General features: G+C 65.6%; 45 protein-coding genes and 1 pseudogene (1 of these 46 only partly in view). 34 read left to right on the top strand and 12 right to left on the bottom strand.

The genetic code is table 11. The features are described 5' to 3' along the window. Window positions 1–2,736: TonB-dependent receptor plug domain-containing protein (locus IE066_RS14400; protein WP_229790838.1), on the top strand; the 2,736-nt coding region annotated here is incomplete at its 5' end. A 209-nt stretch (window positions 2,737–2,945) separates the two neighbouring features. On the opposite strand, the gene IE066_RS14395 is transcribed toward IE066_RS14400, so the two are convergent. After that, a complete protein-coding gene (locus tag IE066_RS14395; RefSeq protein WP_189451181.1) occupies window positions 2,946–3,500 on the bottom strand; it encodes an NADPH-dependent FMN reductase in 555 nt (184 codons plus the stop codon). 54 nt (window positions 3,501–3,554) lie between these two features. Between IE066_RS14395 and IE066_RS14390 the strand changes: the two genes are divergently transcribed. The 22 genes from IE066_RS14390 (at window position 3,555) to IE066_RS14285 (ending at window position 24,121) form a co-directional block, all read left to right on the top strand. Beyond that, the gene (locus tag IE066_RS14390; protein WP_189451179.1) at window positions 3,555–3,875 is read left to right on the top strand and encodes a hypothetical protein; all 321 of its coding nucleotides are present in this window, start codon (window positions 3,555–3,557) and stop codon (window positions 3,873–3,875) included. 398 nt (window positions 3,876–4,273) lie between these two features. After that, window positions 4,274–5,497: an OmpA family protein gene (locus IE066_RS14385; protein WP_189451177.1), complete on the top strand. Its 1,224-nt coding sequence runs from the start codon at window positions 4,274–4,276 to the stop codon at window positions 5,495–5,497. 511 nt (window positions 5,498–6,008) lie between these two features. Beyond that, a complete protein-coding gene (locus tag IE066_RS14380; protein ID WP_229790837.1) occupies window positions 6,009–7,331 on the top strand; it encodes a DUF6714 family protein in 1,323 nt (440 codons plus the stop codon). A 64-nt stretch (window positions 7,332–7,395) separates the two neighbouring features. After that, a complete protein-coding gene (locus IE066_RS14375; protein ID WP_189451173.1) occupies window positions 7,396–7,857 on the top strand; it encodes a hypothetical protein in 462 nt (153 codons plus the stop codon). A gap of 19 nt (window positions 7,858–7,876) precedes the next feature. Next, a complete protein-coding gene (locus IE066_RS14370; protein WP_189451172.1) occupies window positions 7,877–8,170 on the top strand; it encodes a hypothetical protein in 294 nt (97 codons plus the stop codon). A gap of 34 nt (window positions 8,171–8,204) precedes the next feature. Then, on the top strand, window positions 8,205–8,570 hold the full coding sequence (locus tag IE066_RS14365; RefSeq protein ID WP_189451170.1) for an MmcQ/YjbR family DNA-binding protein: 366 nt from the start codon (window positions 8,205–8,207) through the stop codon (window positions 8,568–8,570). Window positions 8,571–10,364: 1,794 nt separating this feature from the next. After that, window positions 10,365–10,670: a hypothetical protein gene (locus IE066_RS14360; protein WP_189451168.1), complete on the top strand. Its 306-nt coding sequence runs from the start codon at window positions 10,365–10,367 to the stop codon at window positions 10,668–10,670. 2,013 nt (window positions 10,671–12,683) lie between these two features. After that, window positions 12,684–13,445: a hypothetical protein gene (locus IE066_RS14355; protein WP_189451166.1), complete on the top strand. Its 762-nt coding sequence runs from the start codon at window positions 12,684–12,686 to the stop codon at window positions 13,443–13,445. Between the two features lie 899 nt (window positions 13,446–14,344). Beyond that, window positions 14,345–14,683 carry a hypothetical protein gene (locus IE066_RS14350; protein ID WP_189451163.1) on the top strand — a complete coding sequence of 113 codons (339 nt, stop codon included), beginning with the start codon at window positions 14,345–14,347 and terminating at the stop codon, window positions 14,681–14,683. A gap of 14 nt (window positions 14,684–14,697) precedes the next feature. Further along, a complete protein-coding gene (locus tag IE066_RS14345) occupies window positions 14,698–15,384 on the top strand; it encodes an SseB family protein (protein WP_189451161.1) in 687 nt (228 codons plus the stop codon). A gap of 103 nt (window positions 15,385–15,487) precedes the next feature. Beyond that, window positions 15,488–15,871, top strand: a complete 384-nt coding sequence (locus IE066_RS14855) for a hypothetical protein (RefSeq protein WP_229790836.1) — start codon at window positions 15,488–15,490, stop codon at window positions 15,869–15,871. 1,071 nt (window positions 15,872–16,942) lie between these two features. Next, window positions 16,943–17,194 (top strand): YdeI/OmpD-associated family protein, encoded by a 252-nt coding sequence (locus IE066_RS14335; RefSeq protein ID WP_189451159.1) that lies wholly within the window; start codon window positions 16,943–16,945, stop codon window positions 17,192–17,194. 67 nt (window positions 17,195–17,261) lie between these two features. Continuing rightward, window positions 17,262–17,660, top strand: coding sequence for an ankyrin repeat domain-containing protein (locus IE066_RS15025; RefSeq protein ID WP_425488951.1), 399 nt, complete (start codon window positions 17,262–17,264; stop codon window positions 17,658–17,660). Next, window positions 17,657–18,157, top strand: a complete 501-nt coding sequence (locus IE066_RS14325) for a hypothetical protein (protein WP_189451155.1) — start codon at window positions 17,657–17,659, stop codon at window positions 18,155–18,157. Before IE066_RS15025 ends, IE066_RS14325 begins: the two co-directional genes overlap by 4 nt. Before the next feature lie 666 nt (window positions 18,158–18,823). After that, window positions 18,824–19,267: a hypothetical protein gene (locus IE066_RS14320; protein ID WP_189451153.1), complete on the top strand. Its 444-nt coding sequence runs from the start codon at window positions 18,824–18,826 to the stop codon at window positions 19,265–19,267. Further along, entirely contained in the window at window positions 19,264–19,638 is a 375-nt protein-coding gene (locus tag IE066_RS14315) for a DUF6794 domain-containing protein (protein WP_189451151.1), read from the top strand. Before IE066_RS14320 ends, IE066_RS14315 begins: the two co-directional genes overlap by 4 nt. 500 nt (window positions 19,639–20,138) lie before the next feature. Then, window positions 20,139–20,495: a hypothetical protein gene (locus tag IE066_RS14310; protein ID WP_189451149.1), complete on the top strand. Its 357-nt coding sequence runs from the start codon at window positions 20,139–20,141 to the stop codon at window positions 20,493–20,495. Window positions 20,496–20,536: 41 nt separating this feature from the next. Then, window positions 20,537–21,025: a hypothetical protein gene (locus IE066_RS14305; protein WP_189451147.1), complete on the top strand. Its 489-nt coding sequence runs from the start codon at window positions 20,537–20,539 to the stop codon at window positions 21,023–21,025. Between the two features lie 466 nt (window positions 21,026–21,491). Next, window positions 21,492–21,875, top strand: a complete 384-nt coding sequence (locus IE066_RS14300; RefSeq protein WP_189451145.1) for a zf-TFIIB domain-containing protein — start codon at window positions 21,492–21,494, stop codon at window positions 21,873–21,875. Window positions 21,876–21,956: 81 nt separating this feature from the next. Further along, window positions 21,957–22,730, top strand: a complete 774-nt coding sequence (locus tag IE066_RS14295; RefSeq protein ID WP_189451143.1) for a TSUP family transporter — start codon at window positions 21,957–21,959, stop codon at window positions 22,728–22,730. Window positions 22,731–23,173: 443 nt separating this feature from the next. After that, entirely contained in the window at window positions 23,174–23,569 is a 396-nt protein-coding gene (locus IE066_RS14290) for a cupin domain-containing protein (protein ID WP_229790835.1), read from the top strand. A 153-nt stretch (window positions 23,570–23,722) separates the two neighbouring features. Then, complete coding sequence (locus IE066_RS14285) at window positions 23,723–24,121, top strand: hypothetical protein (RefSeq protein WP_189451141.1); 399 nt, start codon at window positions 23,723–23,725, stop codon at window positions 24,119–24,121. Window positions 24,122–24,233: 112 nt separating this feature from the next. On the opposite strand, the gene IE066_RS14280 is transcribed toward IE066_RS14285, so the two are convergent. The 6 genes from IE066_RS14280 to IE066_RS14255 are packed head-to-tail and all read right to left on the bottom strand — an operon-like array spanning window position 24,234 to window position 30,921. Next, window positions 24,234–25,508: a dicarboxylate/amino acid:cation symporter gene (locus tag IE066_RS14280; protein ID WP_189451139.1), complete on the bottom strand. Its 1,275-nt coding sequence runs from the start codon at window positions 25,506–25,508 to the stop codon at window positions 24,234–24,236. 41 nt (window positions 25,509–25,549) lie between these two features. Then, complete coding sequence (locus IE066_RS14275) at window positions 25,550–26,347, bottom strand: L,D-transpeptidase family protein (protein WP_189451137.1); 798 nt, start codon at window positions 26,345–26,347, stop codon at window positions 25,550–25,552. Between the two features lie 18 nt (window positions 26,348–26,365). After that, window positions 26,366–27,211, bottom strand: a complete 846-nt coding sequence (locus IE066_RS14270) for a MurR/RpiR family transcriptional regulator (protein WP_189451135.1) — start codon at window positions 27,209–27,211, stop codon at window positions 26,366–26,368. 31 nt (window positions 27,212–27,242) lie between these two features. Continuing rightward, entirely contained in the window at window positions 27,243–28,340 is a 1,098-nt protein-coding gene (locus tag IE066_RS14265; RefSeq protein ID WP_189451133.1) for a dipeptide epimerase, read from the bottom strand. A 32-nt stretch (window positions 28,341–28,372) separates the two neighbouring features. Continuing rightward, entirely contained in the window at window positions 28,373–29,761 is a 1,389-nt protein-coding gene (locus IE066_RS14260; protein WP_189451132.1) for a C40 family peptidase, read from the bottom strand. 2 nt (window positions 29,762–29,763) lie between these two features. Next, a complete protein-coding gene (locus IE066_RS14255) occupies window positions 29,764–30,921 on the bottom strand; it encodes a DUF819 family protein (protein ID WP_189451130.1) in 1,158 nt (385 codons plus the stop codon). 141 nt (window positions 30,922–31,062) lie between these two features. On the opposite strand from IE066_RS14255, the gene IE066_RS14250 reads away from it, so the two are divergent. The 5 genes from IE066_RS14250 (at window position 31,063) to IE066_RS14230 (ending at window position 39,592) form a co-directional block, all read left to right on the top strand. Further along, window positions 31,063–32,592, top strand: a complete 1,530-nt coding sequence (locus tag IE066_RS14250) for a transglutaminase-like domain-containing protein (RefSeq protein ID WP_425488950.1) — start codon at window positions 31,063–31,065, stop codon at window positions 32,590–32,592. A gap of 42 nt (window positions 32,593–32,634) precedes the next feature. Beyond that, a complete protein-coding gene (locus IE066_RS14245) occupies window positions 32,635–35,655 on the top strand; it encodes a TonB-dependent receptor (protein ID WP_189451127.1) in 3,021 nt (1,006 codons plus the stop codon). An 82-nt stretch (window positions 35,656–35,737) separates the two neighbouring features. Further along, the gene (gene lysA / locus IE066_RS14240) at window positions 35,738–37,000 is read left to right on the top strand and encodes a diaminopimelate decarboxylase (protein WP_189451125.1); all 1,263 of its coding nucleotides are present in this window, start codon (window positions 35,738–35,740) and stop codon (window positions 36,998–37,000) included. After that, a complete protein-coding gene (locus IE066_RS14235; RefSeq protein WP_189451123.1) occupies window positions 36,997–38,526 on the top strand; it encodes a serine hydrolase in 1,530 nt (509 codons plus the stop codon). Before lysA ends, IE066_RS14235 begins: the two co-directional genes overlap by 4 nt. A gap of 10 nt (window positions 38,527–38,536) precedes the next feature. Further along, window positions 38,537–39,592, top strand: a complete 1,056-nt coding sequence (locus IE066_RS14230; RefSeq protein ID WP_189451121.1) for a serine hydrolase domain-containing protein — start codon at window positions 38,537–38,539, stop codon at window positions 39,590–39,592. Between the two features lie 81 nt (window positions 39,593–39,673). Here the strand turns inward: IE066_RS14230 and IE066_RS14225 are convergent, their stop codons facing one another. The 4 genes and pseudogenes from IE066_RS14225 to IE066_RS15020 form a co-directional block, all read right to left on the bottom strand. Beyond that, a complete protein-coding gene (locus tag IE066_RS14225; protein ID WP_189451119.1) occupies window positions 39,674–40,924 on the bottom strand; it encodes an NAD(P)/FAD-dependent oxidoreductase in 1,251 nt (416 codons plus the stop codon). Then, window positions 40,921–41,589, bottom strand: a complete 669-nt coding sequence (locus IE066_RS14220; protein WP_189451117.1) for a M15 family metallopeptidase — start codon at window positions 41,587–41,589, stop codon at window positions 40,921–40,923. Before IE066_RS14220 ends, IE066_RS14225 begins: the two co-directional genes overlap by 4 nt. A 283-nt stretch (window positions 41,590–41,872) precedes the next feature. Then, the gene (locus IE066_RS14215; RefSeq protein ID WP_189451114.1) at window positions 41,873–42,037 is read right to left on the bottom strand and encodes a hypothetical protein; all 165 of its coding nucleotides are present in this window, start codon (window positions 42,035–42,037) and stop codon (window positions 41,873–41,875) included. A 41-nt stretch (window positions 42,038–42,078) separates the two neighbouring features. Next, a pseudogene (locus tag IE066_RS15020) lies at window positions 42,079–42,357 on the bottom strand (IS30 family transposase); the annotation flags it as partial. 261 nt (window positions 42,358–42,618) lie between these two features. Between IE066_RS15020 and IE066_RS14210 the strand changes: the two are divergent. The 6 genes from IE066_RS14210 (at window position 42,619) to IE066_RS14185 (ending at window position 52,167) form a co-directional block, all read left to right on the top strand. Then, entirely contained in the window at window positions 42,619–43,422 is an 804-nt protein-coding gene (locus IE066_RS14210) for a trypsin-like serine protease (protein WP_189451112.1), read from the top strand. A 1,595-nt stretch (window positions 43,423–45,017) separates the two neighbouring features. Continuing rightward, a complete protein-coding gene (locus IE066_RS14205) occupies window positions 45,018–45,263 on the top strand; it encodes a hypothetical protein (protein WP_189451105.1) in 246 nt (81 codons plus the stop codon). 231 nt (window positions 45,264–45,494) lie between these two features. Continuing rightward, window positions 45,495–45,692, top strand: a complete 198-nt coding sequence (locus IE066_RS14200; RefSeq protein ID WP_189451103.1) for a hypothetical protein — start codon at window positions 45,495–45,497, stop codon at window positions 45,690–45,692. Window positions 45,693–46,271: 579 nt separating this feature from the next. After that, window positions 46,272–46,736 (top strand): hypothetical protein, encoded by a 465-nt coding sequence (locus tag IE066_RS14195; RefSeq protein WP_189451102.1) that lies wholly within the window; start codon window positions 46,272–46,274, stop codon window positions 46,734–46,736. A gap of 35 nt (window positions 46,737–46,771) precedes the next feature. Further along, entirely contained in the window at window positions 46,772–49,174 is a 2,403-nt protein-coding gene (locus IE066_RS14190) for a hypothetical protein (RefSeq protein ID WP_189451100.1), read from the top strand. Beyond that, window positions 49,171–52,167 (top strand): hypothetical protein, encoded by a 2,997-nt coding sequence (locus IE066_RS14185; RefSeq protein WP_189451098.1) that lies wholly within the window; start codon window positions 49,171–49,173, stop codon window positions 52,165–52,167. Before IE066_RS14190 ends, IE066_RS14185 begins: the two co-directional genes overlap by 4 nt. Window positions 52,168–52,256: 89 nt before the next feature. On the opposite strand, the gene IE066_RS14180 is transcribed toward IE066_RS14185, so the two are convergent. After that, window positions 52,257–52,439 carry the 3' portion of a hypothetical protein gene (locus tag IE066_RS14180; RefSeq protein WP_189451096.1) on the bottom strand. The gene runs 72 nt beyond the window's last position, so 183 of the gene's 255 nt are visible here — the last part of the coding sequence; its start codon lies beyond the right edge, outside the window; its stop codon occupies window positions 52,257–52,259.

The following is a 52,439-nucleotide window of genomic DNA, read 5'->3' as shown; positions in this document are numbered from 1 at the left end:
GCGCCCGCCACCGCGCCGGTCCCGCGCGCGCCGCGCCCGGCGCAGGCGCGGCCGGCCGCCGCCAGCAGCAGCGAGACGCGCGAGCTCGACACCGTGCAGGTCACCGGCTCGCGCCTGCCGCGCGCGCAGGTCGACGGCCCGGCGCCCATCACCGTGATCACCGCCAGCGACATCCAGGCCGGCGGCTTCACCAGCGTGCCCGACGTGATGCAGGCGCTGACGCAGAACGGCGGGCAGACGCAAAGCCAACAGTCGGCCGGCGGCGCCGACTTCTCCCCGGGCGCGCAGCAGGTCGACCTGCGCGCGCTCGGCCCCAACCACACGCTGGTACTGGTCAACGGCCGCCGCATCGCCGACTTCCCGCTGCCCTTCGGCGGGCGCAGCAATTTCACCGACGTCTCCAGCCTGCCGCTCGGAATGATCGACCGCATCGAGGTGCTCACCGGCAGCGCGTCGGCGATCTACGGCTCCGACGCGATCTCCGGCGTCGTCAACTTCATCCTCAAGAAGCAGGCCGACGGCACCACCATCGACTACCGCTACGGCCAGACCGAGCAGGGCGATGCGCAGTCGCACCGGCTCAACGTGTCCGGTGGTGTTTCGCGCGGCGCGTTCAACGCCATCGCCGGCATCGAGTACCGCCGGCAGGACCCGCTGTGGGGCTTCGAGCGCGCGCAGCAGGATTCCAGCTTCGACGGCCCCACCGAGAACTCGCGCGTGCCCACGCGCAACTTCCTGATCACCGACTGGTGGGACGACTACATCGACCCGGGCGAGGAGACGTGCGCGGCGCTGTCGGGCCTCAACGAAGGCACGATGCAGTACGCGTATCGACCGCGCTACGGTTACTTCTGCGGCAGCGACCGCTCGGTGGCCTACCGCACCATGATCAGCAAGCGCGAAGGCTTCAACGCCTATGCCTCGCTCAACTACATGACCGAAGGCGGCGTCGAGCTGTTCGCCGACATCCAGGCCGGCCGGCACGAGCTCTCGCTGTTCCGCGCGCCACGCGGCTGGGCGCTCATGACGCCCGACGGCGTCGAGCACGACTACTTCTACAACGACTACACCGGCCAGCTCGAGTACTGGCAGCGCCAGTTCACGCTGGAGGAGATGGGCGGCCTGCGCAACGGCATGGTCGACACCGTGCAGAAGACTCTCGGCATCACCACCGGCCTGAAGGGCACGCTCGCCGAAAGCTGGGACTACGAGCTCGCGCTCGCGCATTCGCAGTACAAGGCGCGCATCAGCTGGCCGCAGATCATCGCCGAGCGCGCGAACGATCTCTTCCTCGGCCCGCTGCTGGGCTACGACGAGGACGGCTATCCGATCTACAACGCCGACCCGTCGCGCATGTACACGCCGCTGACCCGCGCCGAGTACGACGGCATCGCCGCCGACAGCACCTACCGGCCCGAGTCGGAAACGCAGACGCTCTCGTTCACGCTGACGCAGGGCGAGCTCTTCAGCCTGCCCGGCGGCGCCGCGGGCTTCGCCGCCACCGCCGAGCTCGGCCACCAGAGCTACGACCTCAAGCCCGATCCGCGCGCGCTCGAGTACTACTACTACAGCTGGAAGGACTCCGACGGCGCCGGCAGCCGCAACCGCTGGGCGCTGGCCGGCGAGCTGCGCATGCCGGTGATGGAGCGCCTGAACCTCAGCCTGGCCGCGCGCTACGACGAATACCGCTTCGCCGGCCGCGACGTCGCCAAGCCGACCTGGAGCGCAGGCCTGGAATGGCGCCCGCTCGACAGCCTGCTGGTGCGCGGCTCCTACGGCACCGCCTTCCGCGCCCCCGACCTGCACTACGTGTTCGCCGGCCCCGGCAACGACGAGACCTCCGCGCCCGACTATTTCCGCTGCGCGACGGAGGAGCCGGGGGAGGACCTCGACGACTGCAGCTACGGCGACGAGGGCGTGATCCGCAGCCGCACCGGCAGCCGCGACCTCGATCCGGAAACCAGCACGTCGTGGACGGTGGGCGCGGTGTGGTCGCCGTCGTCGAACATCGACGTCTCGCTGGACTGGTTCGACATCGACATGCGCGACCAGGTGCAGGACCTGCGTACCAGCGAAGTGCTGCTCAACGAGCGGGACTGCCGCCTCGGCACGCTGGACATCGGCTCCGCGCTCTGCGTCGACACGCTCGCGCGCGTGACGCGCATGCCCGACGGCAGCCTGTACGGCGTGCACGTCAACCCGATCAACGTGGCGCGCGAGAGCACCAGCGGCCTCGACTTCAGCACCACGCTGCGCTGGGACACGCGTATCGGCACGTTCCGCCTCAACGGCGGCTACACCTGGGTGCGCCGCCACGAGATCCAGGTGTATCCCGACGAGCCCGTCGTCGACATGTTCGCGGTCAACAGCGGCTACGACATCCCGCGCACCAAGGCGAGCGCGCGCCTTTCCTGGCAGCGCGGCGGCTGGTCGGCGGCGCTGCAGGGCGTGCGCCTGGGCCGCCTGCCCAACGACGATTCCTATTACGAGGTCTACGACCCGGAAGACGGCAACAGCCCGTGGGTATCGGCGACATACCGCTACAACGCCAACGTGCAGTACCGCTTCAACGAGCGCGCGCAGCTCTCGCTGTCGGTGGTCAACCTGTTCGACAAGGCGCCGCCGTACGACCCGACCTCCACCAGCTATCCGTATTACGACATCAGCTGGTTCGACACCGAGGGCCGCACGTTCTACCTGCAGTACACCCACAAGTTCGGCGGCAGCGCGCTCTGAGCCCGTCGACCGGCCGCATCGTCGTCGCCTGCGGCGGCGATGCGGCATTGCGCTATGGGAACCCGGCTTGCGGGACGCAGGCACGACATGCCGGCACTGTCGCGGCGTGACGCGATGCATGCCATCGCGTCACCGCGCTGTTACGTCATCACGTCATGCGAAGCCGCACACGACGCAGCAACCGCATGCGTCGACACGCATGTGCGTGGTCAGCCGCCCGAATGCTTCCGCACCCAGGCCACGTAGGCATCCACCCATGTCTGCAGGAACTCGCGGCTGGCCGGGCCGATGCCGCCGTCGTCGTCGAACAGCCCCTCCTTCGCCTGGATGAAGGCCTCGGGCTGGTTGAGCGTCGGCATGTCGAGGTAGGCGGCGATGTTGCGCAGGTGCTGCTGCGCCATCGCGGTGCCGGCTGCGCCGGGCGACACGCCGAGGATGCCGGCCGGCTTGCCCGCGAACGCGCTGTGCCCGTACGGCCGCGACGCATGGTCGATCGCGTTCTTGAGCACGCCCGGCACCGAACGGTTGTACTCCGGCGTCACGAACAGCACGCCGTCGGCGGCGCGGATCTCGGACTTCAGCCGCTGCGCGGCGGCCGGCGGATTCGCGTCGTCGTCCTGGTTGTAGAGCGGCAGGTCGCCGATCTCGAGCTGCCGGAACTCGACGTCGCCCGGCGCCAGCCGCGCCAGCGCGGTCGCGAGCCGTCGATTGAACGAGTCGCGGCGCAGGCTGCCGACCAGCACGGCGATGGTGAGGGTACTCATGGGAAGTCCTCGCGTTGGATGCGGTGGAACGAATGCACGCGCCGACCTGGGCCCGTGGCCGCCATGTTCCGCCGGTCCGATCAGCGCGGTGTGACTGCGGGCGCGGATATCCCGGTCGTTGGCGCGTCGTGGGCTAACGGCAAACGCGCCGTGGTGGCTCGGGCCGACTGCTTCCTGTCGCTGTCGTTCACGGGGATGGCTGCTAACGAACGCGGCGGGCAAACCGCCGGCAGTATCTGCGTGCCCAGCGGCTGGAACGCCGCATTCCCCAGCGCCGGCGCACCGGTGATGTTCGAGGTGGTCCTGGTGCCGATGGAGCATCCGGCCCCGTGGGCGCCATTGGGTCGTCTATTACCGCCTCGGGTGCGCCGGTAATGACTTGAATACTGCTCGGGCGGCGGTAACAGGCAAGATGCCGTTGACCGGCCAGTCTGGCGGCGACAGGATCGGTTACCGCCTCTCTAAAGAGGCAGAATCGGTGTTAGGCGGTGTAGCGGGGTTACTCGGCAACGTGTTCCTCGGCCGGTCTGTCGGAACGTGGCGGCTCGCTTCGGCTGCAGTGAACGTGCGTCGCGATCGTAGCCAACGTGCCCACACGTGTAGTCCGTGGCTCCGGTCGCATCGGCGGCTCCGGCAGCCACACGCCTCGCAGGTTTCCCGGGCAAGCGCCGGTCAACTCGCGCTGCTAGTGTGTCGGCTACGGGCGGTTTAAGGTCATTGGTCGGGCAGGTTCATCCAAGCCTCTCGGCCGCACCGCGGTGTTAGGTGCCAAGATGAAGATGATCGCAGCCGCATTTCTTGGCTTCCTGCTCTCGGCCGCAGCGCAAGGCGCTGAACCGGCGTTCGCCCGCACGTGCATCAAGGCCACTCAAACCGAGAAGGGCCGGATGGCGGAGGTATCCGTTGCGGAGACCTCCGGCCACAAGGAGGTCGATGCATTCGCCAGGAACCTCGTGAAGGTCTTTCGTCTGCAACTTGGAAAAGGCCAGTCCGTCCCGCGGCAAGAAGGATTCGTCGTAGTCGACTACTTCGAGGACGGCAGCTTTGCCAGTACGCTGTTCAAGGAGAAAGGCCGGCTGGTCCGCGGGTGCTTGGATCTGCAGCCGCTAGAGAACGGCTTTGGCACGGTGTTAGGGCCCATGTCCAGCCTTGCAGCGCTCCTGGCCGCTAAGCGTGATGCGAAGTTGCTCCGGTGGGCTGGCGCGCTATTCGTGCTCTGGCTTACCTGCACTGGCCCACTCCGGTGGGTGGCGGGGTCAACCCTTCCGCCATGGCTTCTTGGGAGTGCGCCCAACCTATTCGCTGGCCTCACGCTCACTTTTTGGCAAGCGTTTGTCGTTCCTGGCAGCCCGGTCGGCTCTGCAGCGGTGGCATTCGTCGTGCTCGGGCTCGTGGAACTGGTTCAACTCGCCATGCCGCAGCATCGAGCCGATTCATTGGACCTGCTGGCCAGCCTCGTCGGCTGCTTCATCGCTGCGGCCGTCTTGTATTGGCGTCGTCGGGTGCCGCAGCATGTGCCGGTGTTAGCGCCCAGAGGAGGTTCTATGCGGTTTGCAACAGGGGGCATATGCGCCGCCTTGGCTCTTGCGCCCGCGATTGCGCTCGGCCACGAGCCTGCTCCCCAGATCCGGTTCCAGCCGGGCCAGCCCGTAGTACTGGAACGGCTCGTAGAGTCGCTCGATGGGCCTGAGGCAGTTGCAGCCCTCGAAGACAATCTGAGAGCCATGCTCGCTTACCCTTCATTGAAAGCACTGGTAAGAGGCTTCGCGGATCCGGGCGAATGCGCCGGGGAGCGCTGTGAAGTGCTCTCCCGTGATCGCGCGCGTGCCACATTCCGCTGGCTTGTTCAACACGGCGTCGCCCCCGACCGTATGACCTATGAGTTCTATGGAATCAGTCGTCCCCTCGCAGAAGGGTCCAGCTCGAGAAATCGAAGGGTGGAAATCAGTCCGGTTATCGAGCGTGTTCCGGCTGGGCGGGTGTTAGGCATCAGATGAAGCTCACGCCGCCACATGCAGCTGTTGTCCTCCTAGCCGCACTCGCTCCAGTGGCTAGCGCGCTTCCGCCGCCGCCACCTCCGCCAGTTCCGGCGGATGCGTATGTGGCATTCATCCCAAATCCCTTGGCAAAGCCGAGCGAGCCTGGCTACCCGCGTCTTCGCAGCACCATCCAGCTATCTGAAACCTCAGCAACTCTTCAGCAAATCCCGGTCCGTTGCTTTGACTCATTTGTAGCGGTTTCGTTCACCGATGGGCCGCAGGTCACCTACCATGGCGACCTTCTGAAAAAATCAAATGGCGTATTGGCGCACCTCAAGATCGAGGCGTGCCCTGAATGTGATCGCCTAGGCCACAAGCCGGACGTTGAGCTGCAGCTGCCCATCCAAATCGGTGGCTCACAGTCGGTCGCAGTAGCGGGAGTCCGCTACTTCCGAGAGTCGGCTGCAAAAGAGTCCGAGTGCAGGGCAGCTGATGCGGTGTTAGGCGGCGGATGGAAATACACGAGCTCTTGCAGTCGATCTCTCGCGCTTTTGCAGCCGTGCCGCGCCCGGAGCTCTCGCTGCGCCAGTTTTGGCTCACCGACCAAAAGGGTATGTCCGGTACGATTACGGATGAAGAATGGAAAGTCGCGGCCGTCGCTCGTACTGATCAGAATTGGTCCGATCTCACCGCAGCGGAAATTGTGTTCTATGGGTGTCAGCTCGCGCATATGGGAGCCAGCGAGTTTTGCTACTACTTGCCGGCCTACATGAGTTACTCGGCGCAACACACAGGCGAGCCGCTCGTAGGCAACGAAATACTTGGATCAGTCCTATTTATGCTTCAGCCGTCGAAGAGTCATCCCAGCCACTCGCATGAACAGTATTCGGGCCTCAGCGTCGCACAGCGCGCTTGCATCAGCAGTTTTCTAGAGTTCGTGTCCAAGCGCGGCAACGAGTATGAGCAAGGTGATGCGTTCCGGGCGCTGCGGCACTGGCGTCAGCCGCCCGCGGTGTTAGCCATGTTCAGGAAACTCTTCTACGGCGTGATGTTTTCTGTGGCACTTCTGCCCATGTCGGCGTCAGCCACTTCGTGCATATTCCCGCAGGTCACGGACGAGACCGTTTCCACGGCTGCTGACGTCTTCGTGTTTCGCGTGCTAAGCACTTCGATCAACGAACAAGCCCCGACGGAACGCGGTCATGCGCTTGCGCGGGGCAACATCCGGGTCGTGGAGAAGCTGCGTGGCCATGCGTCGTACACGGCGTTTGAATTCAGTCCCCACCCCGGCTGCGGCGACCGTTTCGTCGTCGGCCACTACTACATGGCGTTCCTGCCGGCCGGAACCGGCCAGTTCCAAGCTTCCGGCGCCAATGTGCTTGACCTCACCACTGGCTATCGGGAAGGCATCGATAACGTCCGGTGGAATCCAGGTTTCAGGGCCGTGTCCGAGGCCGTCGCGGGCAAAGCGCCGCTGTCACAACTGCTCCCGCCTCAGGACCGCTCCCCGCTGGAATACAGTCCAGCTCCACCGCCGCCGCCGGAACCTTCGAATCACGAGGAACATGGGGTGTTAGGCCTCATGAACAACTGCCGTTGCGCGTCGATATATCCGCACAGCGCGCTGAACTTTGTCGGCAGTCGTGAAGCATGCTGTGCCGAAGTAGACAAGGCCGTCCTAACCGGGTTGCTGCGAGAATCTCTGGTGCCCTCCGCCGGAGAGCCGTACTCGCCTGGGCTTGTGCAGGCTTATGTCTGCAGCCTGTGCGCAGCTACTTGGTTGCTCGAGCTACCGGATCGAGCATCTGGATCTTGGGCGCGCGTAAAGGCGAGTAGCCGGGCGGTGCGGTAGCATGAGGCGGTGTTAGGGCGCTATGGAAGATTTCTCGCATGTGCGGGTGCATGAACGATTTGCCATGCAACGTGCCGCCGAGGCCGAGATCACAGCGCTCCTCGGTCAATTCTTCTTCGCATTTTCGGACTTCGTCACCGCATTACATCTTTGTGTCGCTTGGCACGACTCCGGCAAAGGGCTAGACCAGTACACCGCAATTGCTGGCGATCTCGGCGCGGCGGACTTGCTGAAACGCATCGAGCGCCAAGTCTCGAAGGTCTACGCCAGTGACAAGTCAGCACAACAGGATTACCTCGACTGGCTAGAGAAGGCCCACGAGCTGAGGGAAAGACGGAACTTGTTCGCCCACTCTCGGTGGCATACCGAAGCTTATGGCCGGTACGCAATCGCCATCTCCACCCCAGTCTTCGTTGATCCACCGTTAGAACACCACTTTTCGGTGGAGGTGTTGCGAGGCATTTGCGCTAGCATCCCCCTACTTATTTCCGAACTAAGCAAATTGCGGCGCAAGTATCCTCTCTAGCGCCGGTGTTAGCGCCCTCATGGAAATGTCACGCAATCGGATTCCAAAAATCGGACTCGCGCTAGTACTGGCCTTCTTTGCCTATTGCGCGGTTGTCGTTGGAGACTCGGGCTCCGTTACCGGCGGACCGGTCGAGGTCCTGGGCATTTTTGGCACGGCGCTGATGTTCGTCGCAATCCTTGCCACGTTTGCCACAATCTACATTGCTGCTCGTCGTGCTCACCAAGCCGGGAGCTGGCTTTGGTTCTTTGGCGTCATCTTCATGTGGCCCGTGAGCTACCTGTACACGCTCGCGGTCAACCGTCATGGCTGATGGCGTTCAGGCGTTAGGCCGCTAGGGAAAGCCCATGGATGTCGAAACGGTCAAAGAGCTCTGCTCCGGCTATCCAGGCGCCTCGTCGAAGCTCTACGGGCCGCCGAGCAACGTGCTGGTCTACTACGTGGGCGGAAAGAAGTTCGCCTACTTCAAAACCAGCGAGCCGGAACAGTGGCGCTTCAGCTTCCGCACGTCCGCTGAGCGCTTCCTTGAGCTCACCGACATTCCCGGGTTCAAGCCGGCACGCTATATGGCTAGGTTTCATTGGGTCACAGTCGTCAATGTCGCCGCCGTCCCTGATGCAGAGCTCCGTGAGCTAATCACCTCTTCCTACGAGCGTGCACTCACTAGGCCCAATGGTCGGCGGTCCGGCATCAACAGTTCGCGGCGGTGTTAGGCCTCATGCCCACTCTTAGTCGCGCCATGGTCGTGCTAATGCTGGCAGTCGCGGCGGGCTGTGCATCGCTCACTGACGGTCCAGATCGTCCACGTACCGCGCCCGAACTAGTAGGCACATACGAATTTGGTCGCGCAGGGTTCGCTGAAACGGTGGAGCTTCATGCCGACGGGTCGTATACGCGGACGCTTCTTGGCCACTTGGGCCAGGACTCCGCGAGCTTTGACGGAACCTGGCGGGTTGAAGGCAACCGAATCCTCTTCACTCCCGGCGCCGGCCTGCCGAGCAGTTCAGCGCCCGAGCCCTCCGAAGCCTTCTTCTACCGCCACAAGCCCGCTTTTGCTCCCCAGCGCCTTATAAAGTTCGGCAGGGTCGACGACTGGTTTGTGTATGTGCCGCAGGCTTCCAGATGAGGCGGTGTTAGCGCTCACACGCGGCAGTATTTCCGGCGGCTCCCTCGGAGATCTTGTACACCACGGCTCACGGCAGCAATCGGCGGCAGCAATCGTGGCCGCGGCGCCGGTTTCGCGCTTGGGTCGTTCGCACCCGGCCGCGGAAAGAGTCGCGTTGCGCCTGTCGTTTCCCATCGCGCGCCAGCTCTCGCGCTTGCGTGGCACACTCGTCGCAAGCGAAGAGATCCAGCCGGCCGCTCTTTCGGCGTGTGATCGGTGTTAGAGCCCTGATCATGCTTATCGGCAGTCGGATAGTTGCTCGGAAGCAGCTGGCCAACTTGGCTTTGCTAGTTCTTTCACTGGCGGCCTTCGTCTGGGTTGGTCACGACGCGCTCGACGGGGACTTCACCTTCTGTGCCCGGTACAGCTTTGGCTGCGCCCCCCTCACGGCGGCGGGCACCGGAGTGGCACGGTACTGGACAGTCGTCTGTCTTTTTCTGGCAATGCCTGCCGTACTTGCCCTGCTCGCATGGCATGGCCTCCGTGAGCGGGCTCGTGATCGCTATCGCTAAGCCCGGCACGGGCGGTGTTAGGCCGCTATGGAACTCTTGGGCATCTTCATTGCGCACCCATGGTTGGCCCTGATTGTCGCGGGGCTCTTCATCCTCCTTTGGTGGCGGATCCGCAGCAAACTCGCTCTCGCCGGAGCCGCGGTTTGGGCTAGCTATGCTGGCTACGAGTACCTGATGTTCGCCCGGGTCCTATGCACCGGTGAGTGCAACATCCGAGTCGATCTATTGTTCCTGTACCCGCTTCTGCTGCTAATGTCGGCCGTCGCTGTCATTCACGGCATCATCCTGGCCCGCAAAGCTAAGCGGTGCGCGGCGGTGTTAGCGCCCGCAGTGAGGGCGTAGGTTTTCGGCACTTGGGTCCGGCGCCTCGTCCGTCGCCATCCGGTCCAGCCGCCATCGCAAGCGAGTCGTCGAGCACCGTCGCGCGTGCCCGGAGACTTAGCCGGCTTCACGCAGCGTGCCGCGCTAGGCAAAGCGCACAGCTGAACCGTCTGCAGCGCGGCACCCTGCCCGGCCACATCTCGGCGGTTGCGGTACTCGCCCTGCCATTACTGAATTGGCTTGCCGCCCTGCTTCCGCAGCGCGGCCCGCTTGGCCCTCCTCCGTCGCGCTGGTCGGTGCGTCGCTCACGGGCCGCTGCCGATCCGGCCGTGTCATGGCATCCTCGCGGCCGTAAGTCTTTCGCGGCGTCTGTCCCAACCCGGGCGGGCGCTAACTAGTCGTTCAAGCCGACGCCGCTTCGTTCCGGCTTTGCAGTGGCAGGTAGAGCTTGCCACTGCAAAGCCTCCACTACGCGTCGCGGCTTAACTCCGGTGTTAGGCGGCTGGAACATGATTAATCGCAACTCGAACCCCATGGGCTGGTCACTGCTTCTTAGCGACTTGGCAGATGCTCACGAGCACCTTGGGGAGCTTATCCGTGAGCTTCAGGTCGACCCGGAGTATGGCGAGCCAGAGTTCCGCATTGATCTCGGCCACGTATATGCTCACCTCAACAGGGCGTGGCATCGTCGCAACGTGCCGGAAGACTTCACCGAAGCTGAGTGGGGCCCGGCAGGTCAGTTCCCGAAAGATCTCGAGCCAGTCGCGGTGTTAGCGCCCATAGCCAACTTGCGCGTACTTGCCTGTCGGCTCTAGCGCTTCTGTTACCGAACGGAACCTCCATGACTTTGAGCCAAGCATTAGCCGCGGTGGTCGTATGTGTTGCCGTGGCATCGGTCGGCTGCGCCCCGAGTGACGCTCCGCTGGCCAACCGAGTAGAACCAGCGGTAGCGAAGACGTACTCTGGCAAGACCGCAGCAGATGCTCTAGCGCTCCAAGGGTTTGTAGATGTGAAGGACACGGCCGGGGGAAAGACGTGCCCTCGCGCGAGCGATGTCCATGAAATGGATTTCTGGGCATGGCGGAATGGCGAGACATGGCAAGGCACAGTGTGCAGGACCGCTAGCGCGCGATTCACCATCGAGGCCCGGCGTTTCACTTTGCCCCCGCCAAACGCTGGCCCAGAATAGGCGCACCTCGCGTCCAGGATGGGCGGGTGTTAGCTGTCCCTCCTGCACTCCCGGCTTTCTGCTCAAGCGCTCGAGGTTGCGCCAAGCGCTTCGGCTGCATCACGCTCGCCAAGCATCACGGTTCGCGCCGCACCGGCTTCGTAGTCAGCGGTATTGAATACCGCCCGGACGTCATCGGCGGCGCTTGGAACCATCGCGGCCGGGCTTGCCTGCCTTCGGCCGGTCGGTGCACCGACGTCGGCTTGCTATCGGCCATCCGCCGCTTCGCCCATTGCGGCAGGGCGTAAAGCAAATGCAGTATCCCTATCTCGTGTTGGTCCGCCCCGCCGCTGGCCAGCTAACTAGTCGCTCAAGCCGACGCCACTTCGTGGCGCGGCTTAGCTCAGGTGTTAGCCGCTATGAAAGTTCCACCGCTCCCGATAGCACTCCTGTCCGTTTCGCAATCGGTGTTTGGCGGCTTCGTTGCGCTAGCGTTTGCATACTTCCTGCTTACCGGAGGCTTTCAGCTGGGGGAAGAGCTGCCTGGGTGGGTCGGTCCACTAGGGATCGTGGTAGGTGTTGCCTGCGTTGTCTCGGCAATTCAGTTGTGGCGCTGCCGGTGGTCGGGGCCTTTTTCCTTCTTCGCACTTTGGTTAGTGCCGTTCGTCGCGTCGCTCCCGTTCGCTACGCCAATGGAAATTATTCGGGACGCGAGTTTCATTGAAGGCCGTATTGCCTACTTGCTGGTGTACGGAGTGATCGTGTTCGAGTTTCGGTCAAGGTTCGCGGTGTTAGGGCGCTATGGCAAGCAACACGAGGCAATTGAAGCGAAGCTCGCTGCTGCCAGGTGCAGCACTAGCCATCGTCGGGCTTGTACTCTGCGGTTGCGGCCCCCGACCGGCGCCGACAGTGTCCTCAACGTCCCTATTTGAAAGCCCGGAGATATTCAGCGGTAGGCGCATTCGCTTCAATGCCTGCCTCTCCGCGTTCCACCACGGCGTGCTCGTCGGGCCCTGCGGGTCGAACAGCCCGGGGATCGCAGTGTTTGGAATCGAACGCCTGCCACCCGTTCCGCGAGCGGCCTTCGAGCGATCTGTCGCAGTAGCCCGCCGCGATGGGAAGAGCCACGTTTGCCTTGCAGGCCGTTTCCACTATCTTCCGGGCACAGTGGCCAGCCAATGGGTCGATCTGGACCACTTCCGTTCCGGGCCATGTTCCAGCACGCCCGGGCGCGGTGTTTCGGGTGCGCGCCGGTGTTAGGGCCCATGACGGACCTCACGGCGCTCTTGACCATCAAGCGAGACGCAGCGCTTTTGCGGTGGGCCGGCGTGCTGTTCGCCCTGTGGCTCTTCTGCACTGGGCCGCTGCGCTGGGTTGCAGCTCCAGCACTCCCGCTGTGGCTCTTGGGTAGCGCACCAAACTTCTTCGCGGGGCTCACGCTCACCTTTTGGCAGGCGTTCGTCGTTCCTTCCCGCCCCGCTGGATCCGCTGCCGTCGCGCTGGCTGTGCTCGCGTTCGTAGAAGCGGTGCAGTTGGCCATGCCTCAGCACCGCGCGGATCCGTGGGACCTCTTGGCCAGCCTAGTCGGGTGCTCCTTGGCTGTGCCTGCCTTGTACTGGCGCCGGCGGATGACGCAGCATGGGCCGGTGTTAGGTGCGCCGTGGAAATTCTGAAGCGCTTGAGAGAGAAGCTATCCCGCGGCAACGAGCCGCAATGGGAGGTCATCGCTGTAGATGGCTCAGGGTTCTCGGTGGGCGCCCGTCACGTTCAATGGTCGTGGGTCGAATCCATCGCCGCGTTCAAGCGTGATCTCGTCACCTACGATGATGTCTACTTCCAACTGGAAGGCTCTGGCGAGCCGGTCCTCGTCTGTGAAGAGCAGCCAGGCTTTGCTGCTTGGGAGTCCGAGCTGTGCCAGCGCTTTCCGGGGGTCGCCGGGTGGCAAAACCATGTCATCCAGCCGGCGTTTGCAGAGAACTTCACTGTCCTCTACCGTCGCACGGTGTTAGGCCTCATGCCCACTCTTAGTCGCGCCATGGTCGTGCTAATGCTGGCAGTCGCGGCGGGCTGTGCATCGCTCACTGACGGTCCAGATCGTCCACTTACCGCGCCCGAACTAGTAGGCACATACGAATTTGGTCGCGCAGGGTTCGCTGAAACGGTGGAGCTTCATGCCGACGGGTCGTATACGCGGACGCTTCTTGGCCACTTGGGCCAGGACTCCGCGAGCTTTGACGGAACCTGGCGGGTTGAAGGCAACCGAATCCTCTTCACTCCCGGCGCCGGCCTGCCGAGCAGTTCAGCGCCCGAGCCCTCCGAAGCCTTCTTCTACCGCCACAAGCCCGCTTTTGCTCCCCAGCGCCTTATAAAGTTCGGCAGGGTCGACGACTGGTTTGTGTATGTGCCGCAGGCTTCCAGATGAGGCGGTGTTAGATGGCCACAGACACATCATTAGCAATTGCTGTTGCCGAGTACGTCCAGGCGCTTGTGGGCGCCGAGACGGACCGGGCAGAAGACCGTCCGGCACTGCAGTCTCTGGTCATAAACGCCGCTGGGCTCTTGGCCGAGGCCGTTCTTGGCAACAACGCTTCCGCCGCGGCCCGGGTGGAGGTTCACGAAAGGCTGCGCGGGCATACTTGGCTGCAAGGGGTGGCCCTCGTGGAGCTAGATCGCCGCTGGGCTACAGTGCGCAGCTACACGTCATCGGCGGCCAGGTGTTAGATGCGGCCGATACAACGATGAGGCGGATGCAGAAAAGCTCGGCGATAGCATGCTCCGCTGCAATGGCAGCTTCTCTGGCATACGCGGCCTTTGAGCTGGGCTTGGGCCCGTCACAGTGGCAAATCGTCATCGGCTTCGCTCTGGCCGTAGTCTTCGCCGCGGGGTTCGGCTACCGCTTTGGGCGTTGGTATCGTCCTGTAGGGGGCGAGCGGCCGACCTTTGAGTCGGTGCTCTGTCCTGTCGTCGTGTATTTGCTGGCAAGCTTTAGTGGCTCCGCGGTCGCATGCGTCCTGATGGCGGCCTCAAATCAGCCCTCGCCGCGCGACCTCGTGACAGGCGTTCCGGCAATGGCGCTCTTTGGCGTCCTCTTTGTGTCAATCGCCGCATGGCCGGCGATACTCGTTTCTCATGCGGCCGCTGCGCTGGTGCTGGCAAGGCTTAGCAGGTCCGCAGGTGTTAGGGCGCATGAAGCGACATCTATGGCTACTGGCCGCAATACTCGCCGCGTCCTGCGCGCCCGCTACTCAAGACGCTGGCCCGCGTCTCATTGCCCTTGAGGGCGGCTCATGTCCGAGAACGCTGATAGGCGTCCGGTATCGCGTGGAGGCGATTCTCGGTCCCGACTACACCATCTGCGCCTTGCACCCGCTCGAGCCCGGGTTGCCACGCGCCGAACTCCGGGTGGGCGGTATCTGGGCGTTCCAAGGCGAAACGCCGTTCGCCGGCTTCACCCCCACCGCTGCCGGCCCAATCGCGTGGTTCGCCGCACCGTCCCGTGAGCCGGGCATGCCGGGCGAACTGTCGGCATTTATCCCAACCCAGCTTGGGCGGCCAGAGTTCGCCGAGCTGATCGTGTACCTGCCGTTGCGCCAAAGCCGGGACGCGGTCCGCGACCAGTTGCTGCGAGCAGTCGTAGAGGCGAGCATGCGCCGGTGTTAGGTTGCGGAGGCAGAGTGGACGCGAACTTGCTGCAAGAGCTGATCATGCGCGCCGTTGAGGACGCTGCTCTGCGTCCGCAGTTGGTGGCTGCTCTGTCGGATGCCCGTGTCGCAATCCCGTTGGATAGAGGCTTGGAGAATGGCGTGCTGCCGGCGGACTTCAAGCCGCTTACACTCAACGCCGACCAAGGCTTCCCCGTGCTTGCCACGTTCACATCGCCGGACAAGGCGGCGCCTTGGATCAAACAGCAACCTGCTTTTCAGCATGTGCTGGTCACTGGTTTCGGTTGGGCCGTCAGCGTCGCCCGCCCACCCTTCGGAATCGCGATCAACCCAGGTTACAAATACTCGTTTGCGCTCTCGTCAGCCGAGGTTGCCGCGCTACGTGCGGAGACCGGGGCCGCAACGGTGTTAGGCCTCGGTTGGTTGTCGCAATCGCCGCGTCGCAGCGTTACGTTCAATGCTTCGGCCAATGCGCCGCGTTGCAAAGCTCGCGTTGGAAACATCTGGCCGCGCTCGCTCTTCCGTAACCGTTTCTCGCTTGTCCGATTTGGGTGTCGTCTGCACCTGATTCTCGCGCATGTGGTTCCGCCAACCGTTTCCTGGGCTCACGGCCGAAATGCGCGTCGGCTTCGGTCTGCAGTTCAAAGGCCGGCCGGCGAACGTCCTGGCTCCAGATCGCGGCTCTCGCTTCGGGTGTGATCTCGCGCTGGGCGCCCGCGGCTCTCGGCCGGTTCAAGCTTGGCGGTGTTAGGTGCGGGTGGAAACAACACTGTAGGCACGTCCAAGCAAGGAGAAGCGGGTCATGTCGGATTTCGGCTCAACGTTCACGTCGCTGTCTAATGTTCTTCGCAAGCACACAGCCGGCTTCTCCACCAAGACAGATGAGCCCGGCAACTTGTACGTGGAGCTTCCGGCGGCGGTGCCTAAGGAGAAGCCTCGGTTTTTCGGAGCGGTGCAGACAAAGAAATCCTATGTGAGCTATCACCTCATGCCCGTCTATGAGGATCCGAGCTTGCTAAACGGGATCAGCGAAGGTCTGCGCGGCAAAATGCAGGGCAAGTCGTGCTTCAACTTTAAGACAGAAGACCCAGCCCTCCTCCGGGAGCTAGACTCACTCACGGAAAGGTGTGCGGCGGCAGTCCAGGGTTCGGGAGCCCGCACGGTGTTAGGTGCGGCCAGATGCTGAGCTGGGATATGCGGTCACGAAGCGCAGTTGCATATGCGGCGGCCATGGTCGCATCCGTCGCTTTCTTTCTCGTAGCGGCCCGTGGCGTCGCGGACGTGCCCGCGGTCTGGATAGCGGGATCTGCGTCGTCGGTAGCCGCAGCCGCGGTCGGCTGGTGGCTAGGGCGCTGGTATGTGCCCGCCCAAGGCGAGCGTCCAACCTTTGAACTTTTCGTTTGCCCTCCCGTCGTGTTGGTGCTGTCGTTGTTGCTGGGCTTGGTGGCCCTTACGGCCTGGGCTTTGGTGGTCGGCCCACCGGAACCTAATCCGTTAATGGGTCTCGCGGCTGTGCTGTATTTTGGCTTCGCCGCGTTTCTATCGGAGGCTTGGCCTGCGGTGGTCGTAGCTTTTGGAGCGGCGGGTATTTGGCTGGCAACGTGCAGTAGGTCCGCACGGTGTTAGGCCTCACATGACAGATCAATCGCCCACGCGGTACGAAGAAACGATCATGTGTGAGCCCTCGAAGGATGAGGGCCTCGTATTCATGAAGGTCGTGGCTATGCCGCACGGCGACCCGGTAGAGTTTGACGTAACGCAAGCCCGAGCATTTGCGGAACGCATTCTCGCGGCCGTCCAGGAAGTTGAGTCTGGCTGGGTCGGCGGTCCAAGTAGTGTGGGCCGTGAGGCGGTGTTAGGCCTCACAGGAGAGACCATGCGGGACTTGGTGCAAATTCCCGAAGTGCTTCTAGAGTCGTTGAGGCAACTGGGCCAGGAATACGGTTTTGACTCCAGCGCCCGCAATCCGATTAGGCCTCCCCACGCCGCAGTGGAGCAGAGGATCTTAGCTTTCGGCATTGCAGAAGCCGCGAAGGTTGCATCGCTAATCCTCGAGGCATGGAGACTTATAAATACACGAAGGTGCACTTTCAAAGGCCCCATGACGGGGCGTTGTGGCAGCGCAATCATTGTCACTACATACGACCCTGCGAATGAGGAGCTCATCTTTACTTGTGCCTCAGGCCACTCGATCGTACAACGCAGCCCGCGCATATATCGGTGAGGCTTCAGGCGTTAGGCCCCAATGGCGAGATCCATGAACGCCGAAAAGCTAGCTGGCGGCACAGTTCACGAACTGCCGGACGATTTCCGCGCTGCTTTGGAGAGCGATCCCGCCGTGGCTGGCGTCTGGGCCGATATCACCCCGCTCGCCCGAAACGAGTGGATCTGTTGGGCCACATCACCCAAACAGGCACTCACGCGCCAACGCCGCATCGCCGTCGGGCTGGATAAGATGCGGAGCGGCATGCGGCGGCCGTGCTGCTGGCCCGGCTGTCCACACCGCTGAGCAGTTGAGAACGTCGCCGGTGGTCCAGGTCGCAAGGTTGGGGCGGTGTTAGGTGCCTCTGGCAGCAATGACTCCACTCGCAGAAGTACTTGGCTCCATTGCGCACATCATGTTTCCCGCGGATGACACTCCTCGGGAAATATTCCTCAGCTCCCGAGCGGAGGACGGAGACACTCCTCTGCACGTGTTCGCGTGGCGCAAGGACCTAGAGGCGGCGAGACTCTTGATCGCCGCTGGAGCGGATCCCAATGCCGTCGGGGACATGGGAGAAACGCCTTTGCACGTGGCGGTGCGCCAAGACCTCCCAGAGCTAGCCCGGGCTTTGTTGGCCGCGGGCGCCTCAGCAGATATCGTGTCGGAGCTCGAGGAATCGCCTCGGGAAATGACAGTGCGTAAGGGTGGCGAGCTGGCTAGCGTGTTCAGCGGGTTCGGCACGGTGTTAGGGCGCACAAGGAGGTTTCGATGAACATGACGTTTTCTTTTGGCTGCTCGGTTTTGGCAGTTGTCGCTTTCCCGGTCAGCGCGGCGTCGCTATGCAAAGCGGGCGAAACCGAGCTCTTCCAATGTGTTGCTAACCAGGGAAGAACGGCGGCCGTCTGCCAGCTGGAAAGCGCTGCAGCACCCGAACTGGTTTACCGTTTTGGTCGCCCGGGGAACATCGAGCTCGAGTTTCCGCGAAGGGTCCGCCCAGCATCCGAAGTTTTCACGAAGAACTATATGAGTTGGCCAAAAGGCACATCCTCGCAACTCGGCTTCAGCGTTGGGCCAGTGCGTTACACCGTCTACTCATGGTCCTCGTCGTTCGAAGGCGAACATAGCGGCGTTCTAGTTGAGCAACCCGGAAAGAAGATGCGTGATGTCAACTGCAGAGCTAAGGACTGGGTCACGTTGGCTGCAGTGCAAGCGCTGCCTCTCCCCGAACATGAGTATCGCAGTACGCCGGTGTTAGGGCGCAAATGCTGATCCGCGACAAGCTTGTAAAAACTCAACGCCGTTACCTGCTCCTGACCCTTGCCGGAATAGTGGTCTGGGGCGCTTTGCTGCTCGGTACCGTGGCTTTCACAGGTGGGCAGGCTCCGACATGGCTATTTGTGGCGGCAGTTCCGGTGGTTGGCGTGATACTCGTCGGCGTCGTCGGAGCCAATTTCCTTGTCCGCTGCCCCAAGTGTCGCGGCAACCTGAGCCGGGTTGGCCCACTTTCGGCACGCCCTTGGCTCGGTCGCCGGAGCGTCGCAAACTGCCCCTTCTGTGGCGTCAGCCTGGATAGCCGGGTTGCGCCGGTGTTAGGCGTCAGGAAAAGAGACCTTCGCAATCGAAACTATGTATGAAGCTCCTACTGCAGCCGTCGCGGAGACGGCCTCACCGCCGCGTCGTACACGCCTTCTCATGCGCGTGCTGTTGGCATGCCTCATTTCCTTCGTCCTTCCGGCGCTACTAGCGTTTCTAGGCGCGCAGGGTCTTGGCCGGGCCGGCCTTTGGGCGTTGGCGCTAATGCCGCTTCCTGCGCTCTGCACCTGGGCCTTTCTGGGTCGCCGAAAGCCCAGCGGGGTGGGGCGCTCAATCGCCGTCTTAGTAGGCATAATCTTCGCCGTGCTACTTTGCTTCGTGTTCGGCTCCGTTGTCATCACAATGGCAGCGCTGCTCTGGCAGCCGGAGGTAAACGTGGTGCTGCCGCAGCCTGGCGCGGTGTTAGGCGCCATGGTCATTGCCCTCGCAACCGACGATCGCTCCCTGAAGGTTTTCGCATCGGTCGAGTCGGCTGCGGCCTACTGCGAAGGCATTGACGTAGAAGATGGCGTCTGGCGCTTCTGGAATGGTGAAGGCTGCGAACTAGAAGCCGCGTTCTCGCACCCGAGTGAGCGCGGGCGGTTCTTCGTCCGCAACGGCTCCTATCGCCTCAAACCAGCCGCGGCAGGTGCGCTTCCGTCCCTCGAGGAGGAGCTGGGCCGTGGGGTGCACCTAGAGCCCAACGCTTCCTTTCCGTCCGTCGAGTCGCTGTTGGCTCACCTTGCCCAGAGCAAGCGTGTCGCGCAGCATGGCGCGGTGTTAGCCTTCATGGAGAGATCGCTGTGACCATCAGAAACTTGCTGCTCACCGTGCTGCTGGCCCTCGCTTTCGGTGCGAGGGCCGAGGAGGAAGCACCTCTTGTGCCCGAAGAGTGGCCGACTACGGTCGAGGCTACCGTCGAAGACCTGCTAAAGCACATGCCCGAGTCAGCCCGGAAAGAGTTGGCCGCCATGTCGGAAAAAGATCTTCCGCTTACGCACTTCGGTATTGGCCTATACATTCGCAACCACTACGGGCTTTGGCGCGGCAACAAAGAGTTGGTCAGAGATGTTTGTGGTGAGCCGGTCTGCCACCCCGACGATGCATCAGGCAAGATCGTGGAAGCTCTCTGGAAACGCCTGCGGGCAGAAGGGGTGTTAGGGATCAAGTGGAGATAGCGGCACACTGGTAAGTTACGTTCACTCTGGCGGTTCCACAGCAAGTAATGGAGGACATATGCGAAAGATCGTCTTTTCTTTAATTGGTCTGCTGTCGGCTATGGGTATCAGTGGTTGTGCTTCCTCAGCCTCCACTGAAGACAGCACGGTCCAGTCACGGCGTCTGGAAGCCAACAGGCAGGTGGCGCAAGTGCAACATGCCCGCATGCAGCAAGAGCGGGAGGCCCAGCGGCGGCGTGACGAGGCGCAGGCCGCTGATCGGCGGGCAGCCGCATCTACGCCGAGGCCGTAGCGGTGCGGTGCGGTGGGACGGCGTGGGTGAGCCCTAACAATCCGTCCAAGCCGACGTCGCTTCGCGGCGGCTTAACTCAGGTGTTAGGGGCTGGATGAGGTCTGTCGTCGCATGCACCGTTTTGGTAGCGCTCTCGCCGCTCCCTGCGTATGCCGTTTGCGCCGTCGAGCCTCTGGGGCCGGAGCTCCGCGCTGCGGATGTGGTGTATGTGGGCACCGTGGTGCGGTCGGAGCTTACTGCCCCACTGCCGTCCAGCGCGGCCGCCGAGCAACCTCGGCAGCGGCGCATCGGGCTGCGTCATACCGTGCAGCCGGAAATCATCCTCAAGGGCGATCCCGCAACAGCACCGGCTGTCTTCTCCGCCTGGAAGTACAACCCGCCCAAGTCTCGCCAAACGGTAATCATCTCGGAGCTCTCGGCCGTCTTGCCCGGCGATACTTTGCTCGTCGTTGCTCACCACGGCCAGCCCACTTATTTTGGTTTGTGTTCTGCAACCCGGGAGTGGAACGCGGAAAGCGCGGGGGTGGTGCGTGCGGTTCTTACGCCAGCCCCTGGTTCGGCTTGACTCAGGTGTTAGGCCCCGTGTGCAGAATCCAAGCAAACCCGATGTCTACCCTCGCGAGGATCGTCGACTTCTTGAATTCCATCGGGATCGAAACGACGGAGGGTGATGTGCCGGACTCGTCGTTTCCGCCCGGAGTGCGCATCCAAGGCGGCCGAATCGTCTTCGATCGAAGCATGCCGTGGCCCGGAGACTTGCTTCACGAGGCAGGCCACATCGCGACAGCTCCGGCGTCCTTGCGATCGACCCTGAACGACGGAGTCGAGCTAACTGGCTCGGTCCCGTACGCGACAGAGGCGGAGGCAACGGCCTGGGCGTATGCCGCTGTGGAACACCTGCAGCTGGACCCGACCGTACTGTTTCACACGGGCGGATATCACGGCGCTTCCGATCGGCTGATCGCCACATTTGCAGCAGCCGTCTACCCTGGAGCCTACGGTCTTGCTCGGGCCGATATGACGGCGGTGGGCCCGGATGCGCGCGATCGCGGCGCCGCGGTCTACCCGAAGATGGCTCAATGGCTTCGGTCGTGATGCGGACGGGGCCCAATAACTCGTCCAAGCGGACGCCGCTTCGCGGCGTGGCCTAGCTCAGGTGTTAGGGGTTTGAAATGACTCCGCTACGCGTGCTCGCCGCGTGCCTAGTGGCCGCCTCCCTGCCGGGCTGCGCTGGCAGCACCAAGCCATGTAATGCATTCGGAACGTCGGCGTGCGGTTCTGGGGCGGCTCAAGTCGAACGCGATATTGCTGGCTGGCACAACGCGCAGAACCCTTCGTGTCCGTTTGTCCGGTCGCTGGGTGCCCAGATCCTAAAGAGGAGCGATGGCGGCATTGTGGAACACTGGAAGATTGAAGCTTGCCAAGGTAAGCAGTTCACTTACCGCGCCTACCTTCTCTCGAATGTGGGTTCGTTAACGGTCATGGTCTCGGATCCGCAACCCGAAGATCGCGTCGGCCCCCCCTAACTTGACTCAGGTGTTCCCCTCATGGAGACAATCGAATGAAGTGCCCGAAGTGCGATTCCGAACTGAAGCCCCTCACCCATCACGGCGTTGAAATTGAGCGCTGCTCCGGCTGCGGTGGACAATGGTTCGATGCATTCGAACACGAGGAGCTCAAGCGGCTCGGCGGCTCGGAGAAGATCGACTACTCGACGAAGACGACAGTGCCGCCGGGCGCCGGCTCGGGACGATGCCCGAAGGATCAGCAGCCGCTGTTCGTCATGGTCGTCGCGGGCCAACCTCATATCTCCTACGAGTCGTGCGGCGTCTGTCACGGCGTGTTCTTTGATGCCGGCGAGTTCAAGGATTTCAAGGAAGAGACATTCGGAGAGCGGCTACGTGCCGTCTTTGGCATCGCGAAGGCAGCCCAGCTTGAGGGCTAACGATTCGTCGGAGCGACGCCGCTTCGCGGCGCGGTTTAGCTCAGGTGTCAGGCCCCACAGCAGGATGACCGCACGCGGACTATGAGCTACCTCGTCATCTGCTCGGTCGCGTTCCTCGCTTCGGGGCTCACGTTCTTTTCTGGCTTTGGCCTGGGCACCCTGCTGTTGCCCGCATTCGCGTTGTTTTTTCCGGTCGAGCTGGCCGTTGCGCTTACGGGCGTCGTCCATTTTCTGAATGGCCTTTTCAAGCTCGCGCTGATCGACCGTCGGGCAGCATGGCCGGTGGTGCTTCGCTTCGGGGTGCCCGCGATGGGAGCCGCACTTGCAGGAGGCTGGCTGCTCGCTCGCCTCTCCGATGCGGCGCCGTTACTTACTTCTTCCGCGTTCGGCACTGTGCTTCGCGTCACGCCTGTCAAGCTGGCGGTGGGCTCCGCACTGCTGGTGTTCGCGTCGCTGGAGCTCTCGGCCAAGTTCCGGCAACTGTCGTTCAGCCCACGCCTGCTGCCGGTCGGAGGTCTCCTGAGCGGCTTCTTCGGCGGACTATCCGGTACACAGGGTGCACTTCGCTCTGCCTTCCTCGTCCGTGCGGGGCTCTCCAAGGAAGCCTTCATCGGCACCAGTGTAGTTATCGCCGCACTTGTCGATATCTCGCGCCTGACCGTGTACTCGGGCGCCATCGTCCGCGAGAGCCTACGCTTCAACTACTCATTGCTCGGCGCCGCAGTTGCGGCTGCACTGCTTGGGGCAGTACTTGGCAATCGGTACCTCAGCAAGATCACCATGCTGACCGTTCAGCGCATCGTGTCGGCAGCGCTGCTCGTCGTCGGAGTAGGCCTGATTGCTGGCTTGCTTTAGGTCGGGCGTCCGGAGTGGCGCCCAACAACTCCTCCAGGCCGACGCTGCTTCGCGGCGCGGCTCAACTCGAGAGCCCGAGAAGGGAACATGGATGTCCGGGACGTCGCTTCTTATGCTTCTCGCCGACGCTCGCTTCGCTTTTCTCGGCTCTGGAAAAGCGGCCCTTGGTAATGTGGGGCTCAGGATCGATTCCTCGGGGAGCGTACATGACGTTCAAGCGAGTTCTCCTACTGGCCTAGGCCTCTCGGCGTGACCGAAGCACGCTGTTTCGACCATCGACCATCGACCATCGACCATCGACCATCGCTGCCACGACGCGCTGCGCGGCATCGTATTCCGCCGGACGAGCGGACGAGCGGCGTTGAAGCCCGGCGTCCACTCCGCGAGAGTGGGACGACCCGGCGCGTATCGATCACGCCGCGCGGTCTACAGGAGTTCTGATCGTGGCGACGACACGGATCCTCGATACCTATCTGCACATCCGCGACGGCGGCGGCATCGGTGCGGTACCCGTTGGCGAGGCGTTCTGGCGCGATCTCGCGGAGGGCAGGCTGCCGCAGTTGGAGGAAGGCCGGCTGATGTCGGCCTTCACCTTCGACGGGTCCTGGAGCACGTGGGAGCGTCATCCGTCCGGCGACGAGCTGGTGATGCTGCTGTCGGGATCGGTCACGCTCGTGCTCGAGGCCGAGGGCGGTGAGACGTCCGTCGGGCTCGCCTCGCCCGGCGACTACGTGGTGGTTCCGTGCGGTACCTGGCATACCGCCCGCACGGCCGTCACCACCACGCTGCTGTTCCTTACGCCGGGCGCCGGCACGGAGCACCGGCCCGTCGGCGTCTGACGAGCCCGCTGCCATCCCGCCGGGTCACGGAAAAATTCTGGAGCGCGAGCCTTCGGGCCGACGGCCCGCGCCTGCTGCCCAACGCTAAGCTCGCCATGCGCCGGGCAATGCCGCCCCTCGCGCCTAATCGATGTTCCTGCAAGGAGAGTAGGTATGAGCACGAGCAAGACTCTCGCGGTTGCCGTCGCCGCCTTCGTCGGCGGCCTTCTCGCGGCGAACCTTCCGTCCGCCCTCGCCTCGGCCGAGCCGGCGCCGGATCTGTCCAAGCGCAGCTTCACCGTGTTCATCGACGAGGTGAAGCAGAACTTCGTCTTTGGCGACAGGTTCACCGGTCGCTATACCAAGACGGTGACGCTCTCGGATGGGACGGTGCGCGAGATCACGCTGACGCCGATGGTGCGTGACGGCATGCAGGTGGTCGAGTTCCGGGACACCGGCGGCCTCACGTACATGAGCCTCGATGGCACGACCACCAACGGCACCCTCATGGTGCATCTGCGCGACGATGCAAGCGCAGATGCGGCGCTGAAGGCGCAGGGCTGGAAGATGTAGGCCGCGTGGCGGCGGCGGCCCGGCCGTGCTGTCGCGACGGTGGCCGGGCTATCGCCGCGACGGTTGCCGCGCGGCGCAGGCAGGCGCCGCGCGCGTTCGACCGGACTGAACGCTAGGCCCTGTCCTGCGACTCCGAAGCGCCGCCCGCCTCGCGCGGATCGGCCTGTCGCCCGCCGGCGACGATGCTGGTCGCCGTGAGGTCGGCCGTGACGTTGCCGACGGTCGCGAACACGTCGGGAATCGTGTCGAGCGCGAGCAGCACGCCGAGCGGTTCGACCGGCAGGCCCATCGCCTGCGTGACCGGCATATTGGTCGCCATGAAGCTGACCTGCCCGGGCAGGCCGACCGAGCCCATGCTGATCACCACCGCGAGCGCGGCGCCGGCAACGAGCTGGGCGGCGCTCAGGTCGATGCCGTGCGCCCAGGCGATGAATACCGCGACGCCGACGTACTGCATCGGGCTGGTGATGCGGAACAGCGAGACCGCCATCGGCAGCACGAGCGAGACCACCGGCAGCGGATAGCCGAGGCGCCGCCCCGCGCTTTCCAGCATCGCCGGCAGCGAGGCGAGCGAGGACTGCGTGCTGGCCGCGATGGTCTGCGCCGGCAGGATCGCGCTGGCGAAGCTGCGCAGGCGCTCGCGGCCGGCGAACACCGCGATCGGATACAGCAGCAGCGTCATCGCGATGTACAGCGCCACCTGCAGGCCGATGTAGGTGCCGAACACGCCGAGCATGCCGCCGCCCACGCGGGCGCAGACGGCCAGCACCAGCGCGAACACGCCCAGCGGCGCGGCCCACAGCACCCAGCGCACGATCACGATCATCACGTCGGCGACCGCCTGCACGAGCTCCAGCAGGCGCGCGTGGCGTGCCGGCTCGATGCGCGTGAGCGCGAAACCGAAGAACAGGGCGAACACCACCAGCGGTAGCATCGCGCTGGACGCCGCGGCCGCCAGTGCATTGGCGGGGATGATGCCCGTGAACCATTCGGCGAACGAGGCGGGCACCGCGAGCCCGGCGGTGCCGCCGCTGCCGCCGGCCAGCGCCGCCGCGAGGCCTTCGGGACGCGGTAGCAGCGAGAGAAGCAGTGGCGCCGCGAAGGCGGCGAGCGCCGCGCCGCAGGCGAGCAGCACCAGGAAGCAGATGATCGCGCGGCGCGCGGTGCGCCCGGACGCCGCCGCATCGCGCGCGGTGTTGACGCCGAGGATCACCAGCGCCGCCACCAGCGGCACCACCGTCATCTGCAACGCGTTGAGCCAGAGCCGGCCGATGGGCTGCACCGAGTCGGCGACGCGCGTGGCGACCGCCGCGTCCCAGTTCGCGAGCACGAGGCCGATGACAGCGCCGAGGAGAAGTCCGAGCAGTACGCGGGCGGTCGTCGACACGCGAGTTCCTGTAGTGGGATGAGGTGGCGGGAACGCGAGGTTCAGTCGGCGTCGGGCGGCAGCACCGGTAGCTGCCATGCCTGGCGCAGGCGCCGGTAGTCCGCTTCCGGCAACAGCACGAACACCGGGTGATGCTGCGGATCCAGCCAGCGCAGCAGGTGCTGCATGACCGGCTCGGCCATGGCCGTGCAGCCGGCGGTCGGCGTGTCGGGCGTCTTCCACAGGTGCGCGAAGATGCAACTGCCGGCCTGGCGCCGCCCCTCGGCGTTGTGCTCGATGACGAAGCCCAGCCGGTAGCGCGTGTCGCCGTCGGCATGGATGTCGCGGCGCATCGGCTCGGTCGAGCCGGCGATCCCGTCCTCGCCGACCTCGCGCGAACTGACGATGCGGTTGTAGAGCGGCGACGACGGCACGTCGATGCAGTAATCGCTGGCGGTCATGCCGCGATACGGCAGCAACGCTTCGATGCGATCGGCATAGCCGAATGCGGTGCCGATCTCGAACATGCCGGCCGGTGCGCGGCCGTCGCCCTCGCGCTTCTGCGGGCCGCCGCGCTGCGCGGGATGCAGGCCGATGCCCCACGCGCTGCCGGCGCGGCCGAGCACCACGGGCGCCGGCTCGCCGACCTCGGTCCACGCGGCGTCCCCGCGTGCGCGCTCGAAGCGATGCAGGCGTGCGTGCGTGGCGTCCCAGCCGGCGGACGTCACCACGACCATCTGCCCGGCGCCCTGCCAGGCCCGCGCGGCATCCGGCGATGGCGTGGTCGCGCAGGCCGTCAGCGCGAGCGCGCCGAGCGCGGCGATGCGGAGAAGGACAGCTTGGATGCGGGCGGTGGGCATGTATGCGATACCGGAGGATCAGCCGTCGAGCAGATCCTGCATGTGGTCGAGGTTCTCGTCGAGCGTGCGGCGGTGGCCGTCGCTGGTCTCGCAGAGCAGCACGAAGATCAGGTCGAGCAGGTGCAGCACGGCGGACTGGTAGAGCAGCGGCTCGACGTGGCGACGCCCGTCGTGCGCCGAAATCAGCAGGGGAAGCGCCGCATGCGCGCGCAGCGGATTGGGCGTGTGCCGCGTCACCGTGACTACATGGCCGCCGCGCTCGCGCACGCGCCGCGCGATCTGGCACAGCGTGGGCTGCTGGCCGTGCTCGGAGAACACGAACAGCACGTCGTCGTCGACCGCGTTGCACACGCCGGCCTGCATCAGCGCCGCGTCGACGTAGTGCACGGTGAGCACGCCGAGCATCGACAGCCGCGTCGCGAACGCGCGCGCGGGAATGCCGTCCTCGCCCAGGCCGATCACGTAGACCTTGCCGGCCTGGCGGATCGCGCGCGCGATCGCATCGATCTGCTCGGGCGAATTGATCAGCCGCGTGGCGGCCTCGGCCTGCGACTTGAGTTCCCATAGCGCGTCGGCGAGCGCGCCGAGCGGATGCGTGGCGGTAGGCGCGACGTCCGCCGCGGCCTCGCCGTCGGGCCGCGCGGCGGCCTGCACGATCGAGTACTTGAGGTCCGGATAGCCCTTGTAGCCGAGCTTCTGGCTGAACTTCACCACGCTGGATTGGCTGATGCCGAGCGCGCTCGCCAGCTGCTGCGAGGAGTAGTCGCGCAGCAGATGCGCGTTCTCGAGCAGGAAATCGGCGACGCGCCGCTCGATCGCGGACATGCGATCGCGTTCGGCGCGGATCCTCAGCAGCGGCGACATGCGCGGGGCCCGGTGATGGTCTGGGGCCGAATCATGCCGGAATCGGCTGCAGCCCCTGGATGCTGCGGATGCCCAGGCCCGGGGCGTCGGTCACCGAGATCTCCGACTCGTTGAAGATCACGCCGCCGTCGACCGGGTTGTACGCGCAGAGCGAAGGCCCGTCGAGGTCGACCTTGGTGATCGCATCGGCCTTCGCCACCGCGAGGTGCACCGCGGCCGCCACGCTGATGCTCGATTCGAGCATGCAGCCGATCATGCATTCGATGCCGTAGAGGGAGGCGATGTCGGCGATGCGGATCGCGTTCGACAGCCCGCCGGTCTTCATCAGCTTGATGTTGATGATGTCGGCCGCGCGCATGCGGATCAGGTCGATGACCTCGGTCGGGCCGAACACGCTCTCGTCGGCCATGATCGGCGTGTGCACGTGTTCGGTGACGTACTTCAGGCCATCGAGGTCGCGTGCCTTGACCGGCTGCTCGACCAGTTCCAGACGCACCCCGGCGTCCTCCAGCGCGGTGATCGCGTAGACCGCCTGCTTGGCGGTCCAGCCCTGGTTGGCGTCGAGGCGCAGCAGCGCGCGGTCCTCGACCGCCGCATAGATCGCCTTCACGCGCTCGATGTCGACGCCGATGTCCTTGCCGACCTTGATCTTCAGCGACTCGAAGCCGCGGTCCACCGCGCTCAGCGAGTCGGCCACCATCTTGTCGATGTAGTCCACGCTGATGGTGATGTCCGTGGTGATCACCGGGTCGCCGCCGCCGAGCATGCGGTAGAGCGGTGCGCCGTAGAGCTGGCCGAACAGGTCGTAGACGGCGATCTCCACCGCCGCCTTGGCGCTGGTGTTCTTCTCCAGCGCGGTCTGGATCAGGTGCGTGATGCGGTTGAGGTTGGCGATCTCCTGCCCGATCAGCCGCGGCCCGATGAAGCGGCGGATGGCCTCGAGGATCGAGCCGTGCGTGTCGCCGGTGATCACCGCGGTGGCCGGTGCCTCGCCGTAGCCGACGTGGCCGGTGTCCGTATGCACCTCGACGACGATGTCCTCGACGGCCTCGACCGTGCGCAGCGCGGTCTTGAACGGCGTTTTCAGCGGGATCTTCAGCAGGCCGAAGCGGATGTCGGTGATTTTCATTCGATGGCTTGGAAAGGGGGACGACGCGCCGCTCAGGGGCGGATGCGCTGGATGTTGGTGATGCGGTCGACGAAGCTCTCGCTGCCGTTGAACATCAGCGGGGTGAGCGGCGACACGGTGACGCCGTTGGTCTTCGCGCGGCGTGCCGTGCCATCGGCATCGCGCCAGCTCAGGCCGGTGGTGTCGTGGATGACGTAGGGTTCGCCGTCGACCTGGCCGATCGCCATCATCACGTGGCCGGGGATGTAGATGAGATCGCCGGGCTGCAGCCCGCGCACCAGCGCGAGGCGCTTCTCGCGACTGTCGTTCTTGGTGAGCGCGATGCGGTTGAAGGCGGGGCTGACGGCCTGGTCGCTGGTATTGCGCGGCAGCTCCACGCCCATGCTGCGGTAGACCTCGGACACGAAGCCGCTGCAGTCGCGGCCGTTGAAGTCGTGGCCCCATCCGTAGCGCTCGCCGAGGAAGCGGAAGGCCTGGCGGATGATGTTGGCCTGCGTGAGCGGCAGGTAGTCAGCGCTCGTCGGCTCGATGCGCGGCAGCAGCGCGGGCGAGAACGCGAGCGAGCCGTCGGCATTGCGCACCGGCAGTTCGATCACGTGCGACGTATAGCCGTGCTGGCCGTTGACGGGGTCCGCGACCGGCCAGTCGGCCAGCACGGGCACGCGCACGCCCATGTCGAGCTGCAACTCCGACACCGCCGGCGCCTCGGGGGTGAACACCGTATGCACCTCGCCGCCGGTGACGATGCGGTAGGGCGTCTTGCGCGCATGGCCGAGCACCGTGTCGCGATCGCCCAGCGCGACGTGGCGCTTCTCGACCCAGGCGGCATAGCGCGGGCTGACCACGAACCACCACTTGCCGTCACGGCTCTCGTGCGCGACCGCGACCGGATCGCCGGGAAACAGCGCGCTTTCCTGGAAGCGGTCGATGTCGCGGTCGCCGGCCGACGAGAACGCCGGCTGCAGCGTCGGGAATCCGCGCAGCGGCGCGCGGTGCACGACGAGCCCGTAGCGCGTCGTCCGCGTCGCCGCGATGCCGGCGACGTCCGCATTGGCGACGATCGCGGCGACCGCCTTGCCATCGATGGCGCGGCCCCGCGCATCGAACAGCGACGCCTTCGGCGGCGAGGACAGCTTCTGCACCCAGGGCGCGACCGTCGCGCGCGGCAACGCGGCCGGCAGCGCGGCGAGGTCGTGCATGCTGCGGTCGAGCGCGTAGACCCGTGCGTTCTGCTTGGCGATCGCATTGGCATCGAGGACCACGCGGTCGGCCTGCGGCAGCCGCGAAACCCAGTAGCCGGGTTCGAGCTGTGCGCGTTCGACGCCGATCACGCCGGTATCGGCGGGCACCGTCCAGTCGCGTGCCTGCACGGGGGACAGGGCGAGCAGCAGGGCGGCGGCGAGGGGAGCGAGCAGGCGCATGGTCAGGTTCCGTAGGGCGACAGCGTGGACAGCAGGCCGGCGATCGACAGGCCGACGGCGGTGCCGATCACCAGCCCGAGCGTGGCCAGCAGCACGGCGGCGGGCACCAGCGCCCGCGAGTAGGTCGCGGCGAGCACCGGCGCGGTGGCGACGCCGCCGATCTGCGCGAGCGAGGCGATGCCGCAAAGGTAGAGGTCGAAGCGGAAAAGCTTCGCGAGCAGCGCGAGGATCGCGATGTGCAGCAGCAGCACGCAGAAGCCCGCGGCGACGAACAGCGGCGCGGTGGCGAGGCCGTCGAAATTGCTCTGCGAGGCCAGCACGGCGACCAGCAGCGCGAGCATCGCGCTGGCGAGCGGCGCGGGCACGGGCGAGCGCGCGGCCGGCGTGCGCGCCAGTACCAGCCCGATCACCGTGGCGACCAGCACCGTCCACGCGGTGGCGGTCAGCAGGCCGTTGGAGGGCAGGTGCGCCGCGGCGGCCATCGACACGTTGCCGACGACCAGTGCCGCGCCCAGCCAGAGCAGTACGTCGCCGCCGGTTGCATTGCCCTTGGCCGGCGCTTCGACCTCGACCAGCACGTCGCGCATGTCGGCGCGCGTCCAGCGGTCGAAGGCCGGTGCCACGCGCACCGCGGAGAACAGCGCCACCACCCAGACCGAGTAGCACAGCGCGTCGGCCAGCAGTACCGAGGGCAGCAGGTTGTCGGGCAGCCCGACCGATTCCTTCACCGCGACCAGATTCGCCGAGCCGCCGCTCCAGGTCGCGCTGAGCGCCGACAGCATCATCCAGCCCTCGGCCGGCAATGCATGGCGGAACAGCAGGTAGGTCAGCAGGATCGCGATCTGGATGCTCGCGAGCGCGCAGGCGAACACGGCGAGCACCCGCGGGCCGAGCTTGAGGATCGCGCGCAGGTCGCAGCCGATCATCAGCAGGAACAGCAGCGCGGGCAGCAGCTGCGAGGTCAGCGCCTTCTGCGCGCCGACGATCGCCTCGCTGGCCTGCCAGACACCGGACACCGCGAGCGCGGTCACCAGCAGGTAGGTGAGCACGATGGGCGGCAGCACCGAGAACAGGCGCCAGCCGTACCGGCGCTCGAGCACCGGGAACAGGCCCGCCGCGAGCAGCAGCAGCGCGACGTAGGGCCAAACCGAATCGATCATCAGCGACCGCTACCCCTCGGACCCCGCGTCCGGTGGAGGAATAAAAACTTCTTTGCGGGGCGCAGTCAAGAATAAATTATTGACCGGCGGTTTTCGCCATGTTACACACCCGTCACGTGCCCCAGACGGGTCGTCGCCCACGTGGACCGCTGTTCGCTCTCTCCGATTCCGAACGCGCCCGTCGCGCAGGCCCGACTTGCGCCATGGCGAGCCTGCGTCGCCGCGACGGTGCTCGCGGCTGCGCTCGGCGCGTCGTCGGCGATCGCGGCCGACGCCACGCTCGATGCGGTCGCGCGCGACATCGACGCGGGTCGCTTCGAAGCCGCGCAGGCGCGCATCGACGAGCGTCTGCGCGACGGCGACCTCGCGCCCCAGGTGCGACGCGACCTCGAATTCCAGCGCGAGCGCATGCGCCGCATCCGGCTGGATTTCCCGATGACCGAAGCGCAGGCCCTGCAGCGCCTGCGCGAGCGCATTCCCGACCTGCGCGAGGACGAGTTCCGCCGCTGGAAGGCAAGTGGGCGGATCGAGCACATGGTCATCGACGGCACGCCCTATTACTTCGCACGCTCGATCTCCAACCTGTTCCTGCTCGATCCCGAGGCCGCCGCGCGCCGGGCGCCACCGGTGAAGCCGCCCGTCGTCGGCCCGATGGAACGCGCGAACGCGTACCACGTCGAGGCCGTGCGCGAGGCACGCGCGAGCGGCCGACACAGCGTCGCGCCGCGGCGCGTGCGCGTCACCCAATCGCTGGTCGTCGAGCCCGACGCCGTGCCCGCGGGCGAGGTGCTGACCGCGTGGATCCCGTATCCGCGCGTGATCCCCGGTCAGCAGGAGCGCCTGCTGTTCGCCGGCTCGCAGCCGGCGGCACATCGCATCGCGCCGGAATCGGCGCCGCAGCGCACCGTGCAGCTCGAGCAGCGCGCGAAGGCCGGCCAGCCGACGCGCTTTTCGATCAGCTACGAGCTCACCGTCCACGGGCAGGTCAACACGATCGACGCCGACAGGGTAGTGCCGCTCGACGACGCCACCATCGCGCGCGACGGCCTTGCCGCGCACCTCGGCGAACGCGCGCCGCACATCGTCTACACCGAGGCGATGCGCGCGTTCTCGAAGCAGGTCGTGGGCGACGAAACCAATGCGGCGCGCATCGCCCGCAAGCTGTTCGACGCGGTCGACCGCATTCCGTGGGCCGGCGCACGCGAGTACTCGACGCTCACCAACATCAGCGACTACGCACTGCACGCGGGCCATGCCGACTGCGGGCAGCAGACCCTGTTACTGATGACACTGCTGCGGCTCAACGGCATCCCGGCACGCTGGCAGTCGGGCATGGTCTTTTCCGACGGCGACTACGACAACCTGCACGACTGGGGCTGGATGTACCTCGCCCCGTACGGCTGGGTGCCGATGGACGTCACCACCGGGCGCCTGGACGGCGCGGGCGATCCCGGCGTCGAGTGGTTCTACTTCGGCGGCCTCGATGCCTACCGAATCGCCTTCAACGACGATTACGCGCAGGCATTCGTGCCGCCGAAACAGCATTTCCGATCGGACACCGTGGATTCCCAGCGCGGCGAAGTGGAGTGGCGGGGAGGCAATCTCTACTACGACCGCTGGGATTACACATTCGAGGCTCACGTACTGCCGGAACCCAAGCCGGGCGAATGACGCCCACGGTTCGCGGCCCGCACATCACGCGTTGGAGGGGACATGAAAGCCAAGCGGTCGTTGTCGAAGGGGTTGAAGAAGGGCGCGCTCTGCGTCGCATTGACGGCGTGCCTGGGCGCGATGGCGCCGATGGCGCTGGCGCAGAGCGCGACCGGCGCCGTCGCCGGCCGCGCGGGCGCGGGTGACCAGATCAGCATCACCAACCCGGCCACGGGCGTGAGCCGCACCGTCACCGCGGGTAGCGACGGCAGCTATCGCCTGAGCCAGTTGCCGGTCGGCGACTACACGGTGCAGGCGCTGCGCGACGGCCAGCCGGTCGGCGCATCGGTGCAGGCCAGCGTGTCGCTGGGCGGCACAACCACCGTCAACCTGCGCGACGGCGTCGACGCCGGCAGCATCGACTCGGTGCAGGTGATCGGCTCGCGCATCGTCAACCGCGTCGACGTGTACTCGACCGAAAGCGCGACCAACGTGACGCGCGAGGACATCGCACGGCTGCCGGTGGCGCAGGACCTCACGTCCGTCGCACTGCTGGCCCCCGGCGTGATCGTGGGCAACTCCGGCTTCGGCGGCGTTTCCTTCGGCGGCTCCTCCGTCGCCGAGAACTCGATCTTCATCAACGGCCTCAACGTCACCGACTTCTACAAGCGGCAGAGCTTCTCGACGGCGCCGTTCGCGTTCTTCCAGGAATTCCAGGTCAAGACCGGCGGCTATTCCGTCGAGTTCGGCCGCAGCACCGGTGGCGTGATCAACGCGGTGAGCCGCCGCGGTACCAACGAAGTGCATGGCGGTGTCGAGCTCACCTTCGAGCCCAACGCGCTGCGTTCGACCGCCGAAGACCATTACTACGCCGATGGAACGGTCAACGTGCGCTCCAGCCGCGACAAGTCCTCGTTCGCCAAGGCGAACGTCTGGGCGTCCGGGCCGCTGGTGGAGGACAAGCTGTTTCTGTTCGCCATGTACGAGCAGCGCGACTTCGAGTCCGGCTTCACCAACGCCGCCGGCAGCAACTGGACCAAGCGCAAGTCCGACAACGGCTTCTGGGGCGCCAAGCTCGACTGGAACGTGACGGACGATCATCTGATCGAACTGCTTGCCTTCTCCGACGAGGGCGATGCCAACGACCTGCAGTACCCCAGCTACGACTTCGCCACGGGCACCATCGGCGCCGCGCCGCCGAACCCGTCCACGACGTCGAGCGGCGGCCAGAGCGGGTCCTTTACCTATACCGGCCGTTTCGGCGAGAACTTCGTCGCCAAGGCCATGTACGGCATCAACCGGAGCAGCAGCTTCGGGCGCTCGCTGGCCGACACGCAGTGCGACTGGGTGACCTACAACAACGCGAGCTACGGCGCGGTCTACCGCGCGATGGGTCAGCCGGCCCTGGGGTGCCACCCGGGCGCTAACGTCGTCTCCCACGAGGACGAGCGCAAGGTCAAGCGCCTGGACTTCGAGTGGACGCTCGGCGATCACCTGCTGCGATTCGGCTGGGACCACGAGCTGATGACCACCGACCGCGTCTCGTTCTATCCGGGAAGCGGCATCCAGTACACAGCCTACGGCCGCACCAGTCCCACACAGGTGCTCGACAATGGCGCTGTGCTACCTGCTGGCGTGGACGCGTTCCTGATGGGACGCAAGCGCGCCGACGGTGGCGTGTTCGACATCGAAGCGAGCGCGTTCTACCTCGAAGACGTCTGGAGTATCACGCCGAACCTATTGCTCAACGTCGGCCTGCGTGTGGACGGCTTCGAGAACTTCGACGCCGCCGGCAGCAGCTATATCAAGCTCGACAAGCTCGTCTCGCCGCGACTCGGCTTCTCCTGGGACATGAAGGGTGACGGCAGCACCAAGCTGTTCGGGAACCTCGGCCGCTACTACATGCCCGTGCCCAGCATCATCAGCTACAACTTCGCCGGCGGGCTGACCGACGAGCGCTCGTTCTATGCCCTGAACGGCTGGAGGCCAGCGACCAACCCGGTGACCGGCGCCACGTACATGGAGCCGATCATCGGCGCGCAGATCGGAGGCGTCGACGACAGCTTCAACCTGTCGAACGAGCCCGTGGACCGCGACCTCGATGCGGTCTACCAGGACGAGGCAATCATCGGCTTCCAGGCGATGATCAACCAGGCATGGTCTTGGGGCGTGAACGCGACCTACCGGCGCATGCCCAACGCCATGGACGACGTGCGCATCAACGCTCTGTGCGGCGTTCGCCACGACACGCTCTGGCCGATCGCCAATCCGGGCGACAGCCTGACGCTCTGGGGCACAAAGGCCATGGGTTGTGCCCAGGACGGCTGGGTGACCATCGACACGTCGAAGGAGGGCTACATCACCGTCGGCAGCAACCGGGTCATCGGGTACTCCAAGCCCAAGCGCACCTACAAGGCCGTCGAGTTCCAGATCGACCGCGCATGGGACGACAAGTGGGCATTCAATGCCTCGTACCTGTGGTCAAAGCTGGAAGGCAACCACGAGGGCCCCGTCAATTCCGACACGAACTACGGCGACACCGGCATGGTCCAGCACTGGGACCACCCGGCAAACAACGAGCGCTATGGTGATCTGTTCAACGACCATCGCCATCAGATCAAACTGCGCGCGAGCTACAAGCTCAACGAGATGTGGTCCTTCGGCAGCACGTTCACCGCCCTGTCGGGCGGCCCGATCACCGCGTTCGGCGTTACTTGGCCGGACGAGAACTTCGCCGTCGCCAGCTACACCAGCGAAGGCAGCGGCGGTGGCACAGGCTGGCTCTGCGTCCAAAACTGCAGCGGGCCGTATAACCAGCGCGTGTACGAGTATTCGCCTCGCGGCGCGTTCGGCCGGATGCCGTGGACGTACAACCTCGGCGCCAACGTGACGTGGACTCTGCCGGTGAAGGGCATCGACCTCAAGGCGCGCCTGTCCGTCTACAACCTGCTCAACGACCAGGAAGAGATCAACGTCCGCGCGCGCTACGAGGGCCAGCCCGGCCAGCGTCGCTCCACGTTCGGTACTGCGACGCGCTGGCAGTCGCCGCGCTACGCGCAGCTGGTGGTGACCTGGAACTTCTGACCCTGCCCCGAACGCGGTCGCCGGGTTTCCCGGCGACCGCAGCGGCCGGTGCGGGACCCGCCGCCGCCCCGATGCGATGACCATGAGCGATCAACCCACGCCGTCGGCGATCCTCGACGGCGTCGACCTGCGCGCGCTCGCCGCGAGCCTGTCGACGCCTTTCTACGCGTATTCCGCCGGCGCGATCCGCGCGCGCGTGCAGGGGCTGCAGCGCGCGCTCGACGGGCTGGACGCGCGGCTGTGCTTCGCGGTCAAGGCCAATTCCAACATCGGCGTGCTGCACCTGATGGCGGGGCTGGGGGTCGGTGCGGACATCGTGTCGGCCGGCGAGCTGTGGCGCGCGCGGCAGGCGGGCATCGCCGCGTCCGACATCGTGTTCTCCGGCGTCGGCAAGTCCGCCGACGAGATCGCCGCTGCGCTCGATGCCGGCATCTGGAAGTTCAACCTGGAATCCGCCGACGAGCTGGCGCTGCTGCAGGACATCGCCTACGGGCGCGGCGTCGTGGCGAGCGCCGCCGTGCGCGTGAACCCCGACGTGGACGCGCGCACGCACGCCAAGATTTCCACCGGGCGCGCGGAGAACAAGTTCGGCGTCGACATCGACGAGGCGCGCGGATGGTTCGCCAACGCGGGGCGCTCGCCGAATGTGCGGCTGGACGGCCTGCATGCGCACATCGGCTCGCAGATCCTGGAGCTCGCGCCGTTCGAGCAGGCCATCGCACGCGTCGCCGCCTTCTGGCGCGAGCTGCGCGAAGCCGGCCATCGCATCGACAGCATCGACCTCGGGGGCGGCCTGGGCGTCTGTTACCGCGCCGGCCACGACCGGCCGATCGATCCGGACGATTACGTCGCGGTACTGCGACGCGAGCTGCACGACTTCGACGGACGCATCGTGCTCGAGCCCGGGCGCTACCTCGTCGCCGAGGCAGGCGTGCTGGTCACGCGCGTGCTGCGCGTCAAGCACGGCCGCGGCCGCGACTTCCTGGTGCTGGACGCGGCGATGAACGACCTGCAGCGGCCTGCGCTCTACGACGCCTGGCACGACATCCACGTGGTGCAGGACGCGTCGGCGCCGTTGCAGTGCTACGACGTGGTCGGCCCGGTCTGTGAAACCGGCGACACCTTCGCCCGCGACCGCGTGCTGCCGCGCTGCGCCGCGGGCGACCTGGTACTGATCGGCGGGGCGGGTGCGTACGGCGCGTCGATGAGCTCGAACTACAACTCGCGACCGTTGCTCGCCGAAGTGCTGCTGGACGCCGGCCGCTACGCGGTCGTGCGGCGGCGGCAGAGCTTCGCGCAGATGATCGCCAACGAACAGTTGCCCACCGCCTGGAGCGAGGCATGAAGACGCGCCTGTGCCTGCTGTTGTCCCTGCTGCTGCCGTTCGCGGCGAACGCGGCCGATCCGGCGATCGATGCCGCCTTCGACGCCACGATGCAGCGCTACCGCCTGCCGGGTCTCGCGGTCGGCATCGTCCAGGACGGCGAGGTCGTCTACACGCGCACCGCGGGCGAACTGGCCGCGGGCAGTGGCGAAGCGATCGATTCGAAGACGCTGTTCAAGATCGCCTCCAACACCAAGGCGATGACCGCGGCCACGCTGGCGCGCCTGGTGGACGCCGGCAAGCTCAAGTGGGACGACCCGGTACAGCGTCACCTGCCGCAGTTCCGCATGCAGGATGCGTGGGTGACGCGCGAAATGCAGGTGCGCGACCTGCTGATCCACAACAGCGGCCTGCCCGCCGGCGCCGGCGACCTGATGCTCTGGCCTGAGCCGAACGACTTCAGCCGCGCCGACATCATCCAGGGGCTCGCGCACCTCAAGCCCGTCTACAGCTTCCGCTCGCGCTACGCCTACGACAACCTGCTCTACATCGTCGCCGGCGAAGTCGCCGCCGCGGCGGGTGGTGCGCCCTACGAAACGCTCGTGCGCCGCGAAGTCTTCGAGTCGCTGGGCATGCAGCGCTGCCAGGTCGGCGACTGGCGCCGCGACGAGGTCGGTAACGTCGCCCAGCCGCACGTGTGGCGCGACGGGCGCAACATGCCGGTGCGCGCCGACGGCGTGCAGGTGCGCGCGACCACGATGGAGGCCGCCGGCGGCATCCGCTGCAGCCTCGACGACATGCTGGCCTGGGTGCGTGCGTGGCTGTCGCCGCAGGACACGGCGGCATGGCTTTCGAGCGCGCAGCGCCAGGCCGTGTGGGCGCCGCAGATGCCGATGCCGCTGTCCGCCCGCATGCGCGACTGGGATCGCAGCCATTTCTCCGCCTATGGCTATGGCTGGCGGCTTGCCGACGTCGACGGCGAGTTCAAGGTCGCGCATACCGGCACGCTGATGGGCATGTACTCGGCCGTGACGATGCTGCCGGACCGCAAGACCGGCTTCGTCATCCTGATCAATGGCGAGGCCGAGGACGCGCGCACCGTGCTCACGCAGGTGCTGGTCAAGCACTACACCGCGCGCGATCCGTCGCTCACCGTCGCGCATTACGCCGGCCTGCTCGATGCCGAGCAGGCGCGTCGCCCCGCCGAGGAGAAGGCGCCGGACACCTCGAAGCGCCGCGCCGCGAAGCCCGCCGAGCTGCAGGCGCGCCTCGGCGTCTATCGCGACCCGTGGTTCGGCGAGGCCTCGCTGTGCGTCGACCGCGGCGCGGTGCGCCTGCGCGCCGTGCGTTCCCCGCGCCTGACCGGCATCGTGCAGCGCGTGGGCGAGCGCTGGCTGGTGAACTGGGACGATCCGGGCGTCGACGCCGAAGCCTGGCTGCAGTTCGACGAAAGCGGTCTGATGCGCATGGCCAAGGTCGATCCGCAGGCGGACTTCAGCTACGACTACGAGGACCTCGCGTTCCAGCGCAGCGGGACCTGTCCTTGAGACGCGACGGATGAGGGCATTCGTCGCCGCGCTCGCCGTCGCGATGCTCGCCGGCTGCGCCACCGGGAGGCCGACATTGGAACAGCGCATCGACGCGCTCATGCGCGATTACGACGGCGACGTGCCGGGCGCCTCGCTACTGGTGCTGCGCGACGGCGTGCCGCTGGTGCGGCGCGGTTACGGCCTGGCCGATCTCGAAGCCGGCACGTCCGCCACGCCTGGCACCCACTACCGGCTCGCGTCGGTAAGCAAACAGTTCACCGCCGCCGCCATCCTGCTGCTGGCGCAGGATGGGCGCCTGCGCCTGGACGATCCTGTCCGCCGCTGGCTACCCACGTTGCCGGCCGCCGTCGACACGGTGACGCTGCATCACCTGCTCACGCATACCTCGGGCCTGCTCGACTACGAGGACCTGATGGATCCGGCCGACACGCGCCAGGTCCACGACGTCGACGTACTGCACCTGCTGGAACCGCAGGACCGCACCTACTTCGCGCCCGGCAGCGATTACCTCTACAGCAACAGCGGCTACGCGCTGCTCGCGCTGGTGGTCGAGCGCGCGTCCGGGCAGCGCTATGCGGACTTCCTCGCCGCGCGCATCTTCCGCCCGCTCGGCATGATGCATGCCGTGGCGCATGAGGACGGCCGCACGCAAGTCGTGGACCGTGCGTTCGGCTACAGCTTCGAGAACGGCGCGTGGCGGCGCACCGACCAGAGCACGACCAGCGCGGTGCTCGGTGACGGCGGCATCTATGCCTCCATCGACGATCTCGCGCGCTGGGACGCGGCGCTCTACGACGACCGCCTTCTCACCGATGCATCGCGCGAGCTCGCGTTCACGCCCATGACCGCCACCGACGACCCGCAGGTGCGCTACGGCTACGGCTGGCGTGTCACTGCAGGCATGCTCTGGCATTCGGGCGAGAGCATCGGCTTCCGCAACGTGATCTTGCGCTGGCCGCAGCGCCGCCTGACCGTGGTGCTGCTGACCAATCGCAACGATCCCGAGCCATACGAACTCGCGACGCGTATCGCCGCGTTGGCGATGGACGAGTCGGATCGATAACGCGCATCCCATGACGTAGGCCGCGTCGCGTGGACCCGTGCAGCACCGTGGCGATGGCTGCGCCGACCTCGTCGCCGGTGATCAGCGAAAGCGTGCGATCGAGTAGGGCGCCAGCGGCAGCGTGGTCGGCGCGCCGTCGATGCTCTCGGCAATGAGCCGCGCCGTGATCGGCGCCTGCGTCAGCCCGAGATGGCCGTGGCCGGCGGCGATCCACACGTCCTCGTCGCCGACGCGATCGATCACCGGCAGGGAATCCGGCGTGCACGGGCGCAGGCCTGCCCATTCCGACGCCGGCGGCGAGGCGAGCGCCGGAAACAGCTTGCGCGCCTCGCCATCGAGCCGGTGGATCAGGCCGTAGCGCGGTAGCGTGTCGAGCGCGGTGAGCTCCTTGATGCTGGTCATGCGGATGCCGCTGCGCATGGGCGACACCACCATGTAACGCTCGGCCCACAGCGTCGGCCGCCCGACCATCGGCGTTTCAGGCGATGGATACATCAGGTGGTAGCCGCGCGCCGGGATCACCGGAATGCGCAGGCCGAACGGTGCGAGCAGCGCATTGCTCCACACGCCGCCGGCGATCACGACCTTGCCGGCATGCACGTCGCCGGCGTCGGTCTCCAGTACATAGCCGTCGTCGGCTGGAGCGATCGCCGACACGCGTCCCTGCAGGCTGCGCAGCCCGCGCGACTGCAGTGCGCCAGCCAGCGCCACGCAGAAACCGCCGGGATCGCGCATGGCCAGCGCATCGCGCTGGAACACCGCATGGAGGAAGCCCGCGCCGATGCCGGGCTCGAGCGCGCGCAGCTCGGTGGCGTCGAGCACGTCGAAGCGCACGTGGCGCTCCTGCATCAGCCCGCGCTCCCAGGCGCCCTTGGCGAAGCTCGCGTCCTCGCTGTAGACGTGCAGGTAGCCGGTATGGGCGAGCAGGTCGTCGGCACCGATGTCGGCGGCGAGGTCGAGCCAGCACTCGCGCGTGGCCGCATTGAGTGCGTGCAACGCGTCGATGATCGGCATGACCGCCTCGGGCCGCCCGCTGCGCACGAAGTCGTACAGCCAGCCCGCGTAATGCGGCCAGCGCGACCAGTCGAGCTTTAGCGGCGACAGCGGATCGACCAGCATGCGCAGGCCCTTGCGCAGGATGCCGGGCGTGGACTGCGGCAGCACATTGCCCACCGAGATCGAGCCCGCATTGCCGAACGAGGTTTCCGCGCCCGGGCCGCGCGCGTCGACCAGCACGCAGTCGTGGCCGCGCTGCATCAGCGCATGCGCGCAGGACAGGCCGACGATGCCGGCGCCGATCACCGCCACCTCGGCGTTCACGACGCTACTCATCGGACCGGCACGTCCAGCAGCGGCGGCTGCGGCTCGCCGCGGTCCAGCGTGTAATGCCACCACTCCAGCGGATAGTTGCGGAAGCCGTGCCGAACCATCGCGTCGCGAAGCCGCTCGCGGTTGGCGCGCTGCTGCGCGGTGATGCGGGGCGAGTCGGTATGCGCGCGCTCGTCGAAGAAGTCGAACGGCGTACCCATGTCGATCGGCGCGCAGGCGCCGGCCTCGCAGCGCGCGAGCGTGAGGTCGAGTGTCAGCCCGCGGCTGTGGCCGGAGGTCTCGGCGATGTAGTCGCCCAGCAGGGCCGACTTGTCGACGTCCGGATAGGGGCGCTGCTTGCTGGTTGGATCGTCCGGCCCGCGTGCCCATTCGACGAAATGGCCGACCGCGCGCTGCGGCCGGTAGCAGTCGAACACCTGCAGCGCGTAGCCGTCGCTCTGCAGGTCGCGCGCGACGGCGGCCAGCGCCTCGGCCGCGGGGCGCAGCAGCAGGCAGCGCGGTGCCTCGTAGCCGCGTACCGGCATGCCGACGAAGTTGTCGGAGCCGGCGTAGCGCATGTCGAGGCGCAGGCCGGGTACGGCGGCGCCCGCATCGACGAGGTCGGACGCGTCGCTCGCGCGCGTGGTCGAGCAGGCGGGCAGTGCGGCGGCTGCCGCGAGCACCAGCATCGCCGTGCACCGGCGAAGTACTCGCCCGGTGTCGGATACGGATACGGAAACGGACATCGGCATGTCGGATGAGTCCATGAGCCTGGCCGTCATCCTGCAGAGCGATGCATGCGAAGGGAAGACGGTTGGGTCACATGCGGTGCGAAACACGTTGTTCGCCCCGGGCGCGCCTTAGCTCGACGCGTGCAGCCCGCGCGCCGAGGCTGCTCGCGCCTGCGTTCGGCGCCACCGTCGCGGCGGCGCATGCATCGCCGCCGGAGAGGTTGTTGGTCGGATGCGTCGATCAGCCCGCCTGGAACTCCTGGGCCCACTGCACCGCATCCGCGCCGGCCGGAATCCTGAAGGGTGCATCGGGCCGGGTCGCGGCGGACCAGACCGCTTCCGCCACGTCTTCGGCGCGCGTGCCGGGTCCGACCGACTCCGTCATGCGGGCGATGGTCGCCTGCATGAACGCGCCATAGGCGGGATCGTCCCAGCCGCGCAGGCCGGTGTTGACGACGCCCGACCCAGCGCTGCCGCAATCGAACGGATGGAATGGCCGGCGACCAGCGTCTTTGAAACGTGCTCGCGCTCAGCCAAGCTCGATGCCCGAAGCGACCGGCGTCTAACCGGCGGGCGGTTGCCGCCCGTTGCAGCCAGGATCCCACGCACCGACGTGTGGGCCTGTCGAACATCTTGGCAATCGGGTGGAGCGTCGCCTTTCTGCCAGCGGTCCCGCATCGGGCCCTTCCGGGCATCGGTGTACTGGATCCGGGTTCTTCGCTTCAACCGCAACGCTTTTTGCTGGATAGGCCGCTAGCCATGTGTTGCATCGATCGTATGAAACCGCCGTCCCAAGCGGTCGTAGTTGGCTTCCGCGCCACTGGCGAACGGCCCTCGTGGCGTTCGTCGGTGGCACGACGGCCCGTGAGTTCGTAGAGTTCCTCGAATTCGTTCGGCGAGAGGCACCTTGCCCAACTCGTCCCGCCACGCGGACACCAAGTGCCACGGTGAAAAGTCGCGTAAGGCCGGGCTGTTGGGGCTGCCCTGATGAATCCTGTTTCGATCCGCACGTCGCGCCTTTTCGCCGTTTTGCTTGCATCCCTCGCGGCTTCGGGTGTTGCCGACGCACTCGTCGTCCGACATGACGTGGCCGACGCTGCGTACCTGGCCCGCGAAAGTGAATTTCCGGCCGTCTTCAGTCTGTACAGGACTCGCGCTGGCCACCCGGACTGCTTGGCGACGCTGATCGCGCCGCGCCACGCATTGACCGCGGCGCATTGCACGGACGTCGAGAAGCTTCGTGCCGCGATCGACGCCGGCACCGGGTTTCGCGTCGACATCGCCGGCCGTGCGGACAGCATCGTCGCGGTGTTCGTGCCACCGCTTCGCGCGGATGGTTCGAGCCCGGATGTCGCGATCCTGCAACTGGGTTCGCCCGTCGACGGCATTGAGCCGATCGCGCCGCACGCGATGAGCGACGAAGTGGGCCGCATCGTGCTGATGCCCGGATGGGGCGGTACGGGCACGGGGAAGACCGGAGCCGGCACATCGGATGGCTTCTTCCGCGTGGCGGAAAACCGTGTCGATCGGGCTGAAAACGGTCGCCTGTATTGGGTGTTCGACGATCCGGCGACGGGCCGAGCGCTGACGCTCGAAGGCATCAGCGGCCCCGGCGACAGTGGTGGCCCTGCACTGATGCAGACGGTAAGCGGATGGGAGATCGTCGGCATGAGTTCGGCTCAGCGCAACGGCGACGGGGCCGAGGGCGTCTATGGCGTCGAAGAAGTGTTCGTCCGAGTTTCGGACTTGACCGCGTGGATCGATCGCGTGATCAGGTCGACGACGGACTGACTCCGCGTCCGACCAAGTGGACACGGCATCTTCGCGACGGTGTCGCCAGTGGCTGGCCAGCGCGCATACGACGGAAACCGGACGACGTCGCCTCAGGGAATCCGAGTTCGCGATTGGGTCCTCGACGATCTATACCGTCGTTCCTACCGTCCAATGCTGCTGACGAAGGTGCATTTCCGTCGGAACGCTTAGGCAGCACTTGTCGAGCGACCTTTCGACGGGCAAGACGCGTCCAATCGCGTGCGATTCGTGCCGCACCTGATTGGTGCCAACGCGGTCACGAGGTGGGGCGCCCGGAAACATCGGCGTCAAGGCCTGTCGGGGTCGTGCCGCCCTGCGCTGAGTCACCGTTCTGCGGCGCGCGCTTCGGTTGCGGTAACGGCGTCGAAACCCCTATCCGGTTATTCGATGCCCGAAAGCTGCCGGGTCCCGTCCAGGCCCGGGTTCGTGAGAAAGCTCTCACGACCGGCTGGAGGCCACGCGCCGATCCGTCACAGGAGGTTGGCGCGCCTGGAGGGATTCGAACCCCCGACCAATGGCTTCGGAAGCCACTACGTTGCGTCTGTCCTATGCGACGGCAGTACGTCAGATGTGACGTTAAGCGTTGATATCAAAGGCTTTGCGTATCAACACGTCCGTCGAGGCGACGCTAAATAACGCCAAAGCAAACCACCAAACGCATTATGTGTGTGGCACACGGTTTTGAGTACAAGCCTGCGTCGGGTCCACATGTTCGGCCTATCGAAAAACGGCCGACGCCTTGCAGACGGGCGACGCGAGAAAGGCCCACCGGAATGGCGTCGGCGCACTCAGCTCGACCGGGGTAGGGGGCGGGTGACGCTGTCGAGACAGAGGACGTGGAGCAGGTTCCGCAGGTGCGCGGATCGGCATGTCACTCTGTCCCCGGCTACCCGTATGGGCGGAACACGCGGCCGGCTGCATGACGATTCCAATAAAAAAGCCGCCCAAAGGCGGCTCTGGTTTGATCGGCGCCCGCGGTAGCCAGACATCTGGACGTACCGGTCTCTATAGAGACCCCCGATCCCTCTGGCAGCATGCGCTGATGGCCCAAAGTGCCGCTTCGTTGGGGCCTCGCCTTCGTGCCACTCCGGCGGGCCAATCGTCTTCGGCCCGACCATTCTACGTTACGGTCCCGAGACTGTCTTTCTACGGACCGCTGCTACCCGGCGAGCCGGCCGAAAGGCGCGACCATGGCGCGGGCGATCCCAACCGAAGGCCAGCCGCCCGTAGAGGAAGCGGCAGCGGGGCAGCTCCAAGCGCTCGCATCGATCCGCAGTAACTGCATTGCGGCCGCGTGCATGGCAGAGGCTGCTCAAGACGCCGACGACTAACTCCGAGGGCTTGGTGGTCCAACCATCGGCCCCCCTGACAGGTATGTCGAAACTCTTTCCGACGGCCAGCAAGACCTGGGATCCGACAGCCGTAGGGGCCAGACTATCCGCGTCGCTCGGAAGCCGATTGCGGGTTGAGTTAGCAAACGTATGACGCGTCGCTTCCCTTCGTCCGCCGGGTGAGACGCCGATGCCGCACTCTTCGCTAACCCATGTTAGCTACCAAGGGCCGAAAGAATGTCTTTGAAGACCGACCTCCCGCCGGCACTCGATGCGCTGACCCAAGACCTTGCGCATCGGTCCGCCCTGATTGAGGTGTTGCAGGCGGTTGAAGCTCTGACGCGGGACCGCAACCGTGCAGTCGAGCTCATCTGCAGCGAGCCCCTACGCGTCTTCGACGGGCTCACGGCAGCCGAGCTCGTCGTCCGGAATCGGGCTCCAGATGTCCTCGCCTATCTGGAAAGCATCTCTAGCGGCGCTGTTGGATAACTGCACCCAGCCGGCCACCTGCCGCCAGCGCGAGCCGCGCAGGCGAAGGTGGCCAGTTCTTCGAGCCGGCCACCGCGGCCTAATTACGATAACAAGACGATTATCGTAAACGCTTGCTCGCGTCTTCTATTGGATCGCGCAGCGCTGGTCTTGAAGGGTGAGACGTCAGCCGCACATGCTGCGGGTCGAACACTTTTTTGATCGACCTCGTCGATGCGATAGGGTGAATCCATGGTCGCCAACATCATTCCTTTCCCCAAACGCGGCCGGTTTGCGTCGGAGCCCGGGGCCGATTCCAAATGGAAGTGCGGCACATGCGCTGACGAGGCGGTTGCGCTGGCGGACATCGAGCTGCCGGCGGGGGCGAGGTCCCGGATTTGGCTGTGTGCAGGGTGCATCGACGAGGCGGACGAAGCGGTCTTCCATTGATCGTGATGGCATCGCAGGGGAGTCTGCGAATGCCTTGGATCGCGAGGACGTGACGCTACTGCAGCCAGATCACCCCACGGGCGGCCGTGCAAGTCAATTCAATAGATGGAGGTCAAGCAGATGATTGGTGCCGTTTGGGTCGGATTCGCGAAGGGTTTCAGGCAGGGTGCGCGGGAGGCCGTGCGCGGCTATTGGGCTCCTCTGCGAGTCCGGTACTGGAAATTCGCGGCGCGCGAGATGCGACGCGGCGGATGGGGAGCTATGGCATCGGCCCTCTTCCATCGAGGCTATACGCTGGTCAGCACGGATCGGCTCGATGCAGAAGGTCGCCCGCGCTGACCACGTGGGCTGATCGAATTCCGCGTGCACGCGGGCGTGCACGGTGGCCAAAATCGCGCACTTGCACGATGGGGAGCCCTCATTCGGGCAAATGGTTGCCCAAAGTGGTCCATACACCGTCGGATAACTTGAAAATCGTCACAGGTCCGCAAGAAATTCGCTTCTGTCTTGCTGGGAATGGCAACGTATCTATGACGTTCCAGCAGAACTTGGCCGCAAGTCGTGACGATCTCGGAGTTGATGCAAGCAGAACGTAGTCGCGTGGCGCATGTGGATGTCCTGCTTAGTGACTTGGCGCCGGCCAAAGGGCAGGCCTTTGAAGACGTTTCCTTTGTTCCGAAGAAGGACAGCGACGCCGCTGCGGTACTTGGCTGGAAGCTGGCGATGTCACCTCCTGTCGTGCAGCGTGCTGGAGAGCGATCCTGGCTGGTGATCGCGAATGCGGAGGGGCTTGCGCTGGCGCGTGCCTGCGTACCGCGGGGCGAATGGGCGGCGACCCACATCTCCTGTATCTACTGCAAAGACACGCAATCGGCGGGTCTGACAGCGGCCGACGCAAGCACGGCAGTTGACGTCTGCTTGAAGCGGGCCACCTACAAGGCCGACCGCGCGATCCGCGCACGACTGCGAAAGCAGTTCGGGATCCAGCTGCGCCGCCACGCATTGAGGGTTATGCCGCTTCTTGCGGCGGGTCAGCGCCCCTGAACGCCAAGGCGCGAAATCTGTCGCGCTATGCGACGTTGCTCGAAAGCGGCGGCGACGATGTCAGGAAACAGGTCGCGAATCTCATCGCGACTCTGGGTGTACCACCTGACCTCGCCTACCTCGTCGACGGCCTGAGGCGGACGCGTGAGCTGCTCACGCGAAACGGTCGGGCGTTCGATGAACTCCTGGGGCAGGGTCAGTACTTCTGGACGGACACGACGGCGCTCCTGCGTGCGATGGATGTCGTCGACCGGACCGTCGCGACGTGGACGTTGTCGGCGGACGATCCGGTGATGAGGGCCATGGAGCGCACGCCGGGTCAGAAGGAGCATCCGCTCCGGCACAAATGCCTTCAATGGTGTCCGTTCTGGGCCAATCTGTTCACCGAGCCGGAGCCGGCGTCCAATGCTGCCGAGCGATCTGCTTATGAAGTCATCAGCGACCAGGTCGGACTGAACATTCTGGTGCTGCAGGCGCGTCGGTGCGCCGACGACATTGTTGGCCACTACGAAAGGTGGGCTCTGACCGGTCTTCAGCCGACGCCGGAAAGTGGCCCCTCGGCCAGCCGGATCCGCCAGGCATCGGTCCAGATTCGGCGCCTTTCCGAACAGGCCTATCTGTGGCTGACGCTCCGGCTGGCTGGGAACTATCCGACGCTGGGAGCGCGGGTCGAGGCCACGGCGCGCCACGCGGAGGAGCCGGCGTCGGATGACGCCGGACGAGAGGAGCAGCGCAACGGGACTGCCGTCCTGGACGCCTTCCGACGGTTGCACGAGGAAGTCGTCGGTCCCCGCGCGCCCTCCATGGAATCGCCGGCGCGGCCCTACAGGACAACCCGGCGAACGCTTCCGTTCGGAAACGTCCGGCTCGCGACCGGCCACGTGCACACGGCCACCGACGAGCTCGACGACGGGATGCGCCTGATGCAGCTGTATGCGATCGATGGAAACGGCACGGACGACGAACCGGCGATCGATCCAAGCCATGTGTTCGCGATGATGGTGACTGCGCCACCGGGCGGTGACGCGGGCCCGGAGGGCGCGGAGGCGGAGCGATACGGTTATCGCCGCCTGGAGGCGAAACGTCTTACCCGGGTGATTGCGCGGAGTCAGGCGATGCCTTCCTGCAGCGCGGCGCAACTGGTCGATTGGGCGGTGAAGCGCGTGCGCGACGCGCTTCTGGATCCAGCTACGCATGGTTTGCGGCCGCCCATGCATGAAGTACTCCTGGCAATGCTGGCCACCGGCCGCGATGCCTTCGAGTCGGAGATCCGCATCGTTCGAGCGGACGAACCCCTGCCCGACGCCCGGGATGCGCGCGGCGACGGGGTCTGGTACCTGCAGGGCCTGCGGACATGGCGCATCGAGGTGCCTCCGCCCGCGTTTGGTGACGACGACTGGATTGACGGGCAGGAAATACGGACGAGCCCGTATCTGGACTTGCCGGATGTCCTCGGCTTCTTCAGGGTGGCCGCTGAAACGACCGCCAAGTCGGGGCTTGCGCGAGCGCAATCGACTGAGGGCCCGATATTCCGGGAGGAACTGGACGAGTGGTTGCGCGGGTATCTCTGGAATAAGTGGGCGAGCGTTCGCCAGCTGCGAAGCTGGTTGCCGCGCCGCCTGCTCGAGGTCTCGAACGGTGATCTCGCGTTGGCTCTCCACGTCACACATCAATCGACCGCCCACGCACGCTCGGTCAGCCACTACACCGTGCAGCGAACCGGTGTGGTCCTGCAGCACTACCGCGACGCCCTGCGACCCCTCGCGGAGGACATCGAGATGCCTGTCGGGCAGCCGGACGCGCACATCGGGGCGCGCCGCGTCCCGACGCTCGCGGCGATCGTCGGGCTGGTGTCCGCCATGGCGCAACGCGTGCGTGCAGGCGCTGGGGTCGAGCGTGCCAATGCGCTCACCGCCTACACCATGATCGGGTTTCACCTTGCCGGCGCAGCACGCCCCCTGGCGCTGCGGACAATCCAGCAGGCCGATCTGGAGGACCACCTGATGGTCCTGCCGGAGAAGGGGACGCGCTATGACCGGCGTGTCTTATTCATCCCAGCGGTGGTAAAGCGCCAGCTCCAGCTTTATGGACGAGCATTGCTGTCGTTGGGTATCAGGCCATGCGAGTCGACCGGCGCCTTCGTCATGCTCTCGCAGGATGAACCGGATCCGCAGCCCTTCACCGCTGCGGAGCTTGGCCGTCGCATGGCTGAGTGCGACTTTGAGCTCAAGCCGTACGCATTGCGGCGTTTCACGCGCTCCTACCTGGCCGATCACGGGATCGACGCTGAGGATCTGGACGCTTTCATGGGCCACTGGGGCGCGTTCCTCAGCCCCCATGACCCGCTGTCCTTGTATCCGACACGGCGGTTGCGTGAGCTGGCGGAAGGCCCAGTCAGCCAGCTGCTCGCGAATGTTGGGTACGTGGCACTGCCATGAAGGTCAACTCCGATGACATGGCACCTCTGTGGGCCCTCCTGCCTGGTGAGCTGGAGGACGTTCCACTGCGCGGGCGAACGCTCCTCATGGATGTGCTTCGCCAGCTTGATGCGGCGGAATTGCGTGGCGTACTGACGGCGCCGGAAGACAGTTGCGCGCCAAAGCGCATACGTAACTACGTGCTCAGCTACCTTGCCCGTGAAGGGCTAGTGGGCGGAGCAGCGCCTAGTCGTGACCCGGAGGAGGTGGCCGAGGCGATCGACGTCCTCGAGCTTTGCCTGAAGCGGCACCGCGATACGGAGGGCAACGCCGATGCCGGTCTGCTGGTACCCGTCGTCCCAGGCCCGCCGCCGCTGCCCGACGGCATGGTCTTCGGCCTTGAGCACCGACAGGCGATCGATGCGCGGTTGCTGGATCTTGCGACCTCCGCGTCAACGCCGCAGGTGCGTGTCGGCATGCTGGCCTACTTGCTGGTCACGCGATCGGGCCTGTGCAGCATGCCGCTCATCGCCGCAGCGCTAGGCGCATTGGCTGAGAACGTGCCGGTCGCAGGTACGGACACGATGATCTGGGTCACCATTGATGCCGAAACCAACGGGCAGGCGCAGTCGCGCCGTGTATTTCTCGACCCCGCGACGCTCGCCAGTTGGACGGTCACGCGCGAATTCATAGAGCAGCAACTCAAGGGGCATGGACGCCGTGAAGGCCGCAAGCGGGCCACGCATCTCGTGCGATCCGGGCTCGATGCACTCTGGTGTGCGGCCTTCGATGTACGACCGCCGGCGCGATGGGCGAACCACCTCATGCACGCGACCGCTGCGGAGGTGCAGCTTGATTCCGTTCCGCTGATCGCGGGATACGCGCGGGGTACGGTGATTGCTTCGAGCTGGGACGAGGTGCAATGGCGGCGGCTGCTTGGATGCGAAACGCCGGCCAAGGCTGCAAAGGCGGGCCGCCGCGTGGAATCGGAAAGCTCGCTGACCCGCTACGAACAGCCCGAGGAAGAACTCGCGGTTGCATTTCCAGCGGACGCGGACGACTTCCTCATTCGCTTGCGGACTGTCCTTTCTCGACCGGATTCCCGGCGTGCGGACGTTCTGAGTGATCTCGACGACCTGGCGGCGGCGGAGCCGCTCGGGAGCACGCGGCGTGCGCTGGTTGGCTGGCTACGCGAGCTCGCCGTCGCACGAAAGGGATACAAGCCCGCTCGGCTGTCCACGCTTCGGTACTACCAGTCGACCCTCGGTACACGCCTGCTCGGCATCCTGCCACGGCGCCTTGAAGCGTTGAGCGGTGAAGACCTCATCGACCTGTTCGAGGAGATTGTGGACACGGCGCCGACGGAGCAGGTTGCGCGTCGCTTGAGAAACTTGTTGCGACGGTTCCATGCGTACTGCGTAAAACAGGATCACCGTATCGCTCCCGATTTGAAGCTCGGCGTGTCATCAGGAGGTGCCCAGCCTGTAAGTGCTTGGCACCTGACCCAGCCGGAGTACCGGGACGCGCTTCGATACCTCGGCCGAGTTCCGGCGTTGGACGAACCGGACCGGCTCGCGGCGCAGGTGTTCCTGACGCTCGCCTATCGATTCGGGCTTCGGCGCGCGGAGATCCTGGGGCTGACGCTCGCCGACGTCTACGGCGGCAATGCCGACTGTGATCTCGAGATCCGTTCAAACTCGAGTCGCAGCCTGAAGACGGCAAGTGCGCGACGGCGCCTTCCCTTGAGCCTGCTGGAGGTTGACGAGCGCAAGGCCTTGTCTCGACTGGTCGAACCGCAGCATGAGCGGATTCGGTCCGAAGCCCGCAACGCGTCTGCGTTGTTGGGCCCGCACGCTACGGAAGCGGAATCGAAGGCGCGACGAACAGCCCATATCCGCCAACAACTTGCGCATTCCTTTCTTTTCCTGAAGGAAGAGGACCTGGCTACCCCCGTCGCGGCCATTGCGAACCACCGGCTGCCAAACCACGTCGTGCGCGCGATCCGTTACGTCACGGGCGACAAGCAACTGCACCTGCACCACCTTCGCCATGCGTTCTGCACGCGGAATGTACTGGGCGTGCTGCATGAGGGCCTCCCCGAAGCTGCATGGCGAGCGCTGCCGGCTTTCATCCAGGACATGAAGGACGAGGCCGATGCCTTTCACGCGGCGGTGTTCGCACACGTTGGACGTCGCGCCCGACGTGGCACGATTGTTGGCATAGCGGCGGGACACAACTCAGAGGCGGTGACGCTCCGGCACTACGTCCATGGCCTTGACCTGATGCTGCATGCCGTCCTCGTTGCTGCCCGGCCTTGGCAGCGCCGTACGAGGGAAGCGGATGCGTCTCGCAGCGCAGCTCCTGATCTGAATCACCAGCAGGCGCGCTTGGTATCCGCGTTGTTCGGCAAGTCAACGCAGACGAGGCCTGCCGACGGCGAGGGGCTTCGATGGATGCTGCGACAGGCCCTGAAGCGTGGCGTCAACGCGCACATTCTCGCCCAACGGGATTCGACCAGGTCCTCGGCACATGTCCCCAGCCCTGCCTGGACGCTTGAGCAACCTGAGCTTGCGAAAGCGCCCGGGAAACCTGCGACCTTGGTGCAGCGCAATGCCATGCGTGTCCTACTTCGCCATCTCGATATTGGATTCACGGCCAATACGGCGGTTGCCGCACATGCATTCGAAACGCTTGCATCGAACTTGGCGAAGAACGGATGGGCACGCTTGCGTGGCCAGCAGGCTCGTGTCCTTCGTGATGATTTCGACCGCGCCTTCGGCCCAGCGCTCAAGCTCGAGTACCGGGTTCCACATTCGCAGGCGGGTCGACGCGTGCGCGAAGAACCAAGTGCACGCCAGCTCGACGCGTGGCTCGCCAAGGACGAGGCACGTATCGACGTTCGCATTGCCGATCCGACGGCCGAACCGGGAGCGGAGCGCCAGCACGCGTCGCTCACGGTGGCATGGACCTTACGGGCCGTGCAGGCGTGGCAGGCGGGCGTACACGTTTGCTGACGGTACGGGCCGCCATAACGGGCCTGCGTCCGGATGCCGGGCGCCGGGCGGCTCAAGCCACCGGCATCCACGATCGCGGCGCTCTGCCGCTAGCGCAGGCAGAGTCTTCCCAAGCGGACACCCGCGAGCAGCAGAAGGCCGCCGACTGCGCATCCGGCGACGATAGCTTCCTGAAGCGCCGGATCAATCGGCCTGGATGCCCTCAGTACGATTGCCGCAATCAGGAGCAACATTGTTCCGAACCCCAGAAGGTTCAGGAACAACAGCAGGTC

The sequence above is a fragment of the Cognatilysobacter xinjiangensis genome (assembly GCF_014651995.1).
Taxonomy (GTDB): domain Bacteria; phylum Pseudomonadota; class Gammaproteobacteria; order Xanthomonadales; family Xanthomonadaceae; genus Cognatilysobacter; species Cognatilysobacter xinjiangensis.
This window is presented reverse-complemented; position numbering and strand designations above follow the sequence as displayed.

Coding starts and splice junctions, on each gene's coding strand:
- IE066_RS14395 (WP_189451181.1), bottom strand. CDS start 3,500: ATGAGTACCCTCACCATCGCCGTGCTGGTCGGCAGCCTGCGCCGCGAC.
- IE066_RS14385 (WP_189451177.1), top strand. CDS start 4,274: ATGAAGATGATCGCAGCCGCATTTCTTGGCTTCCTGCTCTCGGCCGCA.
- IE066_RS14375 (WP_189451173.1), top strand. CDS start 7,396: ATGCAACGTGCCGCCGAGGCCGAGATCACAGCGCTCCTCGGTCAATTC.
- IE066_RS14370 (WP_189451172.1), top strand. CDS start 7,877: ATGGAAATGTCACGCAATCGGATTCCAAAAATCGGACTCGCGCTAGTA.
- IE066_RS14365 (WP_189451170.1), top strand. CDS start 8,205: ATGGATGTCGAAACGGTCAAAGAGCTCTGCTCCGGCTATCCAGGCGCC.
- IE066_RS14360 (WP_189451168.1), top strand. CDS start 10,365: ATGATTAATCGCAACTCGAACCCCATGGGCTGGTCACTGCTTCTTAGC.
- IE066_RS14855 (WP_229790836.1), top strand. CDS start 15,488: ATGTCGGATTTCGGCTCAACGTTCACGTCGCTGTCTAATGTTCTTCGC.
- IE066_RS14335 (WP_189451159.1), top strand. CDS start 16,943: ATGAACGCCGAAAAGCTAGCTGGCGGCACAGTTCACGAACTGCCGGAC.
- IE066_RS15025 (WP_425488951.1), top strand. CDS start 17,262: ATGACTCCACTCGCAGAAGTACTTGGCTCCATTGCGCACATCATGTTT.
- IE066_RS14325 (WP_189451155.1), top strand. CDS start 17,657: ATGAACATGACGTTTTCTTTTGGCTGCTCGGTTTTGGCAGTTGTCGCT.
- IE066_RS14320 (WP_189451153.1), top strand. CDS start 18,824: ATGGCAGCGCTGCTCTGGCAGCCGGAGGTAAACGTGGTGCTGCCGCAG.
- IE066_RS14305 (WP_189451147.1), top strand. CDS start 20,537: ATGTCTACCCTCGCGAGGATCGTCGACTTCTTGAATTCCATCGGGATC.
- IE066_RS14300 (WP_189451145.1), top strand. CDS start 21,492: ATGAAGTGCCCGAAGTGCGATTCCGAACTGAAGCCCCTCACCCATCAC.
- IE066_RS14295 (WP_189451143.1), top strand. CDS start 21,957: ATGAGCTACCTCGTCATCTGCTCGGTCGCGTTCCTCGCTTCGGGGCTC.
- IE066_RS14285 (WP_189451141.1), top strand. CDS start 23,723: ATGAGCACGAGCAAGACTCTCGCGGTTGCCGTCGCCGCCTTCGTCGGC.
- IE066_RS14275 (WP_189451137.1), bottom strand. CDS start 26,347: ATGCCCACCGCCCGCATCCAAGCTGTCCTTCTCCGCATCGCCGCGCTC.
- IE066_RS14270 (WP_189451135.1), bottom strand. CDS start 27,211: ATGTCGCCGCTGCTGAGGATCCGCGCCGAACGCGATCGCATGTCCGCG.
- IE066_RS14265 (WP_189451133.1), bottom strand. CDS start 28,340: ATGAAAATCACCGACATCCGCTTCGGCCTGCTGAAGATCCCGCTGAAA.
- IE066_RS14260 (WP_189451132.1), bottom strand. CDS start 29,761: ATGCGCCTGCTCGCTCCCCTCGCCGCCGCCCTGCTGCTCGCCCTGTCC.
- IE066_RS14255 (WP_189451130.1), bottom strand. CDS start 30,921: ATGATCGATTCGGTTTGGCCCTACGTCGCGCTGCTGCTGCTCGCGGCG.
- IE066_RS14245 (WP_189451127.1), top strand. CDS start 32,635: ATGAAAGCCAAGCGGTCGTTGTCGAAGGGGTTGAAGAAGGGCGCGCTC.
- lysA (WP_189451125.1), top strand. CDS start 35,738: ATGAGCGATCAACCCACGCCGTCGGCGATCCTCGACGGCGTCGACCTG.
- IE066_RS14235 (WP_189451123.1), top strand. CDS start 36,997: ATGAAGACGCGCCTGTGCCTGCTGTTGTCCCTGCTGCTGCCGTTCGCG.
- IE066_RS14230 (WP_189451121.1), top strand. CDS start 38,537: ATGAGGGCATTCGTCGCCGCGCTCGCCGTCGCGATGCTCGCCGGCTGC.
- IE066_RS14225 (WP_189451119.1), bottom strand. CDS start 40,924: ATGAGTAGCGTCGTGAACGCCGAGGTGGCGGTGATCGGCGCCGGCATC.
- IE066_RS14220 (WP_189451117.1), bottom strand. CDS start 41,589: ATGCTGGTGCTCGCGGCAGCCGCCGCACTGCCCGCCTGCTCGACCACG.
- IE066_RS14215 (WP_189451114.1), bottom strand. CDS start 42,037: ATGCAGGCGACCATCGCCCGCATGACGGAGTCGGTCGGACCCGGCACG.
- IE066_RS14210 (WP_189451112.1), top strand. CDS start 42,619: ATGAATCCTGTTTCGATCCGCACGTCGCGCCTTTTCGCCGTTTTGCTT.
- IE066_RS14200 (WP_189451103.1), top strand. CDS start 45,495: ATGGTCGCCAACATCATTCCTTTCCCCAAACGCGGCCGGTTTGCGTCG.
- IE066_RS14195 (WP_189451102.1), top strand. CDS start 46,272: ATGCAAGCAGAACGTAGTCGCGTGGCGCATGTGGATGTCCTGCTTAGT.
- IE066_RS14185 (WP_189451098.1), top strand. CDS start 49,171: ATGAAGGTCAACTCCGATGACATGGCACCTCTGTGGGCCCTCCTGCCT.